Origin of the sequence: Pantoea sp. A4 (assembly GCF_000295955.2) — a bacterium.
Taxonomy (GTDB): Bacteria; Pseudomonadota; Gammaproteobacteria; order Enterobacterales; family Enterobacteriaceae; genus Pantoea; species Pantoea multigeneris.
Genome location: NZ_ALXE01000026.1, coordinates 1 through 57,487, shown reverse-complemented (window position 1 = coordinate 57,487; position 57,487 = coordinate 1). Strand labels below are relative to the sequence as shown.

General features: G+C 53.3%; 55 protein-coding genes and 1 pseudogene (1 of these 56 cut by a window edge). 32 read left to right on the top strand and 24 right to left on the bottom strand.

Going from position 1 to position 57,487, the window contains the following annotated elements; translation table 11 throughout:
- Together purN and purM are read right to left on the bottom strand one after the other, a co-directional pair.
- Positions 1-145 carry the 5' portion of a phosphoribosylglycinamide formyltransferase gene (gene purN / locus B880_RS0112380; RefSeq protein ID WP_017347736.1) on the bottom strand. 494 nt of this gene lie to the left of the window's left edge, so only the first 145 of its 639 coding nucleotides appear in the window; the start codon lies at positions 143-145; its stop codon lies beyond the left edge, outside the window.
- Positions 142-1,182, bottom strand: coding sequence for a phosphoribosylformylglycinamidine cyclo-ligase (purM, locus tag B880_RS0112375; protein ID WP_026042607.1), 1,041 nt, complete (start codon positions 1,180-1,182; stop codon positions 142-144). The genes purN and purM overlap by 4 nt, the downstream gene beginning before the upstream one ends.
- Before the next feature lie 219 nt (positions 1,183-1,401).
- Between purM and upp the strand changes: the two genes are divergently transcribed.
- From upp to hda, 3 genes are all read left to right on the top strand, one after another.
- The gene (gene upp, locus B880_RS0112370; protein WP_017347734.1) at positions 1,402-2,028 is read left to right on the top strand and encodes a uracil phosphoribosyltransferase; all 627 of its coding nucleotides are present in this window, start codon (positions 1,402-1,404) and stop codon (positions 2,026-2,028) included.
- Between the two features lie 77 nt (positions 2,029-2,105).
- Positions 2,106-3,389, top strand: a complete 1,284-nt coding sequence (uraA, locus tag B880_RS0112365; protein WP_017347733.1) for a uracil permease — start codon at positions 2,106-2,108, stop codon at positions 3,387-3,389.
- Between the two features lie 86 nt (positions 3,390-3,475).
- The gene (gene hda / locus B880_RS0112360) at positions 3,476-4,183 is read left to right on the top strand and encodes a DnaA inactivator Hda (protein ID WP_017347732.1); all 708 of its coding nucleotides are present in this window, start codon (positions 3,476-3,478) and stop codon (positions 4,181-4,183) included.
- Between the two features lie 5 nt (positions 4,184-4,188).
- Here the strand turns inward: hda and arsC are convergent, their stop codons facing one another.
- Both arsC and B880_RS0112350 read right to left on the bottom strand, forming a co-directional pair.
- Complete coding sequence (gene arsC, locus B880_RS0112355; RefSeq protein WP_017347731.1) at positions 4,189-4,536, bottom strand: arsenate reductase (glutaredoxin); 348 nt, start codon at positions 4,534-4,536, stop codon at positions 4,189-4,191.
- A gap of 3 nt (positions 4,537-4,539) precedes the next feature.
- Positions 4,540-6,003, bottom strand: coding sequence for a beta-barrel assembly-enhancing protease (locus B880_RS0112350; RefSeq protein ID WP_017347730.1), 1,464 nt, complete (start codon positions 6,001-6,003; stop codon positions 4,540-4,542).
- A gap of 478 nt (positions 6,004-6,481) precedes the next feature.
- On the opposite strand from B880_RS0112350, the gene B880_RS0112345 reads away from it, so the two are divergent.
- Positions 6,482-7,093, top strand: a complete 612-nt coding sequence (locus B880_RS0112345; protein WP_017347729.1) for a DsrE family protein — start codon at positions 6,482-6,484, stop codon at positions 7,091-7,093.
- 187 nt (positions 7,094-7,280) lie between these two features.
- Positions 7,281-8,843: a sensor domain-containing diguanylate cyclase gene (locus B880_RS0112340; protein ID WP_017347728.1), complete on the top strand. Its 1,563-nt coding sequence runs from the start codon at positions 7,281-7,283 to the stop codon at positions 8,841-8,843.
- Between the two features lie 37 nt (positions 8,844-8,880).
- Here the strand turns inward: B880_RS0112340 and bcp are convergent, their stop codons facing one another.
- Positions 8,881-9,348, bottom strand: coding sequence for a thioredoxin-dependent thiol peroxidase (bcp, locus tag B880_RS0112335; RefSeq protein WP_017347727.1), 468 nt, complete (start codon positions 9,346-9,348; stop codon positions 8,881-8,883).
- A 76-nt stretch (positions 9,349-9,424) separates the two neighbouring features.
- Positions 9,425-10,000: a glycine cleavage system transcriptional repressor gene (locus B880_RS0112330; protein ID WP_017347726.1), complete on the bottom strand. Its 576-nt coding sequence runs from the start codon at positions 9,998-10,000 to the stop codon at positions 9,425-9,427.
- Positions 10,001-10,142: 142 nt separating this feature from the next.
- Between B880_RS0112330 and dapA the strand changes: the two genes are divergently transcribed.
- From dapA to ypfH, 6 genes are all read left to right on the top strand, one after another.
- Positions 10,143-11,021 (top strand): 4-hydroxy-tetrahydrodipicolinate synthase, encoded by an 879-nt coding sequence (gene dapA, locus B880_RS0112325; RefSeq protein WP_017347725.1) that lies wholly within the window; start codon positions 10,143-10,145, stop codon positions 11,019-11,021.
- A gap of 13 nt (positions 11,022-11,034) precedes the next feature.
- Positions 11,035-12,063 (top strand): outer membrane protein assembly factor BamC, encoded by a 1,029-nt coding sequence (gene bamC / locus B880_RS0112320; protein WP_017347724.1) that lies wholly within the window; start codon positions 11,035-11,037, stop codon positions 12,061-12,063.
- 132 nt (positions 12,064-12,195) lie between these two features.
- On the top strand, positions 12,196-12,909 hold the full coding sequence (gene purC / locus B880_RS0112315; RefSeq protein WP_017347723.1) for a phosphoribosylaminoimidazolesuccinocarboxamide synthase: 714 nt from the start codon (positions 12,196-12,198) through the stop codon (positions 12,907-12,909).
- Positions 12,910-13,036: 127 nt separating this feature from the next.
- Complete coding sequence (gene ypfJ, locus B880_RS0112310) at positions 13,037-13,909, top strand: KPN_02809 family neutral zinc metallopeptidase (protein ID WP_017347722.1); 873 nt, start codon at positions 13,037-13,039, stop codon at positions 13,907-13,909.
- Positions 13,906-15,897, top strand: a complete 1,992-nt coding sequence (locus B880_RS0112305) for a tRNA(Met) cytidine acetyltransferase TmcA (protein ID WP_017347721.1) — start codon at positions 13,906-13,908, stop codon at positions 15,895-15,897. The genes ypfJ and B880_RS0112305 overlap by 4 nt, the downstream gene beginning before the upstream one ends.
- Positions 15,898-15,986: 89 nt before the next feature.
- Positions 15,987-16,670, top strand: a complete 684-nt coding sequence (ypfH, locus tag B880_RS0112300; protein ID WP_017347720.1) for an esterase — start codon at positions 15,987-15,989, stop codon at positions 16,668-16,670.
- A 64-nt stretch (positions 16,671-16,734) separates the two neighbouring features.
- Here ypfH and B880_RS0112295 read toward each other — a convergent pair whose 3' ends face one another.
- Genes B880_RS0112295 through B880_RS0112285 form a run of 3 tightly spaced genes read right to left on the bottom strand, consistent with a single transcriptional unit; the run spans position 16,735 to position 18,458 of the window.
- Positions 16,735-16,923, bottom strand: coding sequence for a YpfN family protein (locus B880_RS0112295; RefSeq protein WP_017347719.1), 189 nt, complete (start codon positions 16,921-16,923; stop codon positions 16,735-16,737).
- 22 nt (positions 16,924-16,945) lie between these two features.
- Complete coding sequence (gene dapE, locus B880_RS0112290) at positions 16,946-18,073, bottom strand: succinyl-diaminopimelate desuccinylase (RefSeq protein ID WP_017347718.1); 1,128 nt, start codon at positions 18,071-18,073, stop codon at positions 16,946-16,948.
- Position 18,074: 1 nt separating this feature from the next.
- On the bottom strand, positions 18,075-18,458 hold the full coding sequence (locus B880_RS0112285; RefSeq protein WP_017347717.1) for an ArsC family reductase: 384 nt from the start codon (positions 18,456-18,458) through the stop codon (positions 18,075-18,077).
- 425 nt (positions 18,459-18,883) lie between these two features.
- On the opposite strand from B880_RS0112285, the gene B880_RS0112275 reads away from it, so the two are divergent.
- The 3 genes from B880_RS0112275 to B880_RS0112265 all read left to right on the top strand — a co-directional run bounded on the left by B880_RS0112275 (position 18,884) and on the right by B880_RS0112265 (position 20,530).
- Positions 18,884-19,657, top strand: coding sequence for a hypothetical protein (locus tag B880_RS0112275; RefSeq protein ID WP_017347715.1), 774 nt, complete (start codon positions 18,884-18,886; stop codon positions 19,655-19,657).
- Between the two features lie 23 nt (positions 19,658-19,680).
- Complete coding sequence (locus B880_RS0112270) at positions 19,681-19,998, top strand: hypothetical protein (RefSeq protein WP_017347714.1); 318 nt, start codon at positions 19,681-19,683, stop codon at positions 19,996-19,998.
- Positions 19,999-20,125: 127 nt separating this feature from the next.
- A complete protein-coding gene (locus tag B880_RS0112265; RefSeq protein ID WP_017347713.1) occupies positions 20,126-20,530 on the top strand; it encodes a hypothetical protein in 405 nt (134 codons plus the stop codon).
- Between the two features lie 334 nt (positions 20,531-20,864).
- Here the strand turns inward: B880_RS0112265 and B880_RS0112260 are convergent, their stop codons facing one another.
- Both B880_RS0112260 and B880_RS27375 read right to left on the bottom strand, forming a co-directional pair.
- A complete protein-coding gene (locus B880_RS0112260; protein WP_017347712.1) occupies positions 20,865-21,230 on the bottom strand; it encodes a helix-turn-helix domain-containing protein in 366 nt (121 codons plus the stop codon).
- Between the two features lie 75 nt (positions 21,231-21,305).
- Positions 21,306-21,437: pseudogene (locus B880_RS27375) on the bottom strand (type II toxin-antitoxin system RelE family toxin); the annotation flags it as partial.
- Between the two features lie 394 nt (positions 21,438-21,831).
- Here B880_RS27375 and ypfM point away from each other — a divergent pair.
- Positions 21,832-21,894: a protein YpfM gene (gene ypfM, locus B880_RS27370; protein WP_139015967.1), complete on the top strand. Its 63-nt coding sequence runs from the start codon at positions 21,832-21,834 to the stop codon at positions 21,892-21,894.
- 102 nt (positions 21,895-21,996) lie between these two features.
- Here ypfM and acrD read toward each other — a convergent pair whose 3' ends face one another.
- Positions 21,997-25,113 carry a multidrug efflux RND transporter permease AcrD gene (gene acrD, locus B880_RS0112255; RefSeq protein WP_017347711.1) on the bottom strand — a complete coding sequence of 1,039 codons (3,117 nt, stop codon included), beginning with the start codon at positions 25,111-25,113 and terminating at the stop codon, positions 21,997-21,999.
- 540 nt (positions 25,114-25,653) lie between these two features.
- Here acrD and ansP point away from each other — a divergent pair.
- From ansP to B880_RS0112240, 3 genes are all read left to right on the top strand, one after another.
- Positions 25,654-27,135 carry an L-asparagine permease gene (gene ansP / locus B880_RS0112250; RefSeq protein ID WP_017347710.1) on the top strand — a complete coding sequence of 494 codons (1,482 nt, stop codon included), beginning with the start codon at positions 25,654-25,656 and terminating at the stop codon, positions 27,133-27,135.
- Between the two features lie 128 nt (positions 27,136-27,263).
- Positions 27,264-27,842, top strand: coding sequence for a GDP-mannose pyrophosphatase NudK (gene nudK / locus B880_RS0112245; RefSeq protein WP_017347709.1), 579 nt, complete (start codon positions 27,264-27,266; stop codon positions 27,840-27,842).
- Positions 27,843-28,061: 219 nt separating this feature from the next.
- Positions 28,062-29,126: a DUF1176 domain-containing protein gene (locus B880_RS0112240; RefSeq protein WP_026042606.1), complete on the top strand. Its 1,065-nt coding sequence runs from the start codon at positions 28,062-28,064 to the stop codon at positions 29,124-29,126.
- Here B880_RS0112240 and ampH read toward each other — a convergent pair.
- The 5 genes from ampH to amiA form a co-directional block, all read right to left on the bottom strand.
- Positions 29,120-30,289, bottom strand: a complete 1,170-nt coding sequence (gene ampH, locus B880_RS0112235; protein WP_026042605.1) for a D-alanyl-D-alanine-carboxypeptidase/endopeptidase AmpH — start codon at positions 30,287-30,289, stop codon at positions 29,120-29,122. The two genes, B880_RS0112240 and ampH, sit on opposite strands and share 7 nt — an antisense overlap.
- 135 nt (positions 30,290-30,424) lie before the next feature.
- Positions 30,425-32,434, bottom strand: a complete 2,010-nt coding sequence (gene tkt / locus B880_RS0112230; RefSeq protein ID WP_017347705.1) for a transketolase — start codon at positions 32,432-32,434, stop codon at positions 30,425-30,427.
- A gap of 70 nt (positions 32,435-32,504) precedes the next feature.
- On the bottom strand, positions 32,505-33,455 hold the full coding sequence (tal, locus tag B880_RS0112225; protein WP_017347704.1) for a transaldolase: 951 nt from the start codon (positions 33,453-33,455) through the stop codon (positions 32,505-32,507).
- A 119-nt stretch (positions 33,456-33,574) separates the two neighbouring features.
- Entirely contained in the window at positions 33,575-34,495 is a 921-nt protein-coding gene (hemF, locus tag B880_RS0112220) for an oxygen-dependent coproporphyrinogen oxidase (protein WP_017347703.1), read from the bottom strand.
- 29 nt (positions 34,496-34,524) lie between these two features.
- Positions 34,525-35,406, bottom strand: a complete 882-nt coding sequence (amiA, locus tag B880_RS0112215; protein ID WP_017347702.1) for an N-acetylmuramoyl-L-alanine amidase AmiA — start codon at positions 35,404-35,406, stop codon at positions 34,525-34,527.
- A 211-nt stretch (positions 35,407-35,617) separates the two neighbouring features.
- On the opposite strand from amiA, the gene B880_RS0112210 reads away from it, so the two are divergent.
- The 10 genes from B880_RS0112210 (at position 35,618) to B880_RS0112165 (ending at position 46,353) form a co-directional block, all read left to right on the top strand.
- Positions 35,618-36,043 (top strand): GNAT family acetyltransferase, encoded by a 426-nt coding sequence (locus tag B880_RS0112210; RefSeq protein ID WP_017347701.1) that lies wholly within the window; start codon positions 35,618-35,620, stop codon positions 36,041-36,043.
- Between the two features lie 3 nt (positions 36,044-36,046).
- Complete coding sequence (locus tag B880_RS0112205; protein WP_026042603.1) at positions 36,047-36,505, top strand: DUF2919 domain-containing protein; 459 nt, start codon at positions 36,047-36,049, stop codon at positions 36,503-36,505.
- Positions 36,506-36,559: 54 nt separating this feature from the next.
- On the top strand, positions 36,560-37,183 hold the full coding sequence (locus B880_RS0112200; RefSeq protein ID WP_017347699.1) for an RpoE-regulated lipoprotein: 624 nt from the start codon (positions 36,560-36,562) through the stop codon (positions 37,181-37,183).
- 270 nt (positions 37,184-37,453) lie between these two features.
- Positions 37,454-40,171 carry a hypothetical protein gene (locus tag B880_RS25650; RefSeq protein ID WP_017347698.1) on the top strand — a complete coding sequence of 906 codons (2,718 nt, stop codon included), beginning with the start codon at positions 37,454-37,456 and terminating at the stop codon, positions 40,169-40,171.
- Positions 40,172-40,432: 261 nt separating this feature from the next.
- Positions 40,433-41,266 (top strand): sulfate/thiosulfate ABC transporter permease CysT, encoded by an 834-nt coding sequence (gene cysT / locus B880_RS0112190; RefSeq protein WP_017347697.1) that lies wholly within the window; start codon positions 40,433-40,435, stop codon positions 41,264-41,266.
- Positions 41,266-42,141, top strand: coding sequence for a sulfate/thiosulfate ABC transporter permease CysW (gene cysW / locus B880_RS0112185; RefSeq protein ID WP_017347696.1), 876 nt, complete (start codon positions 41,266-41,268; stop codon positions 42,139-42,141). Before cysT ends, cysW begins: the two co-directional genes overlap by 1 nt.
- Entirely contained in the window at positions 42,131-43,219 is a 1,089-nt protein-coding gene (cysA, locus tag B880_RS0112180; protein WP_017347695.1) for a sulfate/thiosulfate ABC transporter ATP-binding protein CysA, read from the top strand. Before cysW ends, cysA begins: the two co-directional genes overlap by 11 nt.
- Before the next feature lie 62 nt (positions 43,220-43,281).
- Positions 43,282-44,160, top strand: a complete 879-nt coding sequence (gene cysM / locus B880_RS0112175; RefSeq protein WP_017347694.1) for a cysteine synthase CysM — start codon at positions 43,282-43,284, stop codon at positions 44,158-44,160.
- A gap of 160 nt (positions 44,161-44,320) precedes the next feature.
- Entirely contained in the window at positions 44,321-45,001 is a 681-nt protein-coding gene (locus B880_RS0112170) for a response regulator transcription factor (RefSeq protein ID WP_017347693.1), read from the top strand.
- Positions 44,998-46,353: an ATP-binding protein gene (locus B880_RS0112165; protein ID WP_026042602.1), complete on the top strand. Its 1,356-nt coding sequence runs from the start codon at positions 44,998-45,000 to the stop codon at positions 46,351-46,353. The genes B880_RS0112170 and B880_RS0112165 overlap by 4 nt, the downstream gene beginning before the upstream one ends.
- A gap of 75 nt (positions 46,354-46,428) precedes the next feature.
- Here B880_RS0112165 and crr read toward each other — a convergent pair whose 3' ends face one another.
- The 5 genes from crr to cysZ all read right to left on the bottom strand — a co-directional run bounded on the left by crr (position 46,429) and on the right by cysZ (position 51,332).
- Positions 46,429-46,932, bottom strand: coding sequence for a PTS glucose transporter subunit IIA (crr, locus tag B880_RS0112160; protein WP_017347691.1), 504 nt, complete (start codon positions 46,930-46,932; stop codon positions 46,429-46,431).
- Positions 46,933-46,974: 42 nt separating this feature from the next.
- Positions 46,975-48,702 carry a phosphoenolpyruvate-protein phosphotransferase PtsI gene (ptsI, locus tag B880_RS0112155; RefSeq protein WP_017347690.1) on the bottom strand — a complete coding sequence of 576 codons (1,728 nt, stop codon included), beginning with the start codon at positions 48,700-48,702 and terminating at the stop codon, positions 46,975-46,977.
- Between the two features lie 156 nt (positions 48,703-48,858).
- Complete coding sequence (ptsH, locus tag B880_RS0112150) at positions 48,859-49,116, bottom strand: phosphocarrier protein Hpr (RefSeq protein WP_017347689.1); 258 nt, start codon at positions 49,114-49,116, stop codon at positions 48,859-48,861.
- Positions 49,117-49,466: 350 nt separating this feature from the next.
- A complete protein-coding gene (cysK, locus tag B880_RS0112145; protein ID WP_017347688.1) occupies positions 49,467-50,438 on the bottom strand; it encodes a cysteine synthase A in 972 nt (323 codons plus the stop codon).
- A 138-nt stretch (positions 50,439-50,576) separates the two neighbouring features.
- Positions 50,577-51,332 (bottom strand): sulfate transporter CysZ, encoded by a 756-nt coding sequence (gene cysZ / locus B880_RS0112140; protein ID WP_017347687.1) that lies wholly within the window; start codon positions 51,330-51,332, stop codon positions 50,577-50,579.
- A gap of 221 nt (positions 51,333-51,553) precedes the next feature.
- On the opposite strand from cysZ, the gene zipA reads away from it, so the two are divergent.
- The 3 genes from zipA to B880_RS0112120 all read left to right on the top strand — a co-directional run bounded on the left by zipA (position 51,554) and on the right by B880_RS0112120 (position 54,918).
- Positions 51,554-52,612 carry a cell division protein ZipA gene (zipA, locus tag B880_RS0112130; RefSeq protein WP_017347685.1) on the top strand — a complete coding sequence of 353 codons (1,059 nt, stop codon included), beginning with the start codon at positions 51,554-51,556 and terminating at the stop codon, positions 52,610-52,612.
- A 67-nt stretch (positions 52,613-52,679) separates the two neighbouring features.
- Positions 52,680-54,698, top strand: coding sequence for an NAD-dependent DNA ligase LigA (gene ligA, locus B880_RS0112125; protein ID WP_017347684.1), 2,019 nt, complete (start codon positions 52,680-52,682; stop codon positions 54,696-54,698).
- Position 54,699: 1 nt separating this feature from the next.
- On the top strand, positions 54,700-54,918 hold the full coding sequence (locus tag B880_RS0112120; protein ID WP_017347683.1) for a DUF3820 family protein: 219 nt from the start codon (positions 54,700-54,702) through the stop codon (positions 54,916-54,918).
- On the opposite strand, the gene B880_RS0112115 is transcribed toward B880_RS0112120, so the two are convergent.
- Complete coding sequence (locus B880_RS0112115) at positions 54,919-55,929, bottom strand: bile acid:sodium symporter family protein (RefSeq protein ID WP_017347682.1); 1,011 nt, start codon at positions 55,927-55,929, stop codon at positions 54,919-54,921.
- 96 nt (positions 55,930-56,025) lie between these two features.
- Here B880_RS0112115 and B880_RS0112110 point away from each other — a divergent pair, with 96 nt between their 5' ends.
- On the top strand, positions 56,026-56,946 hold the full coding sequence (locus B880_RS0112110) for a LysR family transcriptional regulator (protein WP_017347681.1): 921 nt from the start codon (positions 56,026-56,028) through the stop codon (positions 56,944-56,946).
- A 51-nt stretch (positions 56,947-56,997) separates the two neighbouring features.
- Here B880_RS0112110 and B880_RS0112105 read toward each other — a convergent pair whose 3' ends face one another.
- A complete protein-coding gene (locus tag B880_RS0112105) occupies positions 56,998-57,339 on the bottom strand; it encodes a FlxA-like family protein (protein WP_017347680.1) in 342 nt (113 codons plus the stop codon).
- Between the last annotated feature and the right edge of the window lie 148 nt (positions 57,340-57,487).

Sequence of the window (57,487 nt, the reverse complement as noted above, 5' to 3'; positions counted from 1 at the left end):
CGCGCGCGCGTTCCAGACCGTAAGCGCCTGCTTTGTTACTGAAAACGGCAGCAACGCTGCCGTTAATGCGCTGTTGAGCACAGGCGTCGATGATTGCCTGCAGGTTACTACCACTGCCGGAAATCAGGACGACAATCCGTTTCATGCGTTAATTACCACACGCTCTTCAGCATCAGACGCTTTAATCACGCCAATTTTCCAGGCTTTTTCGCCTGCAGCAGTCATCAGTTCAACCGCTTTATCCGCTTCTGCTGCGTCCAGGGCAATCAACATACCCACGCCACAGTTAAAGGTGCGGTACATCTCGTGACGGCTAACGTTGCCTGCCTGCTGCAACCAGTTGAACACGGCTGGCCATTCCCAGCTCTTCTCGTCAATCACTGCCTGCGTGTTGTCTGGCAGCACGCGCGGGATGTTTTCCCAGAAGCCGCCACCGGTCAGGTGAGCAATCGCGTGAACATCAACCTGTTCAATCAAGCTCAGGATGTTTTTCACGTAGATGCGAGTCGGTTCCAGCAGGTGGTCTGCCAGTGGCTTGCCTTCCAGCTGTTTGGTCTGTGGGTCAGTCTGGCTGACTTCGAGAATTTTACGCACCAGTGAATAGCCGTTGGAGTGCGGGCCGCTGGAACCCAGCGCAATCAGCACGTCGCCATCTTTCACTTTGGAGCCATCAATGATCTCGGATTTTTCCACCACGCCGACACAGAAACCAGCAACGTCGTAGTCTTCGCCGTGGTACATGCCTGGCATCTCTGCGGTTTCACCGCCAACCAGTGCACAACCTGACTGCAGGCAGCCTTCGGCGATACCGCTGATGACGCTGGATGCAGTGTCTACGTCCAGTTTGCCAGTGGCATAGTAATCGAGGAAAAACAGCGGCTCAGCGCCCTGTACCACCAGATCGTTGACGCACATAGCGACTAAATCGATACCAATAGCATCATGGCGTTTCAGATCCATCGCCAGGCGCAGCTTGGTGCCAACGCCATCGGTGCCGGAGACCAGCACAGGTTCACGGTATTTTTGCGGCAGCGCACAAAGCGCACCGAAACCGCCCAGTCCACCCATTACTTCCGGGCGGCGGGTCTTTTTCACTACGCCTTTAATACGGTCAACCAGAGCGTTACCAGCATCAATATCAACGCCGGCGTCTTTGTAGCTGAGAGAGGTCTTGTCGGTCACTGCGGAATCCCCACGCGAGTTGCGGTTGGTGGTTAACATAAAGCGCGGCAATTCTATCAGCGCAGGCAAACGTTTGCGAGTCCCGAATTGCGTCTGACAGGATTTTCACTAACAGGAAAAAAAAATCTATAGTTGATTCAAGTCTGGTTGTGCAGTGAAAAAAAAGCGGTATAATCCGGCGATTTTTTTTAGCTCAACTCATTTTCCGGGAGAACACCAATGAAGATCGTGGAAGTCAAACACCCGCTGGTCAAACATAAACTGGGCTTGATGCGTGAGCAGGATATCAGTACCAAACGCTTCCGCGAACTGGCGTCGGAAGTAGGCAGCCTGTTGACCTATGAAGCCACGGCCGATCTCGAAACTGAGAAGGTTACTATCGAGGGCTGGAATGGCCCGGTTGCCGTTGAGCAGATCAAAGGTAAAAAAATCACCGTAGTGCCTATTCTGCGTGCAGGTCTGGGCATGATGGAAGGCGTGCTGGAGCATGTACCAAGCGCGCGTATCAGTGTGGTGGGTATCTACCGCGACGAAGAGACGCTGGAGCCAGTACCTTATTTCCAGAAGCTAGCTTCTAATATTGAAGAGCGTCTGGCGCTGGTGGTTGACCCGATGCTGGCAACCGGGGGTTCAATGATCGCAACCATTGACCTGCTGAAAAAAGCCGGCTGTACCTCGATCAAAGTGCTGGTACTGGTTGCCGCGCCGGAAGGGATTGCCGCACTGGAAAAAGCGCACCCGGACGTGGAGCTGTATACCGCTTCGGTCGATCAGGGCCTGAATGACAAAGGTTACATCATCCCCGGTCTTGGCGACGCGGGTGACAAGATTTTCGGTACCAAATAAATAAAGTTATCGCAGAGCCGACCGGAGAGTCGGCTTTTTTATGTCTGACAGGAATGACACCACTTAAGGGGAAATAAATGACTCGTCGTGCGATTGGCGTCAGTGAGCGCCCACCGCTGTTACAAACCATACCACTCAGCCTGCAACATCTGTTTGCGATGTTCGGCGCGACGGTGTTGGTGCCCATTCTGTTCCACATCAACCCGGCCACCGTACTGCTGTTCAACGGTATCGGTACGCTGATTTACCTGTTTATCTGTAAGGGTAAAATTCCTGCCTATCTGGGCTCCAGCTTTGCATTTATTTCCCCGGTGCTGCTGCTGTTGCCATTAGGCTATGAAGTGGCACTCGGCGGCTTTATTCTTTGTGGCGTGATTTTCTGCCTGGTGGCGCTGATCGTGAAAAAAGCCGGCACCGGCTGGCTGGATGTGATGTTCCCACCGGCGGTGATGGGGGCTATCGTCGCGGTTATTGGTCTGGAGCTGGCGGGCGTGGCGGCGAACATGGCAGGATTACTGCCCGCTGAAGGCACCAGCGCAGACAGCAAAACCATTCTCATCTCACTGGTTACCCTCGGCGTTACCGTGTTTGGCTCGGTGCTGTTCCGGGGTTTCCTCGCGATTATCCCCATCCTGATTGGTGTGGTGTCAGGCTATGTGCTGGCCGCTGCGCTGGGCGTGGTTGACTGGAGCGGAGTTGAAAGTGCGCACTGGTTCGCGCTACCGATGTTCTACACCCCGCGTTTCGAGTGGGCGGCGATGCTGACGATTTTACCTGCCGCGCTGGTGGTGATTGCAGAACACGTCGGCCACCTGGTGGTGACGGCAAACATTGTCAAAAAAGACCTGATTCGTAACCCAGGCCTGCACCGTTCGATGTTTGCTAATGGTTTGTCTACCGTGATCTCCGGTTTCTTCGGTTCGACCCCGAATACTACCTACGGCGAAAACATTGGCGTTATGGCGATTACCCGTGTCTACAGCACCTGGGTGATTGGTGGCGCGGCGATTATCGCTATCCTGCTGTCGTGCATCGGTAAGCTGGCGGCGATCATTCAGGCAATTCCCGTGCCGGTGATGGGCGGTGTGTCTCTGCTGCTGTACGGCGTGATCGGCGCGTCCGGTATTCGCGTGCTGATCGAATCCAAAGTCGATTACAGCAAAGCACAGAACCTGATCCTGACGGCGGTTATTTTGATCATTGGCGTCAGCGGCGCGAAAATCCACATTGGTGCAGCCGAGCTGAAAGGTATGGCACTGGCGACCATCGTGGGCGTATTGCTGAGCCTGATTTTCCATGTGATTTCACGTCTGCGCCCGGAAGAAGTGGTGCTGGATGCTGATGAAACTTCACAGCATTAAGTGAAGCGGCGGGCAGGGAAGCCCGATTCGTCAACAGCAAGATTTGTGTTAGACTACCTGGGATTATTGCCAGGTCTTCCACTGAGGTGCATCTGAACACGCCGGCACAGCTGTCACTACCGCTCTATTTACCTGATGATGAAACCTTCGCCAGCTTCTGGCCGGGGGATAACCCGTCGCTGTTAGCATCACTGAAAAGTGCCCTTGACCAGCCGCACGGCAGTTACCTTTATTTCTGGTCACGTGAAGGGGGTGGGCGCAGTCATCTGCTGCACGCAGCCTGTGCAGAAATGTCGGCGCGTGGCGCAGCCGTAGGCTATGTACCGCTGGATAAGCGTACCTGGTTTGTTCCTGAAGTGCTGGAAGGCATGGAGCAACTGGCTCTGGTCTGCATCGATAATATCGAATGTATTGCGGGAGAAGAGCCCTGGGAAATGGCGATTTTTGATCTCTATAACCGCATTCTTGAAACCGGCAATACCCGTCTGCTTATCACCGGCGATCGTCCTCCCCGCCAGCTCAATCTCCAGCTGCCTGACCTCGCTTCCCGGCTCGACTGGGGGCAAATCTACCGTCTCAATCCACTGTCCGATGAAGATAAATTGCAGGCATTACAGCTACGTGCGGGTCTGCGTGGGTTTGAGCTACCGGAAGATGTGGGCCGCTTCCTGCTGAAACGGCTTGATCGTGAAACGCGCGCCCTGTTCGAAACGCTGGATAAGCTGGATCGCGCTTCCATCAGCGCCCAGCGCAAACTGACTATTCCGTTTGTCAAAGAGGCGCTGGGGCTGTAAGCGTCTTACAGGATTTCCAGTACTGCTTCCGGTGGGCGGCCAATGCGTGCGTGTTCACCGTGAATGACAATCGGGCGTTCGAGCAGCTTAGGGTTAGCCACCAGCGTTTCCAGCAGCGTGGTTTCACTCAGCGTTTCGCGTCCTAAATCCAGTTCGCGATACAGATCTTCTTTGCTGCGCATCAGTTGGCGCACGCTGCTCATGCCGAGCTTCTTCAAGAGAATTGCCACCGTTTCTGCATCGGGTGGTGTCTCCAGATAACGCACTATCTCCGGCTCGATGCCGCGAGCCTGAAGCAGTGCCAGTGTTTCCCGGCTCTTACTGCAGCGCGGATTGTGGTAAATCGTGACCATGAATTATCCCTTCTCATACGGACGGAAGCGCGTCTGAAGCTGACGCAGCTGATCGATGCGCGCATCATAGCGCGCCTGTTTAAGGCTGCCGAGCGGAACCTGAGCGCTGGCGCTGCTTAACGCCGTAATGGCCTGGGCTAGCTGGCCATTCAGCGCGAGGCTTTCCGCCCGTGCCGCCAGCTCTTCGTCATTAAGCCCTTGCTGCGCGCTGGCCTGTGCCAGCAGATCCCAGCCGTTAGGATCATCCGCGTGGCTAAAGGTATAGCGGTTAAGGATGTGGCTGGCGTTCGCAGGCTGTTTTGCCTCGATGTAGGCATTAGCCAGATTCAGCTGTAGCACCGCGCTGGTGTTCAGGCTTTTGGTGCCGTTCAGCATGGCTACCGCCTGTTGCGGCTGGTTCAGGCCAATATCGATATCGGTCATGATATCGAGGAACCAGACGTTTTCCGGCTGCTGCGCCAATAGCGGGGCCACGATCTTCCGGGCATCCGCGAATTTTTTCGCCTGTAAGAATTGTATTGCACGGCCATATTTTGCCGCCTGTTGCTGACGCGTATTTCCGCGCTCCAGCTGCTGTAGCAGATCATCCGTCAGTTGATTGCGGCCGGTTGCGTACATACCCAACGCCCGAACCTTCGCCATGTAGTAGCCTTCAGAAGACTGCACGACCACGGGGCGCATCTGGTTAGCGCGGTTACGTGCATCGGCCAGTCGGCTGTCGGGTAACGGGTGGGTGAGCAGTATTTCCGGGGGCTTAGAGGAGAAGCGACTCTGATCCGCCAGCTTCTGTAAAAATTCCGGCATCGCCTGCGGATCAAAGCCTGCGCGCTGTAGCACCTGAATCCCGATCCGATCGGCTTCCTGTTCATTGCCCTGGGTAAAGCTGATGATCCCCTGCTGCGTGCCCGCTAACGTGCCGGTCAGGGCCGCCATGCCTGCCTGCGGGCTGGCCATAGCTAACAGGATTGAACCCAGTGCGCCTACCCAGGTCAGTGGTGCACTGGCCTTTTGTGATTCCATGGCGCGGGCGAGGTGGCGTTGCGTGACGTGGGAAATTTCGTGTGCCATCACAGAAGCCAGTTCGCTTTCGTTATCGGTAAAGCGAAACAGCGACGCATGCAGCACCACATTGCCGCCAAAAAAGGCGAAGGCGTTCAGTTCATCGTTTTGAATGAGAAAAAAGTGAAACGGCGTTTTCACGCTCCAGGCGTGTGCAACCAGACGTTGACCGAGTTGATTAATATACTGATTCAGCAGGGGATCGTTAATCAATGGCGCACTGCCGCGCAGTTGGCGCACATAGAAGTCGCCCATCTGCATCTCTTGCGCAATAGAGAGCGTTGCACCTGCGGTAGTGCCAATATCCGGCAGGTTATCGCTGACATCCGCTCGCGCAGGCAGCGTGCTGACCAGTAGCAGTCCGGGGAGCAATGCCGCCAGAAGCCTCTTTTTGACTCGGTTTAACATGCTGTCATCCTGTGGAGATCCCGAAAATTTGACCTGCCAAACCGCGAAGGGTTCTGCCTGACAGGCGGTGACGATAGCTGCAGGGATGAATAGCAAATTTTTAGCCATGGGAAAAGGGCCAGTTCCCGCTTTGCATCGAGAAGTGTATCAACGTTGCCGACAGAGCGTTGCTTACCCAGGGGAAGTCTGAAATTTTTAGTCATTAACCCGATCGTCTTGAAAGCCGGTATTAATATTAATAAGCCTGGGTTCGGCCTTGTTTTTATACGGCGACGATTGTGCTGTTAAATGTCAGGGGAAAATAATTAGTTCCAGTGTTTTATTTAAGTTGGGGAATAGTCCGTGGTTTCAGCCAGGAGTAATCTCAGTACGATGACGTTTCATCAGAAGAACGCGACTTATCTTTTTATCGGATGTCATATAGATTAGCTGCATATTTTAAACGGATATTTGATTCTCGTGCTGGAGTGACTACATAATGCGGTCTGTACTTTCTTATGCCCTTATTGCGATTATTGGTGGTGCCGTCGGCGCTGGTGTGGTTCAGGCCGGAGGCTGGTATGATCAAGCCGCCACACACCTGACACAAGCAACGCCCGAGCCAGCGGGCTTCTGGAGCACGCCAGCGATTGCCGGATACGGTAAAATTCACTACGTTGATACCCCAGCGTATAAGCCGGGTACTGTATCCGATTTAAGTAATAAAGTGGTCTTTCAGATAAATAAATATGACGGTGATTTGAGTCGGCCAAATATTAGCCTTGAACGTGTGGCGCGGATGGTGAATCTCTACTCAGCGGCAGGTGTTCCTTTGAATAAGCTTGATTTTGTGGTGTCCATGAATGGCAGCGGTGTTTTAGCTGGGCTGACCGATGCGCAATATCATAAAGCTTATAAGATGGATAATCCGAATTTACCGCTGATTGATGCGTTAGAGAAAGCGGGCGTTAAAATAACCGTGTGCGATCAATCTGTCGCGTTTGAACATCTGCATCGGGAGTGGATCGATACGCGCATTACGCACACGATCTCCAGCGGTACCACCGTGGCAACCCTGGAAAATCAGGGCTATGCACTGCTGATGTTGTAATCCGTCTGTTCGCCGGACCCGTGCTGTGCGGCGAACGCCTCTTCCCGATCCCTCTGATTACCTTCCCAGGTGCTGATTCTCGCTGCGCCGTGTACAATCTGGCCTGATACACCAAGACAACATACCTCACTTTATAACAACGATATCAGGCACTCCATATGGGTCATTTTTCTTTGGCGCGCGCGCAATGATGCGACTTCGCCTAAAAACCGATCTGCGCACGCTGATCGCACTGCTGGCTATTATCAGTATTGTCATTACGTTGGCTAACGCGATGTACGCCACCTGGCGGGTACAGCGCATGGTGCTGATTGACAACACGCTGGAAGCAAACCGGGCTTATGCCGCCAAACTGGCCAATACCAGCGAAATCTTTTTCCAGCTGGCGCAGTCGCAACTGCACTACAGTGCCAACTTGCTGGCGCAGGATTTTGATAACCCCCGGTTGTTGCAGCAGGAAGTGGATCGCCTACGCACGCAGACCAGCAGCTTTAACTCAGTGGCGGTGGTGGATGCCAGCGGGGTGGTCAAAGCCATTTCGCCGGAATCACTGATGCTGAAGGGGATGAAACTCAGCAGCACCTCGTCCCGTGAGGCGTTGAGTCAACGACAGCCGCTGGTTAGCCAGCCCAGCATCTCCGCCTCGAACAATCTGATTGTGTTTGTCTCCTGGCCTGTGAGGCGCAGCGACGGGCATTATCTCGGCTACGTGGGCGGGAGTATCTATCTGAAAAAGAAAAGTATTCTTAATACTCTGCTGGGCGAGCAGTTCTACCGTGATGGCACTAATGTCTACGTGCTGGACAGTCATAATCAGGTGCTTTATCACCAGAATCCCCAGCGCGTGGGAAGTTATCTTCCGACGATGCTGACAGGCGATCGGCGACAGCAAAGCAGTGGTTCAATGCAGTTGACGTTGCCGGGTGATGAGCCTCAGTTGGCGGGGTATGCGCTAGTCCCTACCACCGGTTGGATGGTAGTGGCACTCAAGCCGACGGCGGTGACGCTGGAGCCGGTGGCGGGTCTGTTAATGCGGGTGTTAAAACACTCGGTGCCGTTCGCGTTGCTCACGCTGTTAGTGGCTGTGTTGCTGGCACGTTTGATTGCGTTGCCGCTGTGGTCGTTGGCACGCAAAGCCAGCCTGATGGACGTGCAAGGGGTTGAGAAAGAGATTGGCACTGTGCGCGCCTGGTACTTTGAAGCGGCGCAGGTGAAACGTGCGCTGTTGACCGGAATAGGCCTGATGCAGGATAAAATCGGCCGCCTGAAATCCGAGGTACAAACCGACCCTCTCACGGAACTGCTCAACCGCCGTGGCCTGGGCATTATGCTGGATTACTTCCGTTCGCTACAGCAGCCGTTTGCGGTACTGGCTCTGGATATTGACCACTTCAAGCGCGTCAATGATAACTGGGGCCACGATGTAGGGGATGAAGTGATTCGTCAGGTGGCACAAAGCTTGCGTCGCAATGCGCGTCACAGTGATGTGGTTTGTCGTAGCGGCGGCGAGGAGTTTCTCATGATCCTGCCTGATACCGCACTGGACGAAGCCGAAAAGCTGGCACAACGTATTCGTCGTAGTATGGCGGAAATGCCGATCGGTGAAGTCGGCCATATCACGTTATCGATTGGGGTGGCACGTTGGTCTGGTGATAGCCAGCCGCTGGAGAGGGTGCTGAAGCAGGCAGATGCGGCACTTTATCAGGCAAAAGGCGCAGGGCGTAACTGCGTGATGATAGCCAAATCGTAGGGGAAGACTCTCCGGCAGTGATGCCGGAGAGCGACAATCAGGCAGACTGCAGGTAGTCGAGCACGATGTCGTGGTGGTTGGAGGTTTTGAAGTCATCAAATACCTTCTCAACCTTGCCATCCTTGCCAATCAGGAAGCTGATGCGGTGAATCCCGTCATAGGTTTTGCCCATAAAGGTCTTCTCGCCCCAGATACCAAATTGTTCGCATACCTGATGATCTTCATCTGAGAGCAGCGTAAAGTTCAGCAGCTCTTTCTCTGCAAAGCGCGACAGCTTTTCTGGCTTATCGGTACTGATGCCCAGAACTTCAACGCCTGCTTTTTTCAAACCATCCATGTTATCGCGCAGGCCGCAAGCCTGAACGGTGCAACCTGGTGTCATCGCCTTCGGATAGAAATACACCAGAACGCGCTGTCCCTGGAAGTCGGCCAAATTTACTTGTTCGCCGTCCTGGTCAGGCAAACTAAATTTCGGTGCGGTATCACCGGCTTTCAGTGGATTCATAACCTCTCTCCATTTTGTTCTTTATGCTGTCGAAATTCACCATCCCGCGCGAGTATGCGCAACGGGATGATACTCTTCAGCGGTGCGTGCGGGAATGCCCGACCGCAGTATTCTCATCAACCCGGTAACGGCGCAACTGCCCCTTGGCGTTAATTTCCTGGCATAACAGGGAAAATGCCGATTCAAAACCGGCAATATCCGCGCTGGCGGTGCAGTGAGCCGTCATCTGAATAAACAGCATTGGGCTTTGCGGAGACGGGCTGATACGTGATGCCAGCTCTGCCACGTTCATCTGGTGTTTATCAAACAGATCGGTAAAGCGCTCAATGATGTGCGGTGAGTCCGGGAGTTCAACCTCGACCCACACGGTATCCGGCATGGCTGGACGGGCTTCAGCCTTGGTGCGCTTCATGACAATCAGCAGCTCAAGCTCTGCGCCTTTGAGTGGCAGGGTGGACTCGATCAGCGTGATGGCATTCCAGCTCCCGGAGAGCAGCATAATGAAAGTGAACTCATCCCCGAGCATGGCAAGGCGGCTGTCTTCGATGTTGCAACCGCAGCTGCTGACGTGGCGGGTGATCGTATTTACGATGCCCGGACGGTCAACACCGAGTGCGGTGATCACCAAATGGTGCGGCTGATGGGGTGACAAATTCTCATTTCCTTTTCATTCGCTAATAACCATAAGGTAAACATAAAAAAAACTGCTGACAAGCGCAGGAATGGTGTGGCTCCCTTGCTTTTCTGTGAAACTAAACCTTACCATGAAGAACTTGTTATTGAGGGGATCGCCAATGTTCACGGGAAGTATTGTTGCAGTAATTACGCCGATGGACGACAAAGGTAATGTCGACCGTGCGAGTTTGAAAAACCTGATTGAGTATCACATCGCGAGCGGCACCGCAGCGATTGTTTCTGTAGGAACCACCGGTGAATCCGCAACCCTCAGCCATGATGAGCACGTAAAAGTCGTTCTGACTACGCTGGAGCTGGCCGATGGCCGCATTCCGGTGATTGCCGGCACTGGCGCAAATGCGACAGCAGAAGGTATCGCGCTTACCAAACATTTCGAAAACAGTGGTGTAGTAGGTTGCCTGACGGTAACACCTTATTACAACCGCCCGTCTCAGGAAGGGCTGTATCAGCACTTCAAAACCATTGCTGAGAACACCGATCTGCCGCAGATGCTGTACAATGTCCCGGCACGTACTGGCTGTGATCTACTGCCAGAGACCGTGGCACGTTTGGCTGAAATCAAAAATATTATCGGAATTAAGGAAGCTACCGGGAACTTATCCCGCGCTACCCAGATCCAAGAGCTGGTTGGTGATGACTTCGCGCTGGTAAGCGGTGATGACGCAACAGCACTTGATTTCATGCAACTGGGCGGCAAAGGGGTGATTTCGGTCACTGCCAACATTGCAGCACGCGAAATGGTTGAACTGGTTGCGCTGGCGCAACAGGGGAACTTCGCGGAAGCACGCCGCCTGAATCAGCGACTGATGCATCTGCATAAGTCACTTTTCTGTGAGCCTAATCCTGTTCCGGTGAAATGGGCTGCAAAACAGCTAGGATTAATCGCGAATGACACGCTGCGTCTGCCAATGACGCCGCTGACCAGCAATGGCGCGGTAACCGTTGAGCAAGCGCTAATTAAAGCGGGTCTGCGGTAAGTAGGGAGTTTGAATGAATTTTTCAGTAAAGCGGTCAGCAGTGGCCACCGTGGTGGGCCTGTCAACGTTGATGTTACTGTCAGCCTGTTCCAGCGATCAGCGCTATAAGCGTCAGGTTAATGGCGATGAGGCCTATTTACAGGCTGCACAGCTGCAGGATCTGAAAGCACCCGCAGGATTAATTCTGCCGGTGCAAAACGGAGCTTATGATGTACCGCATACCAGCAGCAAAGGCTTGGTGGGTAAGAAATTAGATATCCGTCCACCTGCTCAGCCGCTGGCACTGCTTAACGGGACGCGTGCTCAGTTCACGGGTAACACTGGCGTACTGAGCCTGGAAAACAACCGTGGTGCCGTCTGGCAGCAGGTTGTGGGCGTGGTACAGGCCAATAATTTCCCGATCGCGCAGCGTAACGATGGCGCACAGCAGCTGACCACCGACTGGGTGCAGTGGAACCGCGCCGATGAAGACCAGCAATACCGTGGTCGTTATCAGTTGAGCGTGCAGTCGCAGAGCTATCAGCAAGTGCTGACCGTTCGTTTACTGGAACTGCAACAGTCAGGCCAGGCGGTGACTTCACCGGTACAGCTCCAGCGTTATACCGCACAGATGCTGAACGCGATCAGTAACGGTCTGGATAAGATCGATACCGCTTCGCAGAACGCAGCCAGCCGCGCGGTTGGTCAGATCGATGTGCAGAGTGGTGCCGATGATACCGGTCTGCCACAACTGGTGCTGCGTGCGCCATTTAATGCCACCTGGCAGCGCCTGCCAGCGGCACTGCAACGTGCGGGCATGACAGTGAAAGATGACAACCGTTCGCAGGGTAGCCTGACCGCTACCTATAAAAACCCAGGCAGCGGTGCATGGGATGCGATTGGTGCTAAAGACCCAGAGTTGCCAAACGGTGACTATAAACTGCAGGTGGGCGATCTCAACAATCGCAGTAGCCTACAGTTCATCGATCCGAAGGGCCACGTGCTCACTCAGTCGCAAAATGATGCGCTGGTGGCGGTGTTCCAGGGCGCATTCAATAAATAAATCACGTCAGGCCGGAATTCTTCCGGCCTTTTTTTTTAGAATTTGGCATAATAGCGCCCGGCAAGGTAAACGATTGCGTCTGGCGGTCGTCCTCTGCTTTCCACCCGTTATTTCATGTCTGGAGTTAACAAGATGCAAAAGCGAGCTGAGTTGTATCGCGGTAAAGCGAAAACCGTATACAGCACCGACAATCCGGATCTACTGGTACTCGAATTCCGTAACGATACGTCAGCAGGTGACGGCGCGCGAATCGAACAGTTTGATCGCAAAGGTATGGTCAACAACAAGTTCAACCACTTTATCATGACCAAACTGCAGGAAGCTGGCATCCCGACTCAGATGGAAGCGTTGCTGTCTGACAATGAAGCGCTGGTGAAGAAGCTGGAGATGGTGCCGGTTGAGTGTGTGGTGCGTAACCGTGCTGCGGGTTCTTTGGTTAAGCGTCTGGGCGTGGAAGAGGGCATTGTGCTCAATCCACCGCTGTTTGACCTGTTCCTGAAAGATGATGCGAAGCATGACCCAATGGTCAATGAATATTACTGCGAAACCTTTGGTTGGGTAAGCAAAGCAAACCTGGCGCGTATGCAGGAGCTGACCTTCAAAGCCAACGATGTGTTGAGCAAACTGTTTGATGACGCAGGCCTGATTCTGGTGGACTTCAAGCTGGAGTTCGGTCTGTTCAATGGTGAAGTGGTGCTGGGTGATGAGTTCTCTCCAGACGGCGCCCGCCTGTGGGATAAAGAGACCATGGCGAAAATGGACAAAGACCGTTTCCGTCAGAGCCTGGGTGGCGTGGTTGAAGCCTACGAAGAAGTTGCCCATCGTCTGGGTGTGAAGCTGGATTAAGTCTTCTGCTGCACAAGAACAAAGGGAAGCTAAGGCTTCCCTTTGTCATTTCTGCGTGGCACTGGTAGTTACGCATGCAGGGCACTAAAATTATGCCCAACAGAGGTGTCACTAACAGGAGTACAGCATGCGCTGGCAAGGTCGTCGTGAAAGCGACAATGTAGAAGACAGGCGCGATCAGCAGCAGTCGGGCTACGGGGGTAGACAGATCCGTCTGCCGCGCGGCAAGGGGGGATTAGTGATTTTAGTGCTGGTCGCGATTGCCGGTTACTACGGTTACGATCTCACGCCGCTACTGACCGGTGGCGAAAGCGTGGCACCGCAAACCCAACAGCAGCCGCGCCAGGGTGCTCAGGGCCAGGATGAAGCGGCGAAGTTTACCCGCGTAATTCTTGCCTCCACGGAAGACACCTGGAGCCAGCTGTTTGAGAAAATGGGTCGTCACTATGTTGCACCTACTCTGGTGATGTTCCGTGGTTCCACCACCACCAGCTGCGGCACCGGCCAGACCGCGATGGGCCCGTTCTACTGCCCGGCGGATCAAAAAGTCTATATCGACCTCTCTTTCTACGATGAGATGCAGCAAAAACTGGGCGCGGGCGGTGATTTTGCTCAGGCTTATGTGATTGCCCATGAAGTTGGGCATCACGTGCAGAAGTTACTCGGCATTGAACCGGCCGTACGCAAACTGCAACAGCAGGCGACAAGTCAGGCGCAGGTCAATGCGCTGTCGGTGAAAATGGAACTCCAGGCGGATTGTTTTGCCGGCGTCTGGGGGCATTATGAGCAGCAGCAACACATGCTGGATACCGGCGATTTAGCCGAAGCGCTCAATGCCGCAGAAGCGATTGGTGACGATCGCCTGCAACAGCGCAGCCAGGGCCGCGTCGTGCCGGATAGCTTTACCCACGGTACTTCTCAACAGCGTTTAACCTGGTTTAAACGCGGCTTTGACAGCGGGAATCCCGGTCAGTGTGACACCCTCAATAGCAAACTATGAATTTAACTGATACCACCCGCATCATGTTGGATGCGGGTATTCGCCGTTTGTGTGTCATCAGCGGTGAAGCCGCCTGGGCACAGCACCAGACGCTGAACTGGCAACAACAGCTCACTGGCGACTGGGTCACCGTGGGTGCAAATCCCCTTTCTGCTGGGCCACACAGTCAACCCACTGCTATGAAAACGTTGCTTGGCCGTGAATTCAGCCATGGAATATTTGATGCGCGTGAGGGGTTCAATGCGGAAGCCTTTGCGGCACTGGCGGGCACGTTGCGAGCAGGCAGTTGGTTGCTGCTCCTGGTGCCAGAGTGGCAACGCTGGGCGACACAGCCCGATCAAGACAGCCTGCGCTGGGGCGATAGCCCACAAGCCATTGCCACGCCGCAGTTTGTGACTTACCTACAACAGCTGATACTGGCCGATCCCGAGGTATGGATAGTGCGCCAGCATCCGCCGGTACGGGTAATGGATACGGGCCAATCCAGGCCCCAGTGGCAGTGTCGTGCACCTGCGCGTCAACAGGAGATTCTGGCGCAGCTGCTGGCGATGCCAGAGGGTGTGGCGGTGGTCATCGCTGCACGCGGGCGCGGTAAATCAGCCCTGGCAGGAATGCTGGCGCAACGCTGCGGCTCCGCGTTGGTGACGGCTCCCGCCAAAGTCTCCACTGATGTATTGGCCCAGTTCGCCGCACCGCATTTTCACTTTATCGCCCCGGACGCTTTGCTGGCGACGGAAACGTTGCCCGGGTATGACTGGCTGATCATCGACGAGGCGGCGGCGATCCCAACCCCTTTACTGCGCGCCCTGGTCTTGCGCTTTCCGCGCGTATTGTTAACCACCACCGTGCAAGGCTACGAGGGAACCGGGCGCGGCTTTATGCTGAAGTTCTGTGCTGAGCTGGGAAATGTTCGCCACTTCACCCTGGATGAGCCTTTGCGCTGGTGTCAGAACGATCCGCTGGAGCAATGGCTTGAACGCGCCTTTCTGTTTCAGGATGAGGTGCCGTCAGAACCTGTTATTCAACCTGAAATGACCTGCCTGACACCCGCCGACTGGCCGCGTTTCACCCCGCAACTCAGCGCGGCTTACCGGCTGCTGGCAGCGGCGCATTATCGTACTTCACCGCTCGACCTGCGCCGTATGATGGATGCGCCCGGGATGCAATTCTGGCTAGCGGGTAACGGACAGGGCGCATTATGGCTGGTGGAAGAGGGTGGCTTACCGGCGGATTTGGCCCAGGCGGTCTGGGCGGGATTCCGGCGTCCTCGCGGCAACCTGGTGGCGCAGTCGCTGGCGGCACATGCCGGATTTACCCCGGCGGCCACGCTGCGATCGCGCCGTATCAGTCGAATTGCCGTTGTGGCGAGTCAACGTCGTCACGGATTGGGGCAGGCACTGGTGCGGGCGGCAGAGCAGCAAGACGATGGGCTGGATTACCTCTCCGTCAGCTTTGGCTATACCGCTGAGCTGGCCGCATTCTGGCGGCAGTGCGGTTTTACGCTGGCACGCATTGGCAGCCAGCGTGAAGCCAGCAGCGGTTGTTATGCGGCGATGGCGCTCAAAGGCATCAGCGCGGCGGGGAAACAATTAACCGCCGAGGCACATCAGCAGCTGATTCACGACTGGCCATTTATGGCGAGTTTCATCAAGGTTGATCCGGGCTTACCGCTGGCGGAGACGCTCAATTTTACTGCGCAGGATGCGCAAAACGTGGCGGGATTTGCCTGGGCTCAGCGGCCCTTAGAAGCCTCAGTGCCTGCGTTAGCCCGGCTATTGTCACGACTCTCCGCCGTATTCCCGCTGCTGGGTGCAGCTGTCGAACAACAGCCGCTGACAGAACTCACGGCTCGCTATCAGCTGGCGGGGCGGAAAGCATTGATAGCTGAGCTGCGCCAGCAGGCTGCACAGGCATTATGGGTCTGGGATCGTGAAAAAGCCGCCGACTTGCAGGCTTTTTGTCTGGCTATCGATCCGTTAAAAAACTGAACAGCACAACGAAAAATTGCACCAGGTTATTCAAATTTTCCCGCTATCACGTTGCCAACGGCGGCGTATAGTGATCGCAGGAGGTAATTATGCACTATGTGATTGTTCAACAACCCGTAAGCTCGGCATCGCAACTGTTCCTGTTGTACCACGGCGTGGGGGATACGCCGGAGTCGATGGCGGAGATTGGTAGCTGGTTTGGCCGCGCGTTCCCGGAGGCACTGGTCGTGGCCGTGGGTGCACCACAACGCGATCATGCCCGGCAGTGGTTTATTGAAGCTGGTGGGGAAGGTGCGGCATCGCAGGTGGCGATTGACGCAATCCTGCCCACTTTTGTGGAAACGGTGCAGCACTGGCAGCAGAAGAGTGGCGTCAGCCCGCTGGGGACCGCGCTGGTCGGTTTTTCCCAAGGGGCCACGCTGATCCTTGAGGGGATTAACGCCCATCCTGAACTGGCGGGTCGCGTCATTGCTTTCAGTGGACGTTTTAACACGCTACCCGCGAAGGCATCGCGCAAAACCACTATCCACCTGATTCACGGTGATAACGATCGGCAGATCCCCCTCACTCATGCCGTAGACGCAGAAGAGCGAGTAGCGGCACTGGGCGGGGATATCACGCTGGATATCATTGATGAGCTACCGCACGCCATTGATGATAAAGGGATCAATATTGCTCTGAATCACCTGCGGAATACCGTACCAAAACGCTACTTTGATGAGGCGTTAGGCGGGGCAAAACCGGGTGAGGATGATGTGGTGATGATGATGTGACAGGCGGCGGTGAAGGTTCCACCGCCGGTTAAGTCAGGCTGGCTGCTCAGGCAGCCAGTCAGGATCACTTTTTCTTCGGCCAGTCGTCTTCATCATCCCATTTATCGTTGAAATCACGATGTGGCGGGAGATCTGGCTTGTTTTCCATGTACTTTTTCGGATCAATGCGTTTGAGATCTTTATAAACGTTCATCAGTACGCCCACTAACAGCAGAATCAATATCACCCACCAGTAGTGTTTAATAAATTCCATATCATTTCTCCTCGGCAGCGTCTCAGCCCAGTAGCTGCTCCATGATGCGTTGATACATCCGACTCAGGGTCTGCAAATCGGCGGCTTTTACGCATTCGTTGATTTTATGAATGGTGGCATTCACCGGCCCCAGCTCTACCACTTGCGCACCCATACGCGCAATAAAGCGCCCGTCGGAGGTGCCACCCGTGGTTAACAGCTGTGGGTTAATTTCATTATAGTGCGACACCGCATTTACGACGGCATCCACCAGTTTACCGCGTGAGGTCAGGAACGGTTGACCCGACAGACGCCAGTCGATGGTGTAGCGCAGTTGATGACGATCCAGCAGTGCTTCAACGCGCTCACGAATCATCTGGTCGGTCAGTTCGGTACTAAAGCGGAAGTTGAACTGCACGAAAAATTCGCCAGGAATGACGTTATTGCTACCGGTTCCTGCCTGAACGTTGGCGATTTGCATGCTGGTAGGTGGGAAGAACTCATTGCCCTGGTCCCACTCGGTCGCTACCAGCTCATTCAGCGCAGGCATCGCGCGATGCACGGGGTTATCCGCCAGATGTGGGTAGGCAACATGTCCCTGCACACCGTGGATCGTCAGGTTAGCGGTAATCGAACCGCGACGGCCATTTTTCACCACATCACCCACGACTTCGGTGCTGGAAGGTTCGCCGACCAGGCAGTAATCCAGGCGCTCTTTACGCGCCATCAGCGCTTCGACCACTTTGACGGTGCCGTTGACCGCGCTGGCTTCTTCATCAGAGGTGATGAGAAACGCCAGGCGTCCGGTATGGTTTGGGTTAGCGGCAACAAAGCGCTCGGCAGCAACCACCATGGCAGCCAGTGAGCCTTTCATATCGGCAGCACCACGGCCAAACAACATGCCATCACGAATGGTTGGTTCAAACGGTGGGTTGATCCAGCGATTAGCATCGCCAGGAGGCACAACATCAGTATGACCGGCAAAGGCCAGCGTTTCGCCCTGACCGCGCGTCGCCCAGAAATTTTGCGTATCGCCAAAATTCATCGTTTCGATGTGAAAGCCAGCGGCTTCTAGGCGTTCAATTAACAGCGCCTGACAACCTGCATCATCAGGGCTCAGGGAAGGGCGGCGGATCAGCTGCTGTGTCAGCTCAATGACCGGACAGAACATGTTATGACTTCTCCTGAATAAAGGTCTGATAGTTATCTTCGTTGAAGCCGAGCAGCATAGAACCGTCTGCGGCGCAGAGCAATGGGCGTTTGATGATTGCCGGCTGTGCCAGCATCAGCGCTGCCGCTGAGTCAGCGTTATTGATCGCCTCACGCTCCGCCTCAGGCAGCTTACGCCAGGTCGTGCCGCGCGTGTTCAGCAGGGCTTCATAACCCAGCTCTGCAATGAACTTTTGCATCAAGGTCTCATCCAGCCCGTCTACGCGGTAGTCGTGAAATTGGTAGGCCACGTTCTGCTGCTCCAGAAAACGCCGGGCCTTTTTGATGGTGTCGCAGTTTTTGATGCCGTAGAGCTTATACAAACTTTTTTGGGCGTTATCAGACATGAAAAAATGTTACCTGTATGTAAGGGGTAGTTAGGATCAGCAGATACAGGGCGATGGTTTGGATTGCCAGGAATCGATGCTAATCAATTATTTCAATGATAATGCCGTAGCACAGGATTTTGATCCACAGTATGAGGTGATCAGGGATGAGGGGCGAAGTGCGTTCAAGGCCGAATACCTACAAGAAAATGTAGGGTTAGGTGTGTGTTTTACGCTTAGGCACGGGAACACAGATGGCCTTAAGTCCGTACTTTTGGCCTAAAAAAAGCGAACAGGAGCGACAAAACGATGAGATTGGTACAACTGATAATCTATGGGCTTTGGAGGGCCTTTTTAAGGAAGTTATCCTAAAGATAAACGAATTATTGCCGATAGTACAAATGGAATGAATCTTCGACTTGGAAAAGTCTTAAAGGATAATTGCGGTGAGTAAATACTTAAAAATAGGAATTTATGGCATTTGGGGTGTGTTTTTATTCCTTGCGTCAATAGAGAAATTTGGTGATTTTTTCGCAATCGGTACGGGGGTTTGGTCGGTAGTGATGCTTACAGTCGCTGGATTGTGCCAACTATTGGCATGTATTACAGCGATAGGCTGGTCAGTGCTGGCATTTGGAACACTGAAATCTAAGTATTTACCCTATAAACTCCTTAATAATTATACGGTTCCTGTGCTGATCATTGTGCTCGCATTCGTGGCAAGTGCTGCCCGATCTTCAAGCGATGGAGCCAGAGCGCAAAAACTTGGATTTAAAGACGGTAAAGAGTTTTCTATTGCTCGTGAAAATAATATTACTAACGTTGCCGATTATGCCAAATTTGTAGACGAGCAACGAGTTAAAGAGGCTGATAAGGCGGCTAAGGATGCTTCTATTGCCGCAGAAAAGGAACGAAAAAATAAAGAGGATGAAGCTCAATGCAACAAAAATGCATATTGCTACTATACACATCATGAAAATGCTGAGTACCTCTGTTCTACGAAAATACCAAAATTGGCAAAGTATAAATTTGAGTGGACTGATGGCATAACGGAATCAAAGTTTGATAGAACGGGATGGCAGGATGAAGCGAAGCATATAGTTAGAATTTCTGGTGATAAAGCCACAGCTCAGAATGGATTCGGAGCAACGCAAAATATAGAATATTATTGCATTTTTAATGCGGACACAGGTGATCTTTTAGATTATGGGTTTTATTAAATTATAAACTGATGGGATTTTAAATGAAAAAATTATTAATTTTAGGTTTATTTTTCAGTACTTCAACTTTCGCAGCATACAAAACATATAATCCGCATAAAGATAGTAAACTTGTAACTAAAGCTATCTCTGGAGTATGTAAATCAGAGCATCAAAAATATGATGATCTTGATTATCAATTTAAGTCCAATGTCGGTAGTATGAGTGAAACTGACGCAAAAAAAGCTGTAGTGAATCTTAAGGATGCTGAGCGTAAGCGTTGGGAATGTATTGAAAAAGAGTTGAATAAAAAGAATTTAACATTGAACTTAGATCAGCTGTTTAAAGAAAATAACTTATAGTGAGTAGTTCAAAATTAGGGTAATGCTTACTCATTGCCCTGATTTATAATTACTCATTGCTGGGAGTGGTTGTAATATTTTGTTTGTGTCAGGTGATATAAATTATACGGAAGGTGGAGGAATAGTGATGAAAGTGATGAAAGTGATGATGTATGCAATATTTTTAGTGGGATTGTCATTCTCTGGTATAGTCCGGGCCGATTTATTTTGTTATGAAAACACTGCTGTTTATAACTTTACTGAGGATGGTGTCAGCAAGTACCCTAATATGCAAGCGAATATTGTGATGCGAACAGTCAAAACAGATACAGTATTAAGATCATATAGTCGTGGTGATCATATAGTGCTTGAGTACTATAAAAATAAAAAATTCATACAAAATACTTTAAGTAAAGTGAAAGATGGGATATTTCGTGATAGTGCGAATTTAATAGTGATAGTAAATCAAACAACAATGTATCATTACCAGCGTGTTAAGTTTCAGGGGCAACCAGTAGTAGTTAGAAATCAGTATAAATGTACGCCAGCATAACATTTTCCTAAATGTGATTAGGATTTTTTCGTAATCAATTGAACTGTATAATCAACGGACAAACATCACTCTTAAAAAATAATCGTAAGTTTTCACGAAAACATATGCTTATTATATCAATAAATAAGCAAGTTAAATATTTAAACGTTACCCACTCTATGGGGTTACGATTAAGCAGCATAGAGTGCATTCATTAAAATAGAAATGTATAAGAAAATTTGCAAATAGGCGGAGCATTTACACTGAGAAGAAAACGCTTTTTTGACCAATTGGGCTAAGGATGATAATTCATGATTTTAAAATTGAAAGCCACCGTAAAAAGTGGCTTTCAACTTTAAAAAATCAGCTGTTCTGGTCGGCAATCATAGAGCTTCGCGAGGCGTTCACGGGTTTTCTTTTGTGGCTTGCTCTCAATGCGTTCAAGTTGGGAGATGGCACTTTGCGTCATTCCTAGCTGTGCAGCGACATCGTATTGGCTAAAGCCACGGTGTATACGCCATGCAGCCTGAAGACTGACATCTTGATCAACCATGATTCCAACTACCTCATGCGGTATGGTTTCGTCATCATCATCACCGGCTTCAATAGGTATACTTTCCCATCCGCTATCCGCATCTGCGAGCAGTTTTTCATAATCGGCAATAGCAAGCACTACAAACTGTGGCTTACCGGCCTCATCGTAAATGTACTGTTTTGACATAGTGTATCCGAGTGTCCAGGAGTCGCAGTTAATGTAATGGGTGCGCAATGAAGCGGGAGAATGCCCCCGCTTAGATTAATAAGTACTCGATGTTCTACGTGCAACTTCCTTGATTTCAAGTACTACCGGCTTACCGTCTATCAACTCGAAGAGTACTCTGTAGTCTCCTACGCGTAACCTGAACTGGCTATCGCTTCCCTGTAGCTTTAAAAGAACATATCCCGCGAGGAATGATTAGGTTTTAGGGTGAAAAACTAATCTCCTCAATCAGGATTTTCTAATCATTGAGTGCCCGACGAGCCAGAGAGCTTTTGGCATTACCATCCACAGCGCACACCTGTAAGCCGAAAGCGGTTACAGTCACGCGGGGTATCAGTAGCGGACAAAACATGAGCCTGATAAGCGTTGGCAGAAAGCAAGGGGAAAGTGCGAACGGGGACATTGTTGTTGTAGATGAGTCGCTTGCTGAAATGTGCGTCAGCCAGCAATTTGTGCAAAATGGCAGCGATAATCGGTCAAACCTATAGCGATAAATGGTGTAAACGTATTCACCCCGCGCATAAAGGGGCGTAGAATTGGCCCTACAATAAGAGAGGGTAGTATGATTGACACCGAAATGGGGAACTGGAAAGAATTTATTGAAGCGATGTTACGTAACAAGTAATACGCATCAAGAAAAGCAGGGCGATTCCCCTCTTGCTGTAATTCTGTCCGAAAACATAAAGGCAGCCACTAATCATGGCTGCCTTTGTTGTTTCTGCGGTGTCTAATCCAGTGGTTTTTCGCGCAGCGGGAAGCGGCGACGTACCAGCACAAAGAACAGCGGTACAAAGAAAATCGCCAGTATTGTCGCCGAGATCATCCCACCCATAACGCCAGTCCCTACCGCGTGCTGGCTGCCAGAACCCGCGCCGCTGCTGATCGCCATCGGCAGGACGCCGAAGATAAAGGCCAGAGAGGTCATCAGAATGGGCCTTAAGCGCTGGCGCGAGGCTTCCAGCGTGGATGCCAGCAGCTCGCCCCCTTTGCTGTTGATCTCATTGGCAAACTCCACGATCAGAATGGCATTCTTCGCCGACAGGCCGATAACAGTAAGTAGCCCCACCTGGAAATAGACGTCGTTCTCCAGCCCACGCGCCCAGGTCGCCACCAGCGCACCAATAATGCCCAGCGGCACCACCAGCATCACCGAGAACGGAATAGACCAGCTCTCATACAGCGCGGCGAGACACAAGAACACCACCAGCAGCGAAACGGCATACAGCGCCGGGGCCTGCGATCCGGAAAGCCGCTCCTGGTAGGAAGCGCCGGTCCACTGGAAGCCCACACCCATCGGCAACTGGCTCACCAGTTTTTCCATCACATCCATTGCGGTACCGCTACTGATGCCGGGCGCGGCTTCACCGACAATTTCCAGTGAAGAGTAGCCATTATAACGTTCAAGGCGCGGTGATCCGGTTTCCCAGCGGCTGGTCGCAAAGGCAGAGAAAGGCACCATGGTGCCGCTGCTGTTGCGCACGTACCATTTATTCACGTCGTCCGGCAACATGCGGAACTCGGGGGCAGCCTGCACATAGACTTTTTTCACTCGGCCCCGATCGAGGAAGTCATTGACGTAGGTCGAGCCCCATGCGGTTGTCAGGGTATCGTTGATGGTATCCATCGAAACCCCTAGCGCCTGAGCCTTGCGCTGATCGACATCGATTTGCAGCTGTGGGCTGTCATCCAGTCCGTTGTGACGTACGCGGGTCAGGGCCGGATTTTTGTCCGCTTCAGCCAGCAGCAAATCGCGCATTGCCATCAGTTGGGTGTGACCAATGCCGCCATGATCCTGCAATTCGAAGTCAAAGCCGGAAGAGCTGCCCATACCGGTAATAGCGGGTGGACTGCTGGCAATGACCCGGCCTTCTTGTATCTTTTTAAACGCTTTGGTCGCGCGTTCGATAATGGCAAATGAGGTGCGATCGCTACCGGGGCGATCTTCCCAGTTCTTCAGTCGAATAAACAGGCGCGCCACGTTTTGTCCGTTACCGCCAGGACCGGCCCCGATGGTGGAGAACACCGACAGGACGTTATCCTTCTCTGCGGTCATGTAGTACTGCTCGACACGTTCCACCACTTTGGTGGTCTGTTGTAAGGTCGAACCGGCGGGTAGCTGTACCTGGGTCAGAAAGACGCCGCGATCTTCTTCCGGCAGGAATGACGTTGGCAGGTGATAGAACATAAAGGCCATGATGCCGATGATGCCCAGATACAGCACCAGCCAGCGCCCGCCGCGATGGAGAATACGTGCTACGCCGCGCTCATAGCGATTGGCGTTGCGATTGAAGTGGCGGTTAAACCAGCCAAAAAAGCCGCGCCGTTCATGATGTTCACCCTGGGCGATCGGCTTGAGCAGGGTGGCACAGAGCGCCGGGGTAAGAATCATCGCCACCAGCACCGACAGCACCATGGCGGAGACGATAGTAATAGAAAACTGGCGGTAAATGGCACCCACGGTGCCGCCGAAAAATGCCATCGGCACAAATACCGCTGACAGCACCAGCGCAATGCCCACCAGCGCGCCCTGAATCTGCCCCATGGATTTTCGCGTTGCGGCACGTGGCGATAATCCCTCTTCACTCATGATGCGCTCGACGTTCTCGACCACCACAATCGCATCATCCACCAGCAGGCCAATCGCCAGCACCATGGCAAACATCGTCAGGGTATTAATACTGAAGTCAAACGCGTACAGCACAGCAAAGGTGCCGAGTAACACCACTGGAACGGCGATGGTCGGGATCAGCGTGGCGCGGAAGTTCTGCATAAACAGATACATCACACCGAACACCAGCACGATGGCTTCCAGCAGGGTTTTCACCACATCGGTGATCGAGGCCTTCACAAACGGCGTGGTTTCGTAGGCGATTTTGGCTTGCAGCCCGTGTGGGAAATAGTGTGATAGCTCTTCGACGCGAGCCCGCACCAGCTTATCGGTATTCATTTCATTCGCGCCGGAGGCAAGTTTAATGCCGAGGCCAGACGCAGCTTGCCCATTGTAGCGGCTAAGGTAGTCATACTTTTCTGCGCCAAGGGCGACATCGGCGACCTGGCCCAGGGTCACAACGGAACCATCGGTATTGGTTTTCAGCGTGATGGCTTTGAACTGCTCTGGCGTGTTCAACATCGACTGGGCGTTCACGGTGGCATTCAACGCCTGCTTCTCCACCGAAGGCAGACCACCGACCTGGCCCACGGCGACCTGCGCATTTTGCGCTTCGATGGCACTGACTACATCATCGGTCGTAAGTGAATAAGCATTCAGTTTGTTGGGATCGAGCCAGATGCGCATCGCGTACTGTGAACCGTAAGCATCCACTTCACCTACGCCATCGATACGGCTAAGGGGGTCCTGAATGTTACTGGCGACATAATCGGCAATATCCTGTTTGTCCATACTTCCATCGATAGAGACAAACGCCAGCATCAAGATATTACTGTCACCGGTTTTATTGACCGTAACCCCTTGCGACTGGACCGCCTGTGGCAGTTTACGCAGCGCCGACTGTAGCTGGTTCTGTACCTGCTGGCGCGCTTCATCAGGGTTAGTTCCGGCGGTAAACGTCAGGGTGATCTGCGCCTGGCCGGTATTGCTGCTGTTAGAGGACATATACATCAGGTTATCGATGCCCGTCATGTTCTGTTCGATAACCTGAGTGACGGTATTTTCCAGCGTTTCGGCGGATGCCCCAGGATAGTTTGCGGTAATACGCACGTTGGGAGGGGCGAGATCGGGGTATTGCTCAACAGGCAGTTCGATGATGGCTAGCGCGCCACCAAACGACAGTAAAATCGCCAGAACCCAGGCAAAAATGGGACGGTCGATGAAAAAATTTGACATCGAGACCACACTCCTCAGTCGCATTCAGTTTTTATTATGGTGCAGATCCCGGTCAGCTGACGCGGGAAACAGCCTGGCTTCAGAGCCCAGAATCAGCCGTAACGACCTACTCTACGTGGGGTAAATTAGGAAAACGTGGAGAAAATATGAAGAAAATGTAAGTGAGGTCAAAGAGGGCACGGAAAAAGTGTGCCTTTGGCGATAAACAACAGAAAATGCTGTAGTTGAGGGGAGCTTTGATGTTCGAGTCCGGGGTTTTTTATTAGCATATTCCGCTGGGTTTTTGCGATTAAGATCGTGCAAAGCCGCTTTTTATGCACCGTTTTTGTGCACCGCAACGGATTATTGCAAAAGATGCCGTACAGTCAGCCAGTATATTTTGCTTCATTCACGCAGAACAGGTAGGATTCTTCGCCGTGATTTCCCGCAGAAAGTAATGCATTTTCATGCAGCGGCACGCGGTAAAGACACTCCATTTCTCACGGTGGAACGCAAACGATTGGTTTGCCGTGCACGATGGTCAGGACAAACAGGAAAGCTATGAAATCTACTACAAAAACAGCAGCCGAACTTCGCGCTGCAAAAAGACGCTGGCTGAATTCTCATGACTCCGGCTACCACAAAGCGATGGGGAACCGTCAGGTACAGATGATCGCCATTGGCGGTGCTATCGGTACGGGTCTGTTCCTTGGTGCAGGCGCTCGTCTGCAAATGGCAGGTCCAGCACTGGCTCTGGTTTATCTGGTGTGCGGGATCTTCTCGTTCTTTATCCTGCGTGCGTTAGGGGAACTGGTTCTGCACCGCCCAACCAGCGGAAACTTCGTTTCCTATGCGCGTGAGTTTCTTGGGGAAAAAGCGGCTTACGTTGCCGGATGGATGTATTTCGTCAACTGGGCAATGACCGGGATTGTTGATATCACCGCAGTAGCGCTTTATATGCACTACTGGGGCGCGTTTGGCGATGTACCGCAGTGGGTGTTTGCCCTCGGCGCGTTAGCCATTGTCGGCACCATGAACATGATCGGCGTGAAGTGGTTCGCCGAGATGGAGTTCTGGTTCGCACTGATTAAAGTGTTGGCCATTGTGGTGTTCCTGATTGTCGGTACTGTTTTCCTCGGCAGCGGTAAGCCGCTGGATGGAAATACTACCGGCTTCCACCTGATTACCGATAACGGCGGCTTCTTCCCGCACGGCTTGCTGCCTGCGCTGGTATTAGTCCAGGGTGTGGTATTCGCCTTTGCCTCTATCGAGCTGGTGGGGACTGCCGCAGGGGAAGCTAAAGATCCGCAGACGATGCTGCCAAAAGCCATCAACAGCGTGATCTGGCGTATCGGCCTGTTCTATGTCGGTTCTGTGGTGCTGCTGGTACTGCTGCTGCCGTGGAATGCTTATCAGGCAGGTCAGAGCCCGTTTGTTACCTTCTTCTCGAAGTTGGGTGTCCCTTATGTGGGCAGCATCATGAACATCGTGGTACTGAGTGCGGCGCTCTCCAGCCTGAACTCTGGCCTCTACTCCACCGGACGTATTTTACGCTCGATGTCGATGGGTGGCTCTGCACCGAAGTTCATGTCCAAAATGAGCCGTCAACAGGTGCCTTTCGCCGGTATTCTGGCCACCATCTGCGTCTATATCGTGGGTGTGTTCCTGAACTACCTGGTGCCTTCGCAGGTATTTGAAATTGTTCTGAACATCGCTTCACTGGGTATTATTGCTTCCTGGGGCTTTATCGTGGTGTGCCAGATGCGCCTGCGTAAAGCGATCAAAGAAGGCAAAGCCGACGATGTCAGCTTCAAGATGCCTTGGGCGCCGTTCACCTCATGGCTGACTTTACTGTTCCTGCTGGCGGTGTTGGTGCTGATGGCGTTCGATTACCCTAACGGGACTTACACCATTGCGTCTATTCCGCTGCTGGCGGTGATTCTGGTGGCTGGTTGGTTTGGTGTCCGTAAGCGCGTTAACGAAGTCGCGATGACCGAGCACGATCATCTGCACGCCCATGACGGGCACACAGAACAAAAGTAATCGCGAGATTGCACGAAAAGAGCCAGCCTCAGGGCTGGCTTTTTATTGCCTGCGGCTGGGTAATTCAGATAGTTTTCCGCCCCTCTAGCCCCTATGATGGCAGACTCCATGTTGCCATTGGGGGACCCATGTCGTTAAAGATTAACCTGATCAAAAATAAGCTACTGTCCGATAACTGGTTCGTCCTGCGTAACTACGTTTACGAGATCACCACCAGCAAAGGGGAAGTGGTCCAACATAAGCGCGAAGTCTACGATCGCGGCAATGGCGCAACCATTCTGTTGTATAACCGGGAAAAAAACAGCGTTGTGCTGATTCGTCAGTTCCGCGTTGCCACGTGGGTCAACGGCAACACCGACGGGATGTTGATTGAAGCCTGCGCGGGCCTGCTGGATGATGATTCGCCGGAAGAGTGTATCCGTAAAGAAGCCGTAGAAGAGACGGGCTACGTGGTGGGTGAAGTGCAAAAGCTGTTTTCAGCCTATATGTCACCCGGTGGCGTGACGGAAATCCTGCACTTCTTTGCCGCGGAATATCATGAATCACAGCGCGATAATGTCGGTGGCGGCGTTGATGATGAAGATATTGATGTGCTGGAACTGAGCTTCCCTGAAGCGATGGCCATGGTGAAAAGTGGTCGCATCTGCGATGGTAAAACCATTATGTTGCTGCAACACGCGCAACTGGCGGGTTGGCTGCACCTCTGATTCTACGCGCTGGCTTCAGGTTGAAACGGTACTCCTGAAGCCATGTGCGGTCACACTCCGATAAATCTGATTGAGCCCTTTTCTCGCCACGGCGATCATAATCCTTGTGCGCGATTAAGCGGCTTGCCTCTGTTTTGCCTACAATTAATCCACTCGGTGCTATCAGAGCCTGGCTCTGTCACACGGCTACTTTGTCCACAGCTCAGGGATCGAAACCTTATGTCGAATCGGATGAAATCGCTGCTGCCACTGTGTCTGCTATTCAGTAGCTGGGCGCAGGCTGAGCCACTACAAAAGGCCTTTTCAGACTGGCAGATCAGCTGTGATAACCAGTCATATTGTGTTGCGCGAAGTTTTCCCGGTGACAGCGGGCTGGTCATGACGTTGACACGCCATGCAGGCGCAGACGATCGGCCTCAGCTACGCATTGATTACGGTAGTGCCTACAGCGGTGCAGTGAAAGCGGAGCCGTTACAGGATAATTTACTGCTCGACCAGCGGCGATTACGGCCTGACTTTAAACACTGGCAGGTGGAACCTCACCATCTGACCACCAGTGATCCAATTGCGATCAATGAGTTTCTCGACCAGGTGATGGATGCTGGCGCTATCCAGTTAACCTGGAGCCAGCGCGCACAAGTCCCCTTAAGTGGCTTAAAAGCGGCCCTGTTGCTGATGGACGAGCAGCAAGGGCGGGTGGACGGTGCTTCGGCTTGGGTACGTTCAGGATCAAAGCCAATGTCTGACCTGCCAGAAGAACCCGCTCGACCGACGCTGCCTGCCTGGCCTGGCGCGCCCACTGCGCTCAGTCACGATGAGGTGAATGGCCTGCTGGACTTTGCCAGCTTGCGTATTAACACCGAATCCTGTTCGCTGGAGCCGCTACAGCGCGAGATCAGCGTAGCCCCGCTCAGCGACAGCAAAGCGCTGATCCTGATTGGCTGTGAACGTGGAGCCTATAACCTCGTCAATCTGGCGTATGAAGTGTCGCGCACCCGGCCTTATGCGGCGCGCAGTCTGACGTTCACCTTACCGTTTACCCCCAGTGGGCAACAGGATCGTCAGCTTGAGCTGATGAATGCAGAATTCGATGCCAACCGAGGACAGCTGTATACCTTTAGCAAAGGACGCGGATTGGGGGATTGTGGTGTGGCCACGCGCTGGCAGTATACCGGCAACGGTTTTACCCTCGCAGAGTACGCAGCAGAACCGATATGCGATGCCTGGCACAGCAGTGACGACTGGCCTACCCTGTGGGTAAGCCAGCCTGCACAGCCTTATTGAATAGGCTGGACGGAGATTGGCGAGCCGTTCTGGTTACCCACCAGTTCGGTCAGCAGGTTGTTAACGCCATCGCTCATCGGCGTGAAGCGACTGAGTGGTGAGCGTGTCACCACCACAAACACCCCAACGTTGTATTGCGGCACCATGGCGATATAGGTAATAAAGCCGCCACCGCCACCGGTTTTCTCAATGATGCCCGGACGCCCGTCACGCGGCCCCATATAGACCCAGCCCATACCCAGCGCATCGGCTTTGCCCGGCACATCCATCCCTTCAACCTTAGTGAGCTGATCGCGGCGATAGATCAGGGTCTGCAAGCGATCGATCTGAGGTGTGCGATGATGCACCGCCGAGTTGAGGAACTGCTGCATCCAGCGGCCCATATCATCTGGCGTGGAGTAAACGCCACCGCTGCCAATGGCGGCGAGGGTGTTGTCACAAGGGCTAGCCCCTTTCTCAGCCACCATCAGACGACTGCACTGTTCTGGCGAAGGTGTAAATGTGGTGTCCTTCATCCCGAGCGGGCGCGTAACCAGGTCCTGCAACAGCGTGGGATACGGTTTCCCGCCCGCTTTCGCCAGCGCATCGCCCAGCAGGTCAAATCCCAGGTTGGAGTAAGAGGCATTCACCCCCGGCGCATATTTTAACTGCGCATGTTCCAGCCACTGCCAGCGCTGGCTGTGGGTTGGCCAGACAAAGACCGGACGATGTGGTGCGCCGCCTGGCTGCTCACGCGGCAGCGCAGCAGTATGGGTGGCAAGGTTAATCAGGCGAATGGTTTGCCCGGCGTAAGAGGGGACGCGTGCGCCCGATGGCGCATACTTGCTCAGCGGATCGTCGAGGCGCAGCTGACCGCGTTCTGCCATTTTCACCATCACTTCGCTGGTCATCAGTTTGCTCAGGGAGGCGATGCGGATCAGCGAATCTTTTTGTGGGCGAATGTTATTCCCGGGACGGGTATCGCCAAAGCTGGTAAACACGCGTTGATTGCCATCAATCGCCACCAGCGCCATGCCGGTAGCGCCACTGCCGTAGAAAATGTGTTCGGCATAACGGTCAACAAGTTGTGAAGCCAGTAACGGGTCAGACGCAGGCTGCGCCATGCTTTTCAGGGGTAACAGCGCTGCCAGCAGCGTCAGTAGCCAGGGAGTGTTCTTTTTCAACGATGACAGGCCCGCAGTAAAAATCGGAAAAACCTATAGTAATCAGTTTGAGCCAGGCGGGAAGGGGGCGGGAGGGGTTTTTTTCTGTTTCAGGCTGTGATCGTGACGCCCCCGACGAATCGGGGGCGGCGAGGTTTAATGCGGTTTTAACAGCGATTCGGCATGACTGACGATGTTTTCCACCGTAAAGCCAAATTCCGGGAACAATTTACCCGCCGGGGCGGATTCACCAAAGGTGGTCATACCCACCACTTTCCCATCCAGACCGACATACTTCAGCCAGTAGTCAGCAATGCTGGCCTCGACCGCGACACGGGCGCGCACCGTTGAAGGCAGCACCGATTCACGGTAGGCCGTATCCTGCTTGTCGAATTCATCGGTACTTGGCAAGGAAACGACGCGTACTTTGTGGCCGTTCGCCGTCAGCTTCTCTGCTGCCGCCAGCGTGATTTCCACTTCCGATCCGGTGGCAATCAAAATCACCTCTGGTGTGTCATCGCTCCCTTTTAGTACGTATCCGCCGCGTGCGATATTTTTCACCTGTTCCTCTGTGCGTTCCGGCTGTGCCAGATTCTGCCGCGACAAGATCAGCGCCGTTGGGCCATGGTGGCGTTCGACCGCGGCTTTCCACGCCACAGCGGTTTCCACCTGATCGCAAGGACGCCACACGCTCATGTTGGGCGTCAGGCGCAGTGCTGCCAACTGTTCCACTGGCTGGTGCGTCGGGCCGTCTTCCCCAAGGCCGATGGAGTCATGGGTATACACCAGTACCTGGCGGGCTTTCATTAATGCCGCCATTCGCACCGCGTTACGGGCATATTCCGTGAACATCAGGAAGGTGGCGGTATAAGGGATAAATCCGCCGTGATGGGCGATGCCGTTACCAATCGCCGTCATGCCAAATTCACGCACGCCATAGTGGATATAGTTACCCGCCAGATCGTCTTTGATCGATTTCGATCCCGACCAGATGGTGAGGTTGCTTGGGGCCAAATCCGCTGAGCCGCCCAGTAGTTCTGGCAACAGTTTACCCACCACTTCCAGCGTATTTTGTGACGCTTTGCGGCTGGCAATGTTCTGCGGGTTAGCCTGTAACTGCTGGATAAATTTGTCGGTTTCAGCCTGCCAGTTCTGCGGGAATTCGCCTGCTAATCGACGGCTGAACTCGGCGGCCAGTTCAGGATAAGCCTGCTGGTAGGCAGCAAACTTTTCATTCCAGCTTTTTTCGCGCTGCTTACCGGCCTCTTTAGCGTCCCACTGCTGATAAATCGCTTTCGGGATTTCAAACGGAGGCGAATTCCAGCCCAGCTCCTTACGTGCCAACGCCACCTCGGCTTCACCCAGCGCGGCACCGTGCGACTCCTCTTTACCGGCTTTATTGGGCGAACCAAAACCAATAATCGTTTTGCAGATGATAAGCGACGGCTTGTCTTTTACCGCCTGCGCCTCTTCAATGGCCTTTTTGATGGCGACCGGATCGTGACCGTCAATGCCTACTTTGTCGCCGATGACATGCCAGTTATAAGCTTCAAAGCGCGTGTGGGTGTCGTCGGTAAACCAACCGTCGGTCTCACCATCGATGGAGATACCGTTGTGATCGTAAAAGCCGATCAGTTTACCCAGCCCTAAAGTGCCGGCCAGCGAACTGACTTCGTGTGAAATGCCCTCCATCAGGCAGCCATCGCCCATAAACACATAGGTATAGTGATCAACCACCTCGTGATCGGGGCGGTTAAACTGTGCCGCCAGCGTGCGTTCTGCAATCGCCATCCCCACCGCGTTCGCCAGCCCCTGCCCCAATGGGCCGGTGGTGGTCTCTACACCAGGGGTATAGCCCAGTTCCGGGTGGCCGGGGGTTTTGGAGTGTAGCTGGCGGAAGTTGCGTAGCTCTTCCATGGGCAGATCGTAGCCAGTGAGATGCAGCAAGCTATACAGCAACATCGAGCCGTGGCCGTTGGAGAGGATAAAGCGATCGCGATCCGCCCAGGCAGGGTTTTCTGGGTTATGTTTCAGGAAGTCGCGCCACAGCACTTCGGCAATATCGGCCATGCCCATCGGCATACCGGGGTGACCTGAATTTGCTTTTTGCACTGCGTCCATGCTCAGCGCACGGATCGCGTTTGCCAACTCTCTGCGTGAAGACATAGTGATGATTCCTTATTAACGAAACACAGACGGGCAGGCGTTCACCTACCCGGAGAATGGTGCAACAGGCTCAGAGACGGGCAGAGAGCACGTCTTCCAGCTTCTGCTGGTCGACGGCGAACTGGCGAATCCCGTCAGACAGTTTCTCTACCGCCATCGGGTCCTGGTTGTGTTCCCAACGGAACTCCGCTTCCGAGAGCGGAGAGGGCTGATGGAAACCTTCGGTGGAAGGTTCCAGCTTGCGTTCCAGTGGCGAGGTGTTATTGGCTAACTCCTCCAGCAGCGCCGGGGAAATCGTCAGGCGATCGCAGCCCGCCAGTGCCTGGATCTGCTCAACTTTGCGGAAGCTGGCCCCCATGATCACCGTGCTGTAGCGGTGTTTTTTGTAGTAATCATAGATGCGGCGTACCGATTTCACGCCAGGGTCTTCATCCGCCACATAGGGCTCAATGGGTTTGCGGCTGTTGTAATAATCGTAAATGCGGCCAACAAAGGGCGAGATCAGGAAGACGCCCGCTTCGGCGCAGGCACGTGCCTGGGCAAAAGAGAACAGCAGCGTCAGGTTGCAGTGGATACCATTTTTCTCCAGCTCTTCGGCGGCGCGAATCCCTTCCCAGGTTGAGGCCAGTTTGATCAGGATACGTGAGCGATCAATCCCATTCTCTTCATACAGGCGGACCAGCTTTTCTGCTTTGGTCACGCACATGCCACGATCGAAGGAGAGCCTGGCGTCTACTTCGGTCGAAACACGCCCTGGGACACTTTTCAGGATCTCCATACCTAAGTTGATGGCGACTTTATCGCTGGCATTGATGATCTGGGTCTCTTTGCTGCCACCCTGCTTTTTCGCATAGTTGATGGCGTCATCAATCAGGTGCTTGTAGGCGTCAAGTCCGGCTGCTTTCAGGATTAGCGAGGGGTTGGTGGTAGCGTCTTCAGGATGGTAGTGACGAATAGATTCAATATCACCGCTGTCAGCAACCACGGTGGTGAACTGTTTTAGGGCATCTAACTGATTCATTTTTACTGCGCTCCTTGATAAGCCTGCGAAACTTTTTCAGCATCTTTAAGGATAGCAGTGATGCAGATTGCCGCAGGCGAGGCTGTGGCAATCTGTGCGTAGTGCGGTGGGGTTTACGCTCAGCCTTCGCGCTTGAGCCAGTCACGCACCGGCAGGAAATCCCGGTACAGCGCGGCTTCTGGGGAGTTTTCTTCCGGCTGGTAATCATATTCCCAGCGTACCAGTGGCGGCATCGACATCAGGATAGATTCGGTGCGGCCACCGGTCTGTAAGCCAAACAGCGTACCGCGATCCCACACCAGGTTGAATTCAACGTAGCGGCCGCGACGATACAGCTGGAACTGGCGTTCACGCTCGCCCCAGCTCAGGGCTTTACGGCGTTCAACAATCGGGAGATAGGCGTTGAGATAGCCATTGCCAACGCTTTGCATAAAGTTGAAGCAGGTGTCGAAATCCGGCGTATTGAGATCGTCATAGAACAGACCACCAATGCCGCGCTGCTCATCACGATGTTTCAGATAGAAGTAGTCATCACACCATTTTTTATAGCGCGCATAGACGTCGGCCCCAAACGGGTCACACAGGTCAGCGGCGGTCTGGTGCCAGTGCAGCGCATCTTCTTCAAAGCCGTAGTAGGGCGTTAAGTCGAAGCCACCGCCGAACCACCACACCGGGTCTGCACCCGGCTTTTCAGCAATAAAGAAGCGGACGTTAGCGTGGCTGGTGGGGACATAGGGGCTGTGGGGATGCACCACCAGTGACACGCCCATGGCTTCAAAGCTGCGTCCAGCCAGTTCCGGGCGATGGGCCGTTGCGGAAGCGGGCATCTGGTCGCCGTGGACGTGGGAGAAATTGACGCCAGCTTGTTCAAACACGCCGCCGTCACGCAGTACGCGACTACGACCACCGCCGCCACCCGGACGCTGCCAGGCATCTTCAGCAAAGCCAGCGGCACCATCAGCGGCCGCCAGGCTGTGGCATATATCATCCTGCAGCTGCAGCAGGAAAGCTTTTACGCGGGAAATATCGGGAGTGCTCATCGCGTTCTCTGTCAGAAAATGTCGCGCAATTATACCCGACGTGCGTTGCGATCATACTCATCAAAATAATTTACGATACCGCTGACAATCGCTGAGGCAATTTTGGTACGAAACTCCGGGGTGCGGAGCAGCCGCTCTTCCTCGGGATTGGTGATAAAAGAGGTTTCCACCAGCACCGAAGGAATAGAAGGGGATTTCAGCACCGCAAAGGCTGCCTGTTCGGTGTTCTGGCTGTGCAGATGGTGCACCGGGCGAATCTGTTTCACCACGTGCTCACCCAAAATCAGGCTGTTTTTAATGGTGTCGGTCTGCACCAGATCGAACAAGACCTGCTGGAGATAGTTGTCTTTATCTTTCACCGCCGCGCCGCCAACGTCATCCGCCGAGTTCTCTTTATTCGACATATAACGTGCCATCGCACTACTGGCTCCGCGATTGGAGAGCGCGAAAACGGAAGCACCGTGTGCATCCGGGCTGGTATAGCCATCGGCGTGGATGGACATAAAGAGATCGGCACCGTGCTGATGTGCAATCTCTACGCGCTGGTAAAGCGGAATAAAGTGGTCGCTATCGCGCGTGAGTCGCACTTCAATATGTGGATGCTCTGACAACTGCTGGCGGACGTTATTGGCAATATCCAGCACGATGTGTTTTTCTTCAGAACCCTCTTCACCCAACGCCCCGGGATCAATACCCCCGTGACCAGGATCAATCATCACCAGTCGGGTTTTATTACGTGGCGGCGCATCATGGGAAATCGCTTTCGGTTTATTGCCCCCTGAGGAGACTTTTAAATCAACCTGCTCTTCATGAGCCAGGGTCGCGCGGGGGGACAGAATCGCCAATGCCAGTCCTGAAAGCAGCAGTTGGCGACGATGGACCAGGCGCTTAAGCAGTGAGATATTTTTCATGCAAGGGGATCTCTGAGTCATTATATTCAGATCGTTATATCGTAACGTCTGCCATCGTGCGACAGCCTAATCATTTCAGTTTTTTACCTGGTATTTCAGCGACCTGATTCGCGGTCACGATTTTTTTTGCCGCAATCGGGCGGATGCAGGGTTGCGCTGGCGGCTAAATACGTAATAATCAGCGAATTGCGGCTAATACGGGTGATAACAAATGGAAATACGTGCTTTCCGCCAGGAAGATTTTGAAGAGGTGATAACCCTCTGGGAGCGTTGCGATTTGTTACGTCCCTGGAACGATCCAGAGATGGATATTGAACGGAAGATGCGGCACGACCCGGACTTATTCCTTGTGGTGGAAATTGGCGGTGAAGTGGTGGGTACGTTAATGGGCGGTTATGACGGCCACCGTGGCTCCGCTTATTACCTTGGCGTGCACCCGGGTTATCGCGGGCGCGGATTTGCCAATGCGCTGATGAATCGCCTTGAGAAGAAATTAATTGCGCGCGGCTGCCCGAAAATCAATTTAATGGTCAGAGCGGAAAACGATCAGGTGATCGCGTTTTATGAAAAACTCGATTACGAAGAAGAGACTTCAGTGGCTTTCGGTAAGCGTCTGATTGAAGATCGTGAATATTAATTAATCGTGCAGCTTAAATATCATCCCGACGAATATGACCTGCGCGGTCAGTTAAGATTACCGCTGTTATTCTGGCTGGTGCTGTTATTACAGGCGCGAACCTGGCTGATATTCATCATGGCTGGCGCTTCTCGTCAGCAGGGTGATGCCTTGCTGTCGCTGTTCTACCCTGACCCGCAGGCATTTTGGCTGGGTCTGGTATTGGGCATTCCTGCCTTAGCGGCGCTGCTACTGACTGGGTATCGTCAACGCTGGCCGCGCGTGTGGCAGTGCTGGCGCAGTGTCCTGATTGTGGCCCTGTTACTGGCGAGTGTCAGCCAGGCATGGCAGATGCAGCAGGTGGGACTCGCGTCTCCTTTACCGCTCCTGTTTACCCTGTTTGACCTCCTCTGCTTGTGGTGGCTATGGCGCAGCCCGCGCCTGCGCGACTGTTTTTTACCGCCAGACCATCACGATGAATAAACTTTTTGCCCTGACAGGACTCAAAGGGCAGTCTGAATTTTTCAAGGAGTTTGCATGAAAGCAGTTCGATCCTCGATGCTGGTGATGGCATTGGTGTTATCCGGTTGTGCCAGTTCGGGTAGTGCATCTGGTGCACAAGAAGGCGTGAGCTGGTGGAACCCACTGAGCTATCACTGGTCTGCTGCCTTGCCGTGGCACTGGTTTGGCAGTTCGCTCAAGGTCAGCGACCAGGGCGTTGGCGGGCTGAATGGCTCGACGTCAATGGATCAGGCGGCGATCAACAGCGGTCTTAACGGCGACTATCAGCTACGCCAGGGGATGCGCGGTCACAACGGTGAGGTGATCAACTTCTGGCAGGCGCTGGATGATGGCAAAGTCAAACTGGTGGTGTATGGCACAACCCAGGTTGATCGGATTGAGGTGCTGGATGCCGATATTGCCAGCACTGATGGCCGTAAAGTGGGCGATCGCTTCAGCGATACCTTTAGCAAAGCGTTTGGTCAATGTGAGTTAGCCAGTGACAGCAGCAGTTCATCTACCGCCGTCGAGTGTAAAGTGCCGGGCAGTCAGCATCTCCGCTACGTTTACAGCGGCGAGTGGCATGGGCCTGAAGGGCTGATGCCTGCGGATGACACGCTGAAAAACTGGACCATCAGTAAAATCGTCTGGCAGCGCTAAACTCGAAGATATCCGCTGTTGTGGCGGAACAATTGACTCAAGCGAGTCACCTATTAACCGACATTTAGAACAGGCAATGCCCATTTGCATGGGCATTACCGTCTTCACCGGTTGGTTAATGAGAGGTGACTTTTGCCGCTATCTACTCCAGTTTTTCCCTCACATACGCTGCTATCTTCCACATCCTTCCCATTAATGCGCAGTACAGAGCCGTCTACCAACTCCTTAACGGGATGGGCTGAAAAACTCACGGCTCGCGGATTCACCGGGATGAGTAAGCAGACGCAAATTATTTTTGCCGACGATCGGGTATTGGCCCCGCAGGACAATTTAACGCTGCCAGACCGCCTGCAACGCGCCGGGGATTTCGGTACGCGCGTGTTTAGCAACATGATGCAGATTGAAAAAGGCAGCCAGGCACAGAGGAACGTGGATTTTTTATCACTGCTGCCTTTTATGTCGGCAGCGGGTTTTTTTAGTGCAGGATTACTGGCGGCCCGACTCGATCCCCATGAAAAATTTACCGTAAAATTCAGCAGTATGGTGGGGAAAGGGGGGATTGCTGAGCGGCTGACCGGTTCCACCAATCAAACCTATCTCGCCTGGGAAATTGCGGCAGGAAAGCTGGATCATGACACGCCGGCATCGGGCGGCATCGTTAACTTTCGCTTTATGCATATCAACGCGCAGGATGGCCCGCGCATTACGCAACTGAAGTCCTTAGGGCACAGGCTACGGCAAGACTGGCAAACGGACATCATGCGCTTAATGCAGGCGGGAAATGGAGAATTTGCGAAACGCTCGGGGCAAGCAGATGCCAGCGCTGTACGGGCTATACTGTCCAGCCTGCAATCTTCACCGCAGTGGCAGAAAAGTCTGAGTCAAAAGGCGCAGCGCGCAATCACGCGCACGCAGGAACGTGACGGACAGGTCATTATTCCCAATCTCTACGGTTACCCTTTTAGCGGTTATGCGTTTATTCCCTATAAACCCTACCAGGGAAATTATCAGCAGCGTCCCAACCAGGGCGTGATGCTGAACTTACGCCGTGGCACCCTCAGCGAAATTCGCGGTGATACCGCTTTTGCCGGTTGGGCGAAACTTAACCGAAACGACCTGCTGCAAAGTTTAAATGCCCGCGATCGACAGGGTGGGATGGATGCACACTGGCCGGCAGCGGGTAAGGTGCTGGATGACCTGATCGCCGGACGCAAAGTGACGCTGGAAGGCTACAACAATTTCTTCAGCGATCGCGCAATCCCGATAAGAGAGGTATTCAACTACGCCGCGGCCAGGGCCAGTGACTACCAACTCAAGTATGGCAGTCTGGATAGCAGCAATAATCCCGTAGCCACACATTTCAGTGCGATGAATAAAAAAAACCTGTTATGGAATGATCAGACCAGCGTATTCAGCGATACGGCACAGCGCTGGAAAGCAGCTAGTGAGTTTTGGGATAACACCTTTGGATTCTTGCCAGTGATCGGCAATTTGGGCGGTATCGTTTTTGGTGCCCATAATGGGCTGTTCGGTATGATGGCCACCGACAGAATTGGCGGTAACGCCGGGGCAATTATTGCGGGTCTGCAACTGGTAGCCGAAACGGCGCAGGGCATCGAGGGGGCAACAACCGAAGCCTTTGAATGGAAGTTCAGCCAGTCGCGCCAGGAGCTTCATTTTAGCGATGCGGGCGAAAATATCCCTTCTGAAAATCCTGTAGCCATGAAAGCAGGGCAAACTCAACAGAGTAATATCATTCCCGGAACAGGAATCAGTGAAATACCTCTCCCCTCACGCAGCGTGAAAATTGACTTCAGCCATCCTCTGTTACTGGGCGTGGTAGAAAAATCTATCCCCGAATCCAGCGTAATGAAATCGCCATTTGCGGCATGGATCAATGGTCGCTGGTCCGCGCTGATGTTCGATCCAGAAAAATACAGCTGGTTCGAGATGAGTACGGGTGATTATCTGGCATTTAATCAGGACACCCAAAGGATGGAGAAAACAGCGATTCCTGTGCCAGCAAATGAGAAACAGCGGAGCATTTCGATGAAGCTGTTCAAGATTGATCGCTGGCCAGAATTGCCTGATGTCACGGGTGTCAGTGCTGAGCCGCAGGCACGTGTTGTGCCTCGTAATATTGAGCAAATATGGATTGGCTCGATTGATAAGCTGATCGCACAGAAAACCACTATTAATGCCAATGCTCGTATGGCGGAAACCAACAGGTTTACATTCAATCTACATGTTCTGCCCGAGGAGAGCGCTAACGATGTGATACAGCAGGCGAAGCGGCATTTTCCGGCGGCAAACATGATTGATATGCGCATCAGTCCAGAGTTTCAACGTTTCCGTAAGTCAAAATATCATCAGGTATTTAAGCCACTGATCGCCGGTAAAGATGCCAATCGCGCCGCCGCTACCGATATCTATCGTTTCTGGCTTTTAAACAGCAAAGGAGGATGTTATCTGGATATCGATGATCGGCTAAAACCTGGGTTTTTTTTCAATATTATGCGCACCGCACCTGACAATATACTGCCCTCGGCGATAGTCAGCCTTGAGACGTTATCTATGGATGGCGCGATCAACAGCAATTTTTTTGGCGCACATGCTGGCAGCCAGTTGCTACAAGAGATACTGGAAACCGGGTATCTCCGCTGGCAGTTAAACCCGGATATCTATCGCAACCGGCCGCGCATATCGCCTAAAACCCCCTATACAAAGGATATGAAGCAGGCGATGAAAATTTATATGAGCAACGTGTCGCGAACCTGGGGACCCACCACGCTGAGCGATCTGTTTTTTCGCCGTAATCCCGATTATTTGCGTTTCAAAGCATCGCTGGACATTATCTTCCACCTTAGCCAGCGCGGCATCACTTCCCCACAGTGGGTTGCCTGGATTCGCAACTATGACAACGCGCTGTTTGGCCCCAGTAACCAGATTCAGATGGGGTCGATGCACTCCTGGGAGCACTCTCGCTAAACCCGCAAGATAACAGGTCGGTCCGGCCCGATGGCACCGCCTCCTGATTCCCGTTTACCGCATAAACTTCCCCGCCCGCTTATGCTTTTTTAGACTTTGAAATCAGTAATCGATATATAAAACCGCTACAGGTTTGTGGCGGGTTATAAATAAACTGAGCGACATGCATAAGACCACTTTTGTTGCGGAGATTACGGTGGCGCAAATCCAATTCTTACGGGCCCAACCCGATAGTCACCTTGTAGCGGCGGAGTGCGGTTAATGTTTGCAGCCAGTCATAAACGCGTATTGCCTGGATTTGGCCTCAGCCTTGGCACCAGCCTGCTGTTTACCTGCCTGATCCTGCTGTTGCCTATCAGTGCGTTGCTGTTACAGCTCTCACACATGACGTTCTCCGAATACTGGGCGGTGATAACCAATCCGCAGTTGGTGGCCGCTTACAAAGTCACGCTGCTGTCGGCGGGTGTGGCTTCCGTGTTTAACGCGTTTTTCGGCATGCTTATGGCATGGATCCTGACTCGCTATCGTTTCCCTGGCCGTATTCTGCTGGATGGATTGATGGACTTGCCGTTTGCGCTGCCTACCGCCGTGGCGGGTTTGACCCTGGCAAGCCTGTTCTCACTTAACGGCTGGTATGGTCAATGGTTGGCACCGCTGGATATCAAAGTCACCTTTACCTGGCTCGGTATCACCCTGGCGATGGCATTTACCAGCGTACCTTTCGTGGTGCGTACGGTGCAGCCAGTCCTGGAAGAGCTGGGGCCAGAGTATGAAGAGGCTGCGCAAACGCTCGGCGCGACCCCGTGGCAGAGCTTCCGCCGCGTAGTGCTGCCAGAAGTGGCACCGGCACTGCTGGCGGGCACTGCGCTTTCCTTCACCCGCAGTCTCGGTGAGTTTGGCGCGGTGATCTTTATTGCCGGCAACATTGCGTGGAAGACGGAAGTCACCTCGCTGATGATCTTTGTCAAATTGCAGGAGTTTGATTACCCAGCGGCCAGTGCTATCGCTTCGGTGATCCTCGCGGCTTCGCTGCTGCTGCTGTTTGTCATCAACACGCTTCAGAGCCGTTATGGCCGTCGTATCGGAGGTCATTAATGGCGGAAATTACCCAATTCAACCCGCGCGTAAGGCAGCGGGTTAACTGGACTAAATGGGTACTGATCGGCATCGGCGCGCTGCTTTCGCTGCTGCTGCTGGTGGTTCCGATGATTTACATTTTCTGGGAAGCGTTGCAGCAGGGCTTTGGCGTTGCTTTTACCAACCTGAAAAATGCCGACATGCTGCGCGCGATCTGGCTAACCATCATGATTGCGCTGATCACCGTGCCGGTAAACCTGGTGTTTGGCACGCTGCTGGCCTGGTTGGTCACCCGGTTTAGATTCCCAGGGCGTCAGCTGCTTCTGACGCTGTTTGATATTCCGTTCGCGGTTTCCCCGGTGGTCGCAGGGTTGATGTACCTGCTGTTCTGGGGGATCAACGGCCCAGCCGGAAGCTGGCTGGATGCACACAATATTCAAATCATGTTCGCCTGGCCGGGCATGGTACTGGCCACCGTGTTTGTGACCTGTCCGTTTGTGGTACGCGAGCTGGTGCCGGTGATGTTAAGCCAGGGCAGCACGGAAGATGAGGCGGCAATCCTGCTTGGGGCTTCCGGCTGGCAAATGTTCCGTCGCGTCACCTTGCCAAATATCCGCTGGGCGATGTTGTACGGCATCGTGCTGACTAACGCGCGCGCCATTGGTGAATTTGGTGCGGTATCGGTGGTGTCAGGCTCGATTCGCGGTGAAACCTATACCCTGCCGTTGCAGGTTGAATTACTTAATCAGGACTACAACGTGGTAGGTGCCTTTACTGCCGCTGCGCTTCTCACCCTGATGGCAATCGTCACACTGATTCTGAAAAGCGTGCTGCAATGGCGTATTGAGCAACAGCTGAAGCGCGCACAGCAGGAGGAAAATAATGAGCATTGAGATCGGTAAAATTAATAAATCCTTCGACCGTACCCCGGTCCTGAAGGACATCTCTCTGGATATTCCTTCTGGTCAGATGGTGGCGCTGCTTGGCCCTTCCGGTTCAGGAAAAACCACGCTGTTGCGCATTATTGCTGGCCTGGAACATCAGAACAGTGGGCATATTCATTTTAACGGTAAAGACGTCAGCCAGCTGCATGCGCGCGATCGTCAGGTCGGTTTCGTGTTCCAGCACTATGCGTTGTTCCGCCATATGACGGTGTTCGACAACATCGCCTTTGGTCTGACGGTGCTGCCACGTCGTGAGCGTCCTTCAAAAGCCGAAATTCAGAAACGCGTTACGCGCCTGCTGGAGATGGTGCAACTGGCTCATCTGGCGAATCGTTATCCTGCACAGCTTTCCGGCGGACAGCGTCAGCGTGTGGCCCTGGCGCGTGCGTTGGCGGTGGAACCGCAAATCCTGCTGTTGGATGAACCTTTTGGTGCACTGGATGCGCAGGTGCGTAAAGAGTTGCGCCGCTGGTTGCGCCAGCTGCATGAAGAACTTAAATTTACCAGCGTGTTCGTTACCCACGATCAGGAAGAGGCGATGGAAGTTGCTGATCAGGTCGTGGTCATGAGCCAGGGCAATATTGAACAGGTTGGCACACCGGAAGAGGTGTGGCGTGAACCGGCAACCCGCTTTGTGCTGGAATTCCTTGGCGAAGTGAATCGCTTTAGTGGCTCGGTGCAGGGTTCGCAGTTCCATGTTGGCGCACACCACTGGCCGTTGGGCTACACGCCTGCGCATCAGGGCGAGGTTGATCTGTTCCTGCGTCCGTGGGAAGTGGATGTCGCGCGTCAGAGCAGCCTGGAAACGCCATTGCCGGTTCAGGTGGTTGAAGTCAGCCCGCGTGGTCATTTCTGGCAACTGATTGTGCAGCCAACTGGCTGGCAGGGGGATGAGTTCGCGCTGGTGTATGGCATTGGCGGAGCGGCCCCACTGCGTGGCGAACGTCTGTTTGTTGGCTTGCAGCAGGCGCGTCTCTATCAGGGACCTACGCCGCTGCGTGCGGTTGCGTTTGCTGAAAGCGCCTGATATTTTTTCAGGACTCCGGGCGGGAATTTTCCCGCCCGCTTTGTTTATGCCGGAAGATCGCTGTGACCACACTGGAAAATACCATTGGCAACACGCCACTCATTAAATTACAGCGCCTCGGGCCAGATAATGGCAGCGAAGTCTGGTTAAAACTGGAAGGCAATAACCCCGCAGGTTCGGTAAAAGATCGCGCCGCCTGGTCCATGATTCACCAGGCTGAATTGCGTGGTGAAATCACGCCTGGTGACTGCCTGATTGAAGCCACCAGCGGCAACACCGGCATTGCACTAGCGATGATTGCTGCGATGAAAGGCTATCGAATGCGTCTGCTGATGCCCGATAACATGAGTGAGGAACGTCAGGCCGCGATGCGCGCCTACGGCGCTGAACTTGTGCTGGTCAGTAGCCAACTGGGGATGGAAGGCGCACGGGATCTGGCCCAACAGATGGCGTCGACGGGGCAGGGCAAAGTGTTGGATCAATTCAACAATCCTGATAACCCGTTAGGCCATTATCAGACCACCGGCCCAGAAATCTGGCAGCAAACCAGCGGACGCCTCACTCACTTCGTTTCCAGCATGGGCACCACCGGCACCATTACTGGCGTAGGGCGCTACCTGAAAGAGCAGCAAGCTGGCGTACGCATCATCGGTTTACAACCGGCCGAAGGCAGCAGCATTCCCGGCATTCGCCGTTGGGCACCCGCTTATTTGCCGGGCATCTATCGTCCTGAGCTAGTGGATGAAGTGCTGGATATCGCCCAGCATGACGCCGTAGAAACCATGCGCGCCTTGGCGCGGCGTGAAGGCGTGTTCTGTGGCGTTAGCTCTGGCGGTGCCGTCTCAGGTGCCTTGACCCTCGCACAACGCAATCCAGGCAGTGTCGTGGTCGCGATTATCTGCGATCGTGGCGATCGGTATCTCTCAACCGGTGTGTATTAATGAACTTTCTCCTTATCTTTCTCTCTGAGTGTAGCTAACGCTCACTCCACGCTATTTTTTGTTTATAGTTTCCTGAATAAATCTGTAAGGAAGGCGTAAAACCGGCTGCATGTCGCACGCGCTCGGGACAAAATAGCGGCAATTTCAGTTGAGGATAAAGATGAAAATTCTGCTTGTTGATGATGATTTAGAATTAGGCACCATGTTGAGCCAATACCTGATTGCCGAAGGGTTCGATGCGCATCTGGTACTCAATGGTGCAGCCGGTATTGAAGGTGCTCTGTCTGGTGAATATACCGCGATGATTCTGGATATCATGTTGCCGGACATGAGCGGTACTGATGTGCTGCGTCAGGTTCGCCAGAACAGCCGGATCCCGGTGATCATGTTGACCGCCAAAGGTGACAACATTGACCGCGTCATTGGCCTGGAAATGGGCGCAGATGACTACGTGCCAAAGCCTTGCTATCCGCGTGAACTGGTAGCACGCCTGCGTGCTGTGCTGCGCCGTTTCGAAGAGCAAGCGCCACTGCCGGATAAAAAAGAGCTGCTGCGTTGGGGCGATTTGACCCTGAACCCGGCGACTCGCATCACGGAATGGCAGGGCAAAACCTTTGACCTGACCGCGTCTGAATTCAATCTGCTTGATCTGCTGATGCGTTCGCCCGATCGCGTGGTCTCTAAAGATGAACTGTCAGAAAAAGGGTTAGGTCGTCCGCGTGAAGCCTATGACCGCAGCGTCGATGTGCATATCAGTAATATTCGTCAGAAACTGGCGGCACTGACAGCAGATAACGTCAACATTGAAACGGTGCGTAGCATCGGTTATCGCATCCGATGAGATACAGCTATCGCGGCAGGATGTTCTGGAAAATCCTGATCGGCTTCTGGCTGGTGTTTATTATCATCAGCCAGCTGCTGTGGTTGGGTTTTTCCCTCTCCGGGAACCGTCATGAGCCGCCAGAGATTATTGCGGTGCGCCGTATTGTCAGCCTGCAAATGGCTTCAGCGGTTTCGGTGCTGGAACGCGGTGGGCCTGGCTCACTGGACGATATGATGGCGGACTGGGAAGAGAATGATAAACGCTTCTTCTCGGTGATCCAGCATGACAAACCTGCCAACGCGAAGGTGACTGAACCACAGAATTTCGCTCCGCCTTTTGAGGGCAAATTCCCGGACGTGATGGTGCGTTGGGTGCGTGGTGCGGATGGTAAAGAGTACGAACTCCGCTATGACATTAAAGGGATGCGTGAAGACACGGGCATTGGCTTCCAGCCGATGAAAAGCTTCCTGAACATCCCTGAGCCGATGATCATTTTCACCGGACCGTTGGGGCTGCTGTTCAGTTTGCTGCTGGCGTGGAACCTGACGCGTCCGATGCGACAGCTGCGCGAAGGGTTTCGTCGCGTCAGTAGCGGTGATTTGTCGGTGCGCCTCTATCCGTTGATGCGTAAGCGTCATGATGAAATTTCTGATGTAGCGCAGGACTTTGACGCGATGGTTGAGCGTTTAAATACGCTGGTACGCGCCCGCGAAGAGCTGCTGCATGATATTTCACATGAGCTACGTTCCCCGCTGGCACGCTTGCAACTGGCCACAGGGCTGGCACGGCAAACGCCAGCCAGCGTAGAGGCTTCGCTGGATCGTATCGACGAAGAGGCCCGTCGTCTCGACAAGATGATTGGCGAGCTGCTGACGTTGTCCCGCGCTGAGCATGAGAGTATGCCGGATGAGCAATATTTTGATCTCACCGGTTTATTGCAGGCGGTTGTGACAGACGTGCGGTATGAAGCGCAAATCCCTGGCGTTCACGTCGATTTCAACGTGGATGAATCAGCTGATTACACCGTGCGGGGTAATGCAGAACTGGTACGACGCGGCGTGGAGAACGTGTTGCGTAATGCGTTACGTTTTTCGCTGCCCGGTCAACATATTCACGTGCAGCTCCAGGCAGAGCAACACTGGCTGGCGATCCGTGTGGGCGATCAGGGGCCGGGAGTAGACGAAGATAAGCTCTCCAGCATCTTTGATCCGTTTGTTCGAGTTAACTCACCGCTGCAGGGTAAAGGTTATGGTCTTGGCTTAGCCATCGTACGCAAGGTGGTGCTGGCGCATCATGGTGAGGTGCAAGCGAGTAACCGGCCAGAGGGTGGGTTAGAGCTCACCATCCGCCTGCCGCGCTGGACGGCGTAATCCTGGCGCTGAGCTGAAATCGGGATGAAAAAAAAGCACCTGGTAACAGGTGCTTTTTTGTTTAGCGTTTGTGCATTACTTCTTAATGCGAATCACCGGGGTTTCACCTGCAGTGACCTGACCTGACAACTTAACCAGATCCTTGATCTCATCCATATTTGAGATCACTACCGGGGTTAAGGTTGATTTGGCTTTCTCTTCCAGCAATGGCAGATCGAACTCGATCACCACATCGCCTTTTTTCACTTTTTGGCCTTCTTCCGCAATACGTTTGAACCCTTCGCCTTTCAGTTCAACCGTATCAATGCCAAAGTGGACAAACAGTTCGATGCCATTGTCTGACTCGATAGAAAACGCGTGGTTAGTTTCAAAAATTTTGCCGATGGTGCCATCAACTGGCGCTACCATTTTATTACCGGTCGGTTTGATCGCGACCCCGTCGCCAACAATTTTTTCAGCAAACACGACATCAGGTACGTCTTCAATATTGACAATTTCGCCTGACAGCGGCGCAACGATCTCAATAGTCCCTGAAGCGCTCTCTGATTTCTCGCCAAAAAGTTTAGAAAACAAACCCATGATCTTCTCCTAAGCAGTAATATTGGGCCAGCGTCTCGCGGTTCAGCAGAGTGTCTTTTCCTTGATAAATTTGTTGACCAAATTCATCAGATCTTCCGCTGTGGGTTGAGCCAGAGCCTGCTCTGCCAATGCCTTAGCATCTTCGAAATTAGTATTACGAATAATTTTCTTGATGCCAGGGATCGAAATAGCACTCATGCTGAATTCATCCAGCCCCATTCCCAGTAACAGTAGTGTAGCACGTTCATCACCTGCCAGCTCACCACACATACCGGTCCATTTGCCTTCGGCGTGTGAAGCATCGATCACTTGCTTGATGAGCGTCAACACTGACGGCGTCATTGGATTATAAAGATGGGAAATCAGATCGTTACCGCGATCGACTGCCAGAGTATATTGCGTCAGGTCGTTTGTTCCAATACTAAAGAAATCAACTTCTTTTGCTAAATGGTGGGCAATCACCGCTGAAGCTGGGGTTTCAACCATGATGCCGACTTCAATCGTCTCATCAAAAGCTTTACCTTCGTCACGTAATTGCTGCTTCAGCAGTTCAACTTCGCCCTTCAAAATGCGCACTTCTTCCACGGAGATAATCATCGGGAACATGATGCGCAGTTTGCCAAACGCAGAGGCCCGCAGAATCGCGCGCAGCTGTGCGTGCAGAATGTCTTTGCGATCCATAGCAATACGGATAGCGCGCCAGCCAAGGAAGGGGTTTTCCTCTTTTGGCAGGTTCATGTACGGCAGGTCTTTATCCCCACCGATGTCCATGGTACGTACGATAACGGCATCCGCGCCGACGGCTTCAGCCACGGCTTTGTAGGCCTTGAACTGCTCTTCTTCCGTTGGCAGGCTATCACGATCCATAAACAGGAATTCGGTACGATACAGGCCGACACCTTCAGCACCGTTGCGCTCAGCACCTGCGACATCGCGCACGGTGCCGATGTTGGCGCACACTTCTACCTGATGTCCGTCCAGCGTAATGGCTGGCAGATCTTTCAGTTTCGCCAACTCATGCTTTTCTGACAAATACTGGGTCTGAATGGCTTTCAGTTCTTCAATCTTGTCGTCAGTCGGATTGATGTAAATGTCGTTGTTCACGCCATCCAGAATCAGATAATCGCCATTCTTAATGGTCGCGGTGACGTTACCGGTGCCGACAATCGCTGGAATTTCCAGAGAACGGGCCATGATGGAGGTGTGAGAGGTGCGACCACCCAAATCAGTGATAAAGCCCAGCACTTTCTGTAAGTTGAGCTGTGCGGTCTCTGAGGGGGTTAAATCGGTTGCGACCAGAATAGACTCATCCTGAATTGCACTTAAATCGACAATATGCAGACCCAGAATATTGCGCAGCAGGCGTTTACCGATGTCACGCACGTCTGCGGCACGCTCTTTCAGGTATTCATCATCCAGCTCTTCCAACGCCTTCGCCTGGCCATCGATCACTTCAAACACGGCAGCGTCTGCGGTTTGGTGATTTTTCTTGATCAGGTCAGTGATTTCCTGTTCCAGCTCTTCATCTTCCAGCAACATAATGTGGCCTTCAAAGATGGCAGCTTTCTCTTCACCCAGGGTCTCTTCCGCTTTCGCGCGAATCGCTTCCAACTGGACTGCCGCTTTACCACGGCCATCAAGGAAGCGCTGAATTTCGCTCTCTACGTCGTCAGCGGTGATTTTTTTGCGGCTGATGACAATTTCATCTTCAATCAACAGAAGCGCTTTGCCGAAGGCGATACCCGGAGATGCTAAAATGCCTGAAATCATAACCTTACCTTTTCTTCTCGATGGCTCATGGACCCAATGCAAAGACAGTGTCGCGGAGCGGTATTCTACAGATGCAATAACGCGGACATGTTGTCCGCGATCAATAGAGTGCTGTGCGATCTCGCTGCGGAGTCGGTTTGCTGCAAGCGGGAGGTGTTATTCCAGTTCCGCCATCAGCTTAACCAGGTGTGCTACAGCCTGCTGCTCATCTTCACCCTCAGCAGAAAGCGTCACCACAGTACCCTGAGTCAGGCCCAGAGTTTGCAGCTTGAACAGGCTCTTAGCGCTGGCAGATTTACCGTTTGAAGTCACAGAGATGTCTGACTGAAAGGCCTTAGCTTCCTTAACAAACTGTGCAGCCGGACGGGTATGCAGGCCATTAGGTGCGGTAATGGTAACTTCTTGCTGGAACATGCTATTTCCCCAACTTTATCAGGTTTGGTGTTATGGATCTAAAGTCTAGCCTGGTGCCTGAACTTTAGCCTCACCAGGGATGCTTACCGGCTCGTACCGAGCCACAATATGCCTGGGAGGTGATGATTTTGCCTGAAGTGCTGACACTTCCACCCGTTAGTATGACGCTATTCAGCGTATCGCCAAATGAGTAAATCGATTCAGCTTAGGTGGTCAGATTAATTTCAGGCTTCGAAATAATTTTCAGGTTAAATACCAGAGCTAGCGGAGAGAGACAATCTGTTGGGTGATAAAATTGGGATCTGCGCCACAAAAAAGCACCCATTTGGGTGCTTTTTGCGAGCCAGAGCTTATTGCTGCAACTCTTTCTCAGTGAAGAGATCGGCGAACAGGGCAGTGCTTAAATAACGCTCGCCAGAAGAGGGCAGGATAACCACAATGTTCTTATTGGCGAAGGCTTCATCTTCCTGCAATTTCAGCGCGGCGGCCACCGCAGCACCGGAAGAGATCCCCGCAAGAATACCTTCTTCTTCCATTAACTGGCGTGCGGTATTGATGGCGTCATCGTTGCTGATTGCCACTACGCGGTCGACCAGTTTCAGGTCCAGGTTGCCAGGAATAAAGCCCGCACCGATACCCTGAATTTTATGTGGGCCAGGTTTGATCTCTTCACCCGCCAGCGCCTGAGCGATCACCGGGGAATCCGTCGGCTCAACGGCAACGGTGATCAGATCTTTTTTACCTTTGGTATTTTTGATGTAACGGCTAACACCGGTCAGCGTGCCGCCAGTACCCACACCGGCAATAAACACATCCACTTCACCGTCGGTATCTTCCCAGATCTCTGGGCCGGTGGTTTTTTCGTGGATTTCCGGGTTGGCTGGGTTGCTGAACTGCTGCAGTAAGACAAACTTCTCTGGGTTCTCAGCCACGATCTCTTCGGCTTTGGCAATCGCACCCTTCATGCCTTTTGCGCCTTCAGTCAGTACCAGGTTGGCACCCAGCGCTTTCAGCAGTTTTCTGCGTTCAACGGACATGGTGTCCGGCATGGTCAGCGTCAGTTTATAGCCGCGAGCCGCTGCCACGTAGGCCAGAGCAATACCGGTGTTACCGCTGGTTGGTTCAACCAGTTCAACGCCGGGCTTGAGGATGCCGCGCTTCTCTGCGTCCCAAATCATATTGGCACCGATACGGCATTTTACGCTGAAGCTGGGGTTACGGGATTCAACCTTTGCCAGAATACGGCCATTGCCGATGCGGTTCAGTCGAACCAGTGGCGTATGACCAATCGTCAAAGAGTTGTCTTCATAAATCTTACTCATAGCCCGTCCTTAACTGTATGAAATATGGGAAACCCCCAGAGCATACCTTTTTCCCTTCACGGCGGAAGGAAAGAAAAGGCATATCTATATGTCACCTGGCAATAACCCCTGATCAAAATTGCATAAGGCTGATGCACCTTAGCGCGCAAGGCGCGAACGGTATTGATCAACCCACATCGCGGTTGCACCGCAAACCGCTACCGGCATAATCACCAAATTCACTACGGGGATCATGGTAAATAAACTGACCAGGGCACCAAATTGCATATGGGTGACTTTGTGCTGACGCAGCGCACTGCGCATCTGCGGGAAGCTGATTTTATGGTTATCGAACGGGTAGTCGCAGTACTGGATTGCCAGCATCCACGCGCTAAATAAAAACCACAGCACCGGGGCGACCGTTTGACCAAATCCGGGAATCAAGTAGAGCAGCAGCAGGCCCAGCGCACGCGGCAAATAATAGCCCAGCTTTTGCAGCTCACGCTTCATGATTCTGGGGATGTCTTTGAACATCGCAATCCAGCCGTTATCGACCAGAGGGCGTCCGGTCAATTGGCCTTCCAGCTGCTCTGCCAGCAGGCCGCAAAACGGGGCCGCAATCCAGTTGGCGATGGTGGAGAAGAAGTAGCTGAACACCAACAGAATAGAGATGACAGAGAGCGGCCAGAGTAGATAGCTCAGCCATTGAAGCCAGTCAGGAATTCGGGCCATTAAATCCGGGATCCACTGGCTCAGACGGTGGAACAACCAGTAAAACGCACCGCCCAGCAGCACAATATTGACCAGCAGCGGTACGATCACATAGCGCCGAATGCCAGGCAGGCCGACCAGCTTCCACCCCTGGCGAAAGTAGTGGATACCATTGGGGGATGTATCAGAATAATCTGTGGTCATGACGGGGGAAGATCTCCTTAAAGTGTCGCCGCGCGACTATCATACCCTGGCTATTTTCAGTATTCCGCCCTTGCGTGGACAAAAAAGCAGCAAAAAAACACTACCGGACACGCTTATTTGTCAGAAAATACTGCGCGCACTTGCACTTGTGTAGCAGGGCAAATACAGTTAGAGGATAAAGTTTGCCGTTGTGGCAAGGTATTGGATCAACAGAGAATACAATGATGCAGGATTTGCGTCTGATCTTAATCGTTGTTGGCGCGGTTGCCATTATAGCGCTACTGCTTCACGGGCTGTGGACCAGCCGTAAAGAGCGCTCCAGTGTGTTCCGTGACCGACCACATAAGCGTATGAAATCGCGTGATAACACCGAAGATGAAACCCTGAGTGACGAGGGCGAAGAGAGCATTGGCGAGATCCGTGCACACTCATCGCGTGAAGCTCATCAGGAGCCTCGCTTCGATGCCTATCAGGAAGCGCCACGTCAGCCTGCAGCACCGCCTGCCGCTGAACCGCCGCGTCAACCGGTGCCGCGTCCTGTCGCCTCCCCAGAATTTAATCATGCCGATCGCGATCCCCTGTTGGATACGCCGGTACAGCCGCGTCCGCAGCAGCCTGCTCCTCAGCCGGTGCGCGTTCAGCCTGTCCCTCAGCCTGAAATTGTACCGCCAGCGGCACCTGTTGCGCCGGTTCAGGCCGATCCCCTGTTTGACGTAGCGCCTGTTGAAGCTGCCCAACCAGTGCCTGTTTACCCGACAGAACCACAACCTGCTTACCAGGCTGCACCACAACCTGTTGCGCCAGTTGAAGTACCTGAGCCAGTGGCCGTTGAGCCAGAAGTGCGCCAGGCTGCGAAACCTAAAGAGACGGTATTGGTCCTGCATGTGGGTGCTCACGCAGGCGGAGCCTTAAATGGCGAAGCCCTGTTGCAGGGTATTTTGCAGGCGGGCTTCCAGTTTGGCGAAATGAACATTTTCCACCGTCACCTCAGCCCAGCGGGCAGCGGTCCGGTGCTGTTCAGCCTGGCGAACATGGTGAAGCCGGGTTCATTTAACCCAGACACCATGGGCGACTTCACCACGCCAGGTATCTCCATCTTTATGATGGTGCCTTCTTACGGTGACGCGAACCAAAACTTCAAGCTAATGCTGCAATCTGCTCAGCGTATTGCCGATGATGTCGGCGGCGTGGTGCTGGATGATGAACGCCGCATGATGACACCGCAGAAGCTCGAAACCTATAAAACGCGCATTCGCGAAGTGATCGAAGCCCGGGGTTAACGGCTCCGGCAGTAAATATCTCTTATAAACCCCCGCATGTCGGGGGTTTTTTATCTGATGGGGCTTTATGAAAACCGTCCAGGAACAGCTAACGGCGCTGCAAACTTCGCTGCGTCATCACGAATACCTCTACCACGTTATGGACGCACCGGAGATCCCGGATGCGGAATATGACCGTCTGATGCGCGAACTGCGCGAGCTGGAAGCGCAACATCCAGAACTGGTAACGCCTGATTCTCCTACCCAGCGCGTAGGGGCTGCACCCTTAGCGGTCTTTGAGACCGTCCGTCATGAAGTGCCGATGCTGTCGCTGGATAACGCCTTTGATGAAGAGAGCTTCCTCGCGTTCAACAAACGTGTGCGCGATCGGTTAAAGCAGACCGACGCAGTGACCTATTGTTGTGAACTGAAACTTGACGGCCTGGCCGTGAGTTTACTGTACGAGAATGGGTTGCTGGTGCAGGCCGCTACGCGCGGAGATGGCACAACAGGCGAGAATATTACCCATAATGTCCGCACCATTGGCGCTATCCCCCTGCGTCTGACCGGGGACAATATCCCGGCCCGCCTGGAAGTGCGCGGTGAAGTGTTTATGACCCAGCGCGGTTTTGAAAAACTGAATGACGAAGCGCGCAAAAGCGATGGCAAACTGTTTGCTAACCCGCGTAATGCGGCGGCTGGCTCACTGCGCCAACTCGATCCGCGTATCACCGCTAAGCGCCCGTTGACCTTCTTTTGTTATGGCTTTGGTGTGCTGGAAGGCGGTGAACTGCCGGATACACACTATGCGCGCTTACAGCAATTTAAAGCCTGGGGCTTGCCGGTCAGCGAACGCACCCGGCTGGCGAACAACGCCGAAGAAGTGATGGCATTCTACCGCGATATTGAACAGCAGCGTCCCACGCTGGGGTTTGATATTGATGGTGTGGTGATCAAAGTTAACGATCAGGCATTGCAGGAACAGCTTGGTTTTGTTGCGCGAGCCCCGCGCTGGGCCGTGGCCTTTAAGTTCCCGGCCCAGGAACAGATGACGGTAGTGCGTGACGTTGAGTTCCAGGTTGGCCGTACCGGAGCGATTACGCCGGTAGCGCGTCTGGAGCCGGTACAGGTGGCAGGCGTGATGGTGAGCAATGCGACGCTGCACAATGCCGATGAAATTGAACGTCTTGGCCTGCGTATTGGCGACAAAGTGGTGATCCGCCGCGCGGGTGATGTGATTCCGCAGGTGGTTAACGTCGTGACGTCTGAAAGACCGGAAGAGACGCGTGAAATCATCTTCCCTGAGCACTGCCCGGTCTGTGGTTCAGACGTGGAGCGAGTAGAAGGCGAAGCGGTAGCACGCTGTACTGGCGGCCTGATTTGCGGGGCGCAGCGTAAAGAGGCGCTCAAGCATTTCGTTGCCCGACGTGCGCTGGACGTGGACGGCATGGGCGATAAAATTATCGATCAGCTGGTGGAGAAAGAGTACGTACATACGCCAGCGGATCTGTTCCGTTTGACCGCCGGGAAACTCACCGGGTTGGATCGCATGGGACCGAAATCAGCGCAGAATATTGTCAATGCGCTGGAAGTGGCGAAATCAACCACGCTGGCCCGTTTCCTCTACGCTTTGGGCATCCGTGAAGTGGGTGAGGCGACGGCGGCAAATCTGGCCAGCCACTTTGGTGACTTACAAAAAGTGATGGATGCGGATCTGGACGCGCTGATTGCGGTGCAGGATGTCGGCACCGTGGTTGCCAGCCATGTGCGCAATTTTATGGAAGAGCAGAGTAACCGCGATGTCATCCGCCAGTTGACCGAAGAGATTGGCGTACACTGGCCGCAGCCAACGGTCATCGTGGCCGCTGAGATAGACAGCCCGTTTGCCGGTAAAACGGTGGTCTTAACCGGTTCGCTGTCGCAAATGAACCGCGATGATGCCAAAGCGCAGCTAACTGCCTTGGGCGCTAAAGTCAGTGGCAGCGTATCGAAAAAAACCGATCTGCTGATTGCGGGTGAAGCCGCCGGTTCTAAACTGGCGAAAGCCCAGGAACTGGGCATCGAGATTATTGATGAAGCCGAAATGATTCGTCTGTTAGGAGCCTAAGGTGGAGAAACAGCATCTGGTTGAAATCGCCAACACGGCAATGCCGTTTGGTAAATACAAAGGTCGGATGCTGATCGATCTGCCGGAACCCTATCTGCTGTGGTTCGCACGCGGGGGGGAGTTTCCCGCTGGGCATTTAGGGGAGTTGCTTCAGTTGACGCTGGCCATCAAAATTGAAGGACTTGAGGGGCTGGTAAAGCCCCTCAAGCGACAGCCTTAACTACTTCTGTGATTCCATCACACGCGGCGCGGCTTCTTTCTGCGCCTGTTTTTCACCGGCAGCTTTATAGCGCCCGGCAATGTAAGAGCAGATCATCAGCTGAACCTGGTGGAAGATCATCAGCGGCAGCAAGATAATCCCGATGGTGCTGGCAGGGAACAGGATATTTGCCATCGGCACCCCGTTTGCCAGGCTCTTTTTCGAGCCACAGAACAGCACAACAATCTCATCGGCGCGTTTAAAGCCAAACACGCGCGATGCAACGATGTTAATCAGCAGCGCGACAGCCAGAATGATCAGGCAGCCAAGCAAGATCCAGCCAAACGTCGCCAGCCCCACTTTATGCCAGATGCCGTTAACCACCGCCTCACTGAATGCCGAGTAGACCACCAGCAGAATCGAAGCCTGGTCAGTTTTACCAATCAAGCTACGATGTTTCTCTACCCATGCGCCAATCCAGCGGCGTGAGATATGACCAATCACGAACGGCACCAGCAGTTGCAGCATGATTTTGCCAATCTGCTCGAGGCCGTTGCCCGGCATTTCGCTGTGTACATTCATCACCAGGTTCACCAGCATTGGCGAAATAAATACACCCAGCAGGCTTGAGGCGGAGGCGGCGCACACGGCGGCTGCGACGTTACCGCCAGCCAGCGAAGTAAAGGCAATGGATGACTGTACCGTGCCCGGCAAGATACACAGGTAAATAAAGCCGGTGTAGAGGTCTGGGCTAATATTCAGCGGATGCCACCAGACAAACAGCAGGCCCAGAATCGGGAAGAGAATAAAGGTGCTGGTCATGATCCACAGGTGCAGTCGCCAGTGGCTACTACCCGCAATGATTTTTTCCCGCGAGAGTTTAGCGCCGTGCATAAAGAACAGCAGGGCAATCGCCGCGGTGGTGAGGTATTGGAAGAAATCGACAAAGCCGCCTTTAGCAGGGATAAAGGTAGCAAGCAGTAAGGTGATGATGAGTTTAACCATCATCGGATCAATTTTAAGGAAGCCCATTGTTACAATCCGGTTAACTTTATGACGGTGCTGATTGTGCAGGAGCTGGCTTTAGAAATAAAATTGATTTATTGCATCAATCTATGAGTATTTTCGATGAATTACACGTTACGTCAGATACGCACGTTTATTGCGGTGGCACGCTACGGTGGTTTTAGCCAGGCAGGGCAGGCGATTGGTCTGAGCCAGTCGGCGGTGAGCCACAGCATTAAAGAGCTGGAGGCGGAGATTGGCGTACGGCTGCTGGACCGCACAACGCGTGAGGTGATGTTAACCGAAGCCGGTCAGCAACTGGCGTCACGGATGGAAAGGCTGTTAGAGGAGATGCAAACCGCGCTGCTGGATATTCGCAGCTATGGTGAGCAGCGCAGCGGCACTGTGCGGGTGGCGGCGAGCCAGACCATTTCTGCGCATTTAATGCCGCAGTGTCTGGCGGCCAGTCAGGTACGGTTTCCCGACATTCGGGTTATTTTGCACGACCGCGTACAGCAGTGGGTGCTGCAAAGCGTGCGCAATGCCGAGGTGGATTTCGGCATTGTGATTGGGCCACTCGCTGACGCGGATTTTGATTCCGTGCCCATTCTTGACGATCCCTTTTTACTGTTGTGTCGTGAGGATGACGAACTAGCCAGCGTTAAAGAGGCGCGTTGGTCGATGTTGAATGGCCGCACCATGGTGTTGCAGGATTATGCCTCAGGCAGCCGTATTTTGGTGGATGCGGCCATGCAGCAACAGCAGGTGATGGTGGATGTGGTGCAGGAGATTGGGCATCCTGCCACCTTGCCGCCGATGGTGGAAGCGGGGATTGGCGTCAGTATTTTACCTGCGCTAGCGCTGCCATTACCGGCGGGTAATGCGCTGTGCGTACGGCGAATTTATCCTGAGGTCATGCGATCTCTGGTGTTAATTAAGCGCAAGAACCGCTCGCTGACGCCAGCAGCGGAAGCCATCTGGCAGGAAGTCCGCCTGCAGGCACAGTTGCTGACCGAACAGCGTCTACGCGCCCCGGCGTTTTAATCTTCACGGTATTAAAGATAAACAGCCCCACTGAAGCAGTGGGGCTCAGAGTCAGACGTAAACGTTGATCTGGTTAGTGGCGGTTGGGCGATTAACGCCATCCGCCTTGATTTCACTGGTTTGTTGGCTGGTTGGCGTTGTCGGCTGGGCCTTCTGCTCCTGCTGTTGTTCCAGTTGTGCAATCTGCGCTTCGATCATTTCGATTTGCGACTGCAACATCTCCTGCTCTTCCGCTTTCTGCTCATCAGTGAGGCTGTCATCGTTTGCCAGGTCGTTTAACTGCTTGGTAACCGACTGTACCTGTTTATTCAGGCTGGCAATTTGTGAACTCACATCGCCGCCGCCACTGCTGCTACTCATCGTACTGCTAACGGACCCAGAAATAGTGGTCATGGTTTTCTCCTTGCAAAAGTTCACAAGGGTTATCGGTTAGTCTGCCAGCGGGCTTGAGGTCATGGAGTGTTAAGATTTGGAAAAGTCAGGCGGTTGGCGGGTAAGTTGCAACAGGTAGAGCGTTGCGTAAACCGCAGAAACGAAAAAA

Bases quoted from the DNA above. Each gene is read 5' to 3' on its own strand.
- upp (WP_017347734.1), top strand. From the start codon at position 1,402: ATGAAGATCGTGGAAGTCAAACACCCGCTGGTCAAACATAAACTGGGC.
- uraA (WP_017347733.1), top strand. From the start codon at position 2,106: ATGACTCGTCGTGCGATTGGCGTCAGTGAGCGCCCACCGCTGTTACAA.
- arsC (WP_017347731.1), bottom strand. From the start codon at position 4,536: ATGGTCACGATTTACCACAATCCGCGCTGCAGTAAGAGCCGGGAAACA.
- B880_RS0112350 (WP_017347730.1), bottom strand. From the start codon at position 6,003: ATGTTAAACCGAGTCAAAAAGAGGCTTCTGGCGGCATTGCTCCCCGGA.
- B880_RS0112345 (WP_017347729.1), top strand. From the start codon at position 6,482: ATGCGGTCTGTACTTTCTTATGCCCTTATTGCGATTATTGGTGGTGCC.
- B880_RS0112340 (WP_017347728.1), top strand. From the start codon at position 7,281: ATGATGCGACTTCGCCTAAAAACCGATCTGCGCACGCTGATCGCACTG.
- bcp (WP_017347727.1), bottom strand. From the start codon at position 9,348: ATGAATCCACTGAAAGCCGGTGATACCGCACCGAAATTTAGTTTGCCT.
- dapA (WP_017347725.1), top strand. From the start codon at position 10,143: ATGTTCACGGGAAGTATTGTTGCAGTAATTACGCCGATGGACGACAAA.
- bamC (WP_017347724.1), top strand. From the start codon at position 11,035: ATGAATTTTTCAGTAAAGCGGTCAGCAGTGGCCACCGTGGTGGGCCTG.
- purC (WP_017347723.1), top strand. From the start codon at position 12,196: ATGCAAAAGCGAGCTGAGTTGTATCGCGGTAAAGCGAAAACCGTATAC.
- ypfJ (WP_017347722.1), top strand. From the start codon at position 13,037: ATGCGCTGGCAAGGTCGTCGTGAAAGCGACAATGTAGAAGACAGGCGC.
- B880_RS0112305 (WP_017347721.1), top strand. From the start codon at position 13,906: ATGAATTTAACTGATACCACCCGCATCATGTTGGATGCGGGTATTCGC.
- ypfH (WP_017347720.1), top strand. From the start codon at position 15,987: ATGCACTATGTGATTGTTCAACAACCCGTAAGCTCGGCATCGCAACTG.
- B880_RS0112295 (WP_017347719.1), bottom strand. From the start codon at position 16,923: ATGGAATTTATTAAACACTACTGGTGGGTGATATTGATTCTGCTGTTA.
- dapE (WP_017347718.1), bottom strand. From the start codon at position 18,073: ATGTTCTGTCCGGTCATTGAGCTGACACAGCAGCTGATCCGCCGCCCT.
- B880_RS0112285 (WP_017347717.1), bottom strand. From the start codon at position 18,458: ATGTCTGATAACGCCCAAAAAAGTTTGTATAAGCTCTACGGCATCAAA.
- B880_RS0112270 (WP_017347714.1), top strand. From the start codon at position 19,681: ATGAAAAAATTATTAATTTTAGGTTTATTTTTCAGTACTTCAACTTTC.
- B880_RS0112265 (WP_017347713.1), top strand. From the start codon at position 20,126: ATGAAAGTGATGAAAGTGATGATGTATGCAATATTTTTAGTGGGATTG.
- B880_RS0112260 (WP_017347712.1), bottom strand. From the start codon at position 21,230: ATGTCAAAACAGTACATTTACGATGAGGCCGGTAAGCCACAGTTTGTA.
- acrD (WP_017347711.1), bottom strand. From the start codon at position 25,113: ATGTCAAATTTTTTCATCGACCGTCCCATTTTTGCCTGGGTTCTGGCG.
- ansP (WP_017347710.1), top strand. From the start codon at position 25,654: ATGAAATCTACTACAAAAACAGCAGCCGAACTTCGCGCTGCAAAAAGA.
- nudK (WP_017347709.1), top strand. From the start codon at position 27,264: ATGTCGTTAAAGATTAACCTGATCAAAAATAAGCTACTGTCCGATAAC.
- B880_RS0112240 (WP_026042606.1), top strand. From the start codon at position 28,062: ATGTCGAATCGGATGAAATCGCTGCTGCCACTGTGTCTGCTATTCAGT.
- tkt (WP_017347705.1), bottom strand. From the start codon at position 32,434: ATGTCTTCACGCAGAGAGTTGGCAAACGCGATCCGTGCGCTGAGCATG.
- tal (WP_017347704.1), bottom strand. From the start codon at position 33,455: ATGAATCAGTTAGATGCCCTAAAACAGTTCACCACCGTGGTTGCTGAC.
- hemF (WP_017347703.1), bottom strand. From the start codon at position 34,495: ATGAGCACTCCCGATATTTCCCGCGTAAAAGCTTTCCTGCTGCAGCTG.
- amiA (WP_017347702.1), bottom strand. From the start codon at position 35,406: ATGAAAAATATCTCACTGCTTAAGCGCCTGGTCCATCGTCGCCAACTG.
- B880_RS0112210 (WP_017347701.1), top strand. From the start codon at position 35,618: ATGGAAATACGTGCTTTCCGCCAGGAAGATTTTGAAGAGGTGATAACC.
- B880_RS0112200 (WP_017347699.1), top strand. From the start codon at position 36,560: ATGAAAGCAGTTCGATCCTCGATGCTGGTGATGGCATTGGTGTTATCC.
- B880_RS25650 (WP_017347698.1), top strand. From the start codon at position 37,454: ATGAGTAAGCAGACGCAAATTATTTTTGCCGACGATCGGGTATTGGCC.
- cysT (WP_017347697.1), top strand. From the start codon at position 40,433: ATGTTTGCAGCCAGTCATAAACGCGTATTGCCTGGATTTGGCCTCAGC.
- cysW (WP_017347696.1), top strand. From the start codon at position 41,266: ATGGCGGAAATTACCCAATTCAACCCGCGCGTAAGGCAGCGGGTTAAC.
- cysA (WP_017347695.1), top strand. From the start codon at position 42,131: ATGAGCATTGAGATCGGTAAAATTAATAAATCCTTCGACCGTACCCCG.
- B880_RS0112170 (WP_017347693.1), top strand. From the start codon at position 44,321: ATGAAAATTCTGCTTGTTGATGATGATTTAGAATTAGGCACCATGTTG.
- B880_RS0112165 (WP_026042602.1), top strand. From the start codon at position 44,998: ATGAGATACAGCTATCGCGGCAGGATGTTCTGGAAAATCCTGATCGGC.
- crr (WP_017347691.1), bottom strand. From the start codon at position 46,932: ATGGGTTTGTTTTCTAAACTTTTTGGCGAGAAATCAGAGAGCGCTTCA.
- ptsI (WP_017347690.1), bottom strand. From the start codon at position 48,702: ATGATTTCAGGCATTTTAGCATCTCCGGGTATCGCCTTCGGCAAAGCG.
- ptsH (WP_017347689.1), bottom strand. From the start codon at position 49,116: ATGTTCCAGCAAGAAGTTACCATTACCGCACCTAATGGCCTGCATACC.
- cysK (WP_017347688.1), bottom strand. From the start codon at position 50,438: ATGAGTAAGATTTATGAAGACAACTCTTTGACGATTGGTCATACGCCA.
- cysZ (WP_017347687.1), bottom strand. From the start codon at position 51,332: ATGACCACAGATTATTCTGATACATCCCCCAATGGTATCCACTACTTT.
- zipA (WP_017347685.1), top strand. From the start codon at position 51,554: ATGATGCAGGATTTGCGTCTGATCTTAATCGTTGTTGGCGCGGTTGCC.
- ligA (WP_017347684.1), top strand. From the start codon at position 52,680: ATGAAAACCGTCCAGGAACAGCTAACGGCGCTGCAAACTTCGCTGCGT.
- B880_RS0112115 (WP_017347682.1), bottom strand. From the start codon at position 55,929: ATGGGCTTCCTTAAAATTGATCCGATGATGGTTAAACTCATCATCACC.
- B880_RS0112110 (WP_017347681.1), top strand. From the start codon at position 56,026: ATGAATTACACGTTACGTCAGATACGCACGTTTATTGCGGTGGCACGC.
- B880_RS0112105 (WP_017347680.1), bottom strand. From the start codon at position 57,339: ATGACCACTATTTCTGGGTCCGTTAGCAGTACGATGAGTAGCAGCAGT.